This window comes from Psychrobacillus sp. OK028 (genome assembly GCF_900103605.1).
Lineage (GTDB): Bacteria > Bacillota > Bacilli > Bacillales_A > Planococcaceae > Psychrobacillus.
On record NZ_FNHY01000002.1, the window covers coordinates 173014 to 230684 of the forward strand.

At 36.8% G+C, this 57671-nt stretch carries 54 protein-coding genes, 1 tRNA gene, 2 pseudogenes and 1 riboswitch (2 of these 58 only partly in view); of the genes and pseudogenes, 51 read left to right on the forward strand and 6 right to left on the reverse strand.

What is annotated here, in order from left to right:
• Positions 1-1118: the 3' portion of a phenylalanine--tRNA ligase subunit beta gene (pheT, locus tag BLR36_RS04035; protein WP_093060444.1), read on the forward strand. It extends 1294 nt beyond the left edge of the window; 1118 of the gene's 2412 nt are visible here — the last part of the coding sequence; the start codon falls outside the window, past its left edge; it ends in the stop codon at positions 1116-1118.
• A gap of 122 nt (positions 1119-1240) precedes the next feature.
• Complete coding sequence (locus BLR36_RS04040) at positions 1241-2671, forward strand: sodium:solute symporter family protein (RefSeq protein ID WP_093060445.1); 1431 nt, start codon at positions 1241-1243, stop codon at positions 2669-2671.
• A 38-nt stretch (positions 2672-2709) separates the two neighbouring features.
• Here the strand turns inward: BLR36_RS04040 and BLR36_RS04045 are convergent, their stop codons facing one another.
• Together BLR36_RS04045 and BLR36_RS04050 are read right to left on the reverse strand one after the other, a co-directional pair.
• On the reverse strand, positions 2710-2904 hold the full coding sequence (locus tag BLR36_RS04045; RefSeq protein ID WP_093060446.1) for a hypothetical protein: 195 nt from the start codon (positions 2902-2904) through the stop codon (positions 2710-2712).
• A gap of 105 nt (positions 2905-3009) precedes the next feature.
• On the reverse strand, positions 3010-4155 hold the full coding sequence (locus tag BLR36_RS04050) for an MFS transporter (RefSeq protein WP_093060447.1): 1146 nt from the start codon (positions 4153-4155) through the stop codon (positions 3010-3012).
• Between the two features lie 192 nt (positions 4156-4347).
• Here BLR36_RS04050 and BLR36_RS04055 point away from each other — a divergent pair, with 192 nt between their 5' ends.
• The 4 genes from BLR36_RS04055 to BLR36_RS04070 all read left to right on the forward strand — a co-directional run bounded on the left by BLR36_RS04055 (position 4348) and on the right by BLR36_RS04070 (position 6935).
• Positions 4348-4656, forward strand: coding sequence for a hypothetical protein (locus BLR36_RS04055; protein WP_093060448.1), 309 nt, complete (start codon positions 4348-4350; stop codon positions 4654-4656).
• A gap of 34 nt (positions 4657-4690) precedes the next feature.
• Positions 4691-5233, forward strand: coding sequence for a ribonuclease FAU-1 family protein (locus BLR36_RS04060; RefSeq protein ID WP_093060449.1), 543 nt, complete (start codon positions 4691-4693; stop codon positions 5231-5233).
• Positions 5234-5241: 8 nt separating this feature from the next.
• The gene (locus tag BLR36_RS04065) at positions 5242-5802 is read left to right on the forward strand and encodes a GrpB family protein (protein WP_371326695.1); all 561 of its coding nucleotides are present in this window, start codon (positions 5242-5244) and stop codon (positions 5800-5802) included.
• Between the two features lie 71 nt (positions 5803-5873).
• Positions 5874-6935, forward strand: a complete 1062-nt coding sequence (locus tag BLR36_RS04070) for an NAD(P)H-dependent flavin oxidoreductase (protein ID WP_093060450.1) — start codon at positions 5874-5876, stop codon at positions 6933-6935.
• Between the two features lie 75 nt (positions 6936-7010).
• On the opposite strand, the gene BLR36_RS04075 is transcribed toward BLR36_RS04070, so the two are convergent.
• On the reverse strand, positions 7011-7502 hold the full coding sequence (locus BLR36_RS04075; protein WP_093060451.1) for a hypothetical protein: 492 nt from the start codon (positions 7500-7502) through the stop codon (positions 7011-7013).
• Positions 7503-7575: 73 nt separating this feature from the next.
• Positions 7576-8508, reverse strand: coding sequence for a ribonuclease HIII (gene rnhC, locus BLR36_RS04080; protein ID WP_093060452.1), 933 nt, complete (start codon positions 8506-8508; stop codon positions 7576-7578).
• Between the two features lie 78 nt (positions 8509-8586).
• Here rnhC and zapA point away from each other — a divergent pair, with 78 nt between their 5' ends.
• The 13 genes and pseudogenes from zapA (at position 8587) to BLR36_RS04145 (ending at position 23547) form a co-directional block, all read left to right on the forward strand.
• Positions 8587-8847 carry a cell division protein ZapA gene (gene zapA / locus BLR36_RS04085; protein WP_093060453.1) on the forward strand — a complete coding sequence of 87 codons (261 nt, stop codon included), beginning with the start codon at positions 8587-8589 and terminating at the stop codon, positions 8845-8847.
• Positions 8848-8851: 4 nt separating this feature from the next.
• Positions 8852-9394: a CvpA family protein gene (locus BLR36_RS04090; RefSeq protein WP_093060454.1), complete on the forward strand. Its 543-nt coding sequence runs from the start codon at positions 8852-8854 to the stop codon at positions 9392-9394.
• A gap of 61 nt (positions 9395-9455) precedes the next feature.
• On the forward strand, positions 9456-11159 hold the full coding sequence (gene polX / locus BLR36_RS04095; protein ID WP_093060455.1) for a DNA polymerase/3'-5' exonuclease PolX: 1704 nt from the start codon (positions 9456-9458) through the stop codon (positions 11157-11159).
• A gap of 16 nt (positions 11160-11175) precedes the next feature.
• Positions 11176-13539 carry an endonuclease MutS2 gene (locus BLR36_RS04100; RefSeq protein ID WP_093060456.1) on the forward strand — a complete coding sequence of 788 codons (2364 nt, stop codon included), beginning with the start codon at positions 11176-11178 and terminating at the stop codon, positions 13537-13539.
• Between the two features lie 69 nt (positions 13540-13608).
• A complete protein-coding gene (locus tag BLR36_RS04105; protein ID WP_093060457.1) occupies positions 13609-14022 on the forward strand; it encodes a DUF350 domain-containing protein in 414 nt (137 codons plus the stop codon).
• A 262-nt stretch (positions 14023-14284) separates the two neighbouring features.
• Positions 14285-15976: a long-chain-fatty-acid--CoA ligase gene (locus BLR36_RS04110; RefSeq protein WP_093060458.1), complete on the forward strand. Its 1692-nt coding sequence runs from the start codon at positions 14285-14287 to the stop codon at positions 15974-15976.
• A gap of 276 nt (positions 15977-16252) precedes the next feature.
• A complete protein-coding gene (locus BLR36_RS04115) occupies positions 16253-16834 on the forward strand; it encodes a TetR/AcrR family transcriptional regulator (RefSeq protein ID WP_093060459.1) in 582 nt (193 codons plus the stop codon).
• 18 nt (positions 16835-16852) lie between these two features.
• Entirely contained in the window at positions 16853-17626 is a 774-nt protein-coding gene (locus BLR36_RS04120) for an enoyl-CoA hydratase (protein ID WP_093060460.1), read from the forward strand.
• 25 nt (positions 17627-17651) lie between these two features.
• Positions 17652-18425, forward strand: coding sequence for an electron transfer flavoprotein subunit beta/FixA family protein (locus BLR36_RS04125; RefSeq protein WP_093060461.1), 774 nt, complete (start codon positions 17652-17654; stop codon positions 18423-18425).
• Positions 18426-18610: 185 nt separating this feature from the next.
• Positions 18611-19588, forward strand: a complete 978-nt coding sequence (locus BLR36_RS04130) for an electron transfer flavoprotein subunit alpha/FixB family protein (protein WP_093060462.1) — start codon at positions 18611-18613, stop codon at positions 19586-19588.
• A 107-nt stretch (positions 19589-19695) separates the two neighbouring features.
• Positions 19696-20019: pseudogene (gene trxA, locus BLR36_RS04135) on the forward strand (thioredoxin); the annotation flags it as partial.
• Positions 20020-20069: 50 nt separating this feature from the next.
• Positions 20070-21860, forward strand: a complete 1791-nt coding sequence (uvrC, locus tag BLR36_RS04140; protein WP_093060464.1) for an excinuclease ABC subunit UvrC — start codon at positions 20070-20072, stop codon at positions 21858-21860.
• A 182-nt stretch (positions 21861-22042) separates the two neighbouring features.
• Positions 22043-22221: riboswitch (Lysine riboswitch) on the forward strand.
• A 96-nt stretch (positions 22222-22317) separates the two neighbouring features.
• A complete protein-coding gene (locus BLR36_RS04145) occupies positions 22318-23547 on the forward strand; it encodes an aspartate kinase (protein WP_093060465.1) in 1230 nt (409 codons plus the stop codon).
• 319 nt (positions 23548-23866) lie between these two features.
• Here the strand turns inward: BLR36_RS04145 and BLR36_RS04150 are convergent, their stop codons facing one another.
• On the reverse strand, positions 23867-24280 hold the full coding sequence (locus BLR36_RS04150) for a YslB family protein (protein ID WP_254771324.1): 414 nt from the start codon (positions 24278-24280) through the stop codon (positions 23867-23869).
• Between the two features lie 283 nt (positions 24281-24563).
• On the opposite strand from BLR36_RS04150, the gene BLR36_RS04155 reads away from it, so the two are divergent.
• From BLR36_RS04155 to BLR36_RS04200, 10 genes are all read left to right on the forward strand, one after another.
• Positions 24564-25175 (forward strand): succinate dehydrogenase cytochrome b558 subunit, encoded by a 612-nt coding sequence (locus BLR36_RS04155; protein WP_093060467.1) that lies wholly within the window; start codon positions 24564-24566, stop codon positions 25173-25175.
• Between the two features lie 48 nt (positions 25176-25223).
• Positions 25224-26981 (forward strand): succinate dehydrogenase flavoprotein subunit, encoded by a 1758-nt coding sequence (gene sdhA, locus BLR36_RS04160; RefSeq protein WP_093060468.1) that lies wholly within the window; start codon positions 25224-25226, stop codon positions 26979-26981.
• 2 nt (positions 26982-26983) lie between these two features.
• Entirely contained in the window at positions 26984-27760 is a 777-nt protein-coding gene (gene sdhB / locus BLR36_RS04165) for a succinate dehydrogenase iron-sulfur subunit (RefSeq protein ID WP_093060469.1), read from the forward strand.
• A 102-nt stretch (positions 27761-27862) separates the two neighbouring features.
• The gene (locus BLR36_RS04170; RefSeq protein ID WP_093060470.1) at positions 27863-28315 is read left to right on the forward strand and encodes an acyl-CoA thioesterase; all 453 of its coding nucleotides are present in this window, start codon (positions 27863-27865) and stop codon (positions 28313-28315) included.
• A gap of 61 nt (positions 28316-28376) precedes the next feature.
• Positions 28377-28601 carry a helix-turn-helix domain-containing protein gene (locus tag BLR36_RS04175; RefSeq protein WP_254771325.1) on the forward strand — a complete coding sequence of 75 codons (225 nt, stop codon included), beginning with the start codon at positions 28377-28379 and terminating at the stop codon, positions 28599-28601.
• 77 nt (positions 28602-28678) lie between these two features.
• Complete coding sequence (locus BLR36_RS04180) at positions 28679-29134, forward strand: MarR family winged helix-turn-helix transcriptional regulator (protein WP_093060472.1); 456 nt, start codon at positions 28679-28681, stop codon at positions 29132-29134.
• A gap of 9 nt (positions 29135-29143) precedes the next feature.
• A complete protein-coding gene (gene racE, locus BLR36_RS04185) occupies positions 29144-29941 on the forward strand; it encodes a glutamate racemase (RefSeq protein ID WP_093060473.1) in 798 nt (265 codons plus the stop codon).
• 103 nt (positions 29942-30044) lie between these two features.
• Complete coding sequence (locus tag BLR36_RS04190) at positions 30045-30647, forward strand: XTP/dITP diphosphatase (RefSeq protein ID WP_093060474.1); 603 nt, start codon at positions 30045-30047, stop codon at positions 30645-30647.
• Between the two features lie 9 nt (positions 30648-30656).
• Positions 30657-31154, forward strand: coding sequence for a metallophosphoesterase family protein (locus BLR36_RS04195; protein WP_093060475.1), 498 nt, complete (start codon positions 30657-30659; stop codon positions 31152-31154).
• 86 nt (positions 31155-31240) lie between these two features.
• Positions 31241-31314 (forward strand) — tRNA-Arg (locus BLR36_RS04200).
• Positions 31315-31491: 177 nt separating this feature from the next.
• Here the strand turns inward: BLR36_RS04200 and BLR36_RS04205 are convergent.
• On the reverse strand, positions 31492-32286 hold the full coding sequence (locus BLR36_RS04205; RefSeq protein WP_093060476.1) for an IclR family transcriptional regulator: 795 nt from the start codon (positions 32284-32286) through the stop codon (positions 31492-31494).
• Positions 32287-33043: 757 nt separating this feature from the next.
• Here BLR36_RS04205 and BLR36_RS04210 point away from each other — a divergent pair.
• From BLR36_RS04210 to lon, 22 genes and pseudogenes are all read left to right on the forward strand, one after another.
• Complete coding sequence (locus BLR36_RS04210; RefSeq protein ID WP_093060477.1) at positions 33044-34102, forward strand: NADH:flavin oxidoreductase/NADH oxidase; 1059 nt, start codon at positions 33044-33046, stop codon at positions 34100-34102.
• A 290-nt stretch (positions 34103-34392) separates the two neighbouring features.
• Positions 34393-35391 (forward strand): VOC family protein, encoded by a 999-nt coding sequence (locus BLR36_RS04215; protein ID WP_093060478.1) that lies wholly within the window; start codon positions 34393-34395, stop codon positions 35389-35391.
• Between the two features lie 41 nt (positions 35392-35432).
• Complete coding sequence (locus BLR36_RS04220; protein ID WP_254771326.1) at positions 35433-36449, forward strand: amidohydrolase family protein; 1017 nt, start codon at positions 35433-35435, stop codon at positions 36447-36449.
• A gap of 26 nt (positions 36450-36475) precedes the next feature.
• Positions 36476-37495 carry a TRAP transporter substrate-binding protein gene (locus tag BLR36_RS04225; protein WP_093060479.1) on the forward strand — a complete coding sequence of 340 codons (1020 nt, stop codon included), beginning with the start codon at positions 36476-36478 and terminating at the stop codon, positions 37493-37495.
• Between the two features lie 81 nt (positions 37496-37576).
• Positions 37577-38364 (forward strand): annotated as a pseudogene (locus BLR36_RS04230) (SDR family NAD(P)-dependent oxidoreductase).
• Positions 38365-38379: 15 nt separating this feature from the next.
• Positions 38380-38871: a TRAP transporter small permease gene (locus tag BLR36_RS04235; protein ID WP_175453963.1), complete on the forward strand. Its 492-nt coding sequence runs from the start codon at positions 38380-38382 to the stop codon at positions 38869-38871.
• On the forward strand, positions 38868-40142 hold the full coding sequence (locus BLR36_RS04240; RefSeq protein WP_093060481.1) for a TRAP transporter large permease: 1275 nt from the start codon (positions 38868-38870) through the stop codon (positions 40140-40142). The genes BLR36_RS04235 and BLR36_RS04240 overlap by 4 nt, the downstream gene beginning before the upstream one ends.
• 33 nt (positions 40143-40175) lie before the next feature.
• Positions 40176-40955 carry an SDR family NAD(P)-dependent oxidoreductase gene (locus BLR36_RS04245; RefSeq protein ID WP_175453964.1) on the forward strand — a complete coding sequence of 260 codons (780 nt, stop codon included), beginning with the start codon at positions 40176-40178 and terminating at the stop codon, positions 40953-40955.
• Between the two features lie 471 nt (positions 40956-41426).
• Complete coding sequence (locus BLR36_RS04250; RefSeq protein WP_093060483.1) at positions 41427-42890, forward strand: aldehyde dehydrogenase; 1464 nt, start codon at positions 41427-41429, stop codon at positions 42888-42890.
• Positions 42891-42900: 10 nt separating this feature from the next.
• Entirely contained in the window at positions 42901-43695 is a 795-nt protein-coding gene (locus BLR36_RS04255; RefSeq protein WP_093060484.1) for a 2-keto-4-pentenoate hydratase, read from the forward strand.
• Positions 43696-43764: 69 nt separating this feature from the next.
• Complete coding sequence (locus BLR36_RS04260; RefSeq protein ID WP_093060485.1) at positions 43765-44550, forward strand: 2-keto-4-pentenoate hydratase; 786 nt, start codon at positions 43765-43767, stop codon at positions 44548-44550.
• Between the two features lie 142 nt (positions 44551-44692).
• Positions 44693-44884 (forward strand): 4-oxalocrotonate tautomerase, encoded by a 192-nt coding sequence (locus tag BLR36_RS04265; protein WP_093060486.1) that lies wholly within the window; start codon positions 44693-44695, stop codon positions 44882-44884.
• A gap of 432 nt (positions 44885-45316) precedes the next feature.
• Positions 45317-46918: an amidohydrolase gene (locus BLR36_RS04270; protein ID WP_175453965.1), complete on the forward strand. Its 1602-nt coding sequence runs from the start codon at positions 45317-45319 to the stop codon at positions 46916-46918.
• Positions 46919-46954: 36 nt separating this feature from the next.
• Positions 46955-48418, forward strand: a complete 1464-nt coding sequence (locus tag BLR36_RS04275) for an alanine/glycine:cation symporter family protein (protein ID WP_217631734.1) — start codon at positions 46955-46957, stop codon at positions 48416-48418.
• Positions 48419-48805: 387 nt separating this feature from the next.
• Positions 48806-51034: an FIMAH domain-containing protein gene (locus BLR36_RS04280; RefSeq protein ID WP_093060489.1), complete on the forward strand. Its 2229-nt coding sequence runs from the start codon at positions 48806-48808 to the stop codon at positions 51032-51034.
• Positions 51035-51228: 194 nt separating this feature from the next.
• Positions 51229-51468 carry a hypothetical protein gene (locus BLR36_RS18965; RefSeq protein WP_254771327.1) on the forward strand — a complete coding sequence of 80 codons (240 nt, stop codon included), beginning with the start codon at positions 51229-51231 and terminating at the stop codon, positions 51466-51468.
• A gap of 175 nt (positions 51469-51643) precedes the next feature.
• Positions 51644-52201, forward strand: coding sequence for an integrase (locus BLR36_RS04290; RefSeq protein ID WP_175453966.1), 558 nt, complete (start codon positions 51644-51646; stop codon positions 52199-52201).
• A gap of 138 nt (positions 52202-52339) precedes the next feature.
• Complete coding sequence (locus BLR36_RS18710) at positions 52340-52516, forward strand: hypothetical protein (protein ID WP_175453967.1); 177 nt, start codon at positions 52340-52342, stop codon at positions 52514-52516.
• A gap of 165 nt (positions 52517-52681) precedes the next feature.
• Positions 52682-53680, forward strand: a complete 999-nt coding sequence (locus BLR36_RS04295; RefSeq protein ID WP_093060490.1) for a hypothetical protein — start codon at positions 52682-52684, stop codon at positions 53678-53680.
• A 133-nt stretch (positions 53681-53813) separates the two neighbouring features.
• Entirely contained in the window at positions 53814-55100 is a 1287-nt protein-coding gene (gene tig / locus BLR36_RS04300) for a trigger factor (protein ID WP_093060788.1), read from the forward strand.
• A gap of 171 nt (positions 55101-55271) precedes the next feature.
• Complete coding sequence (clpX, locus tag BLR36_RS04305; RefSeq protein ID WP_093060491.1) at positions 55272-56540, forward strand: ATP-dependent protease ATP-binding subunit ClpX; 1269 nt, start codon at positions 55272-55274, stop codon at positions 56538-56540.
• A gap of 145 nt (positions 56541-56685) precedes the next feature.
• On the forward strand, positions 56686-57671 hold the 5' portion of the coding sequence (gene lon / locus BLR36_RS04310; RefSeq protein WP_093060492.1) for an endopeptidase La. The gene runs 1336 nt beyond the window's last position; 986 of the gene's 2322 nt are visible here — the first part of the coding sequence; the start codon lies at positions 56686-56688; its stop codon lies beyond the right edge, outside the window.

Genomic DNA, 57671 nt, shown 5'->3' on the forward strand with positions numbered 1-57671 from the left:
ATATGACATCTATTTTATCTAGATTGAAATTTGACTATCAAGCTGCGAATGGTCTTTTATATATTAAAGCCCCTACTCGTCGCCAGGATATTAAAATCGAAGAAGATATTATAGAAGAAATTGCTCGTATGTATGGCTATGACGAAATTCCAATGACATTACCAGTCGAGGAATCTAAACCAGGTGGACTCTCTTCTTATCAAGCAAAACGTCGTCAAGTACGTGCTTACTTAGAAGGTGCTGGTCTATATCAAGCGATTACTTATTCATTAACTTCTAAAGAAATGTCTCAGAAATTTGCGTTAGAAACTGCTCCGGTAACAGAATTGTTAATGCCAATGAGCGAAGACCGCAGTATCCTTCGCCAAAGTTTAATACCACATCTACTTGAGGCAGTAACGTATAACACAGCACGCCAAGCAGATACAGTTGCACTTTATGAAGTAGGGTCTGTTTTCTTAGGTGAAACGGAATCAGGATTACCTCATGAGCAAGAGCATTTAGCAGCAGTAATCTCTGGTAAATGGTTGGATCATAGCTGGCAAGGTGAGAAAAAAGCAGTTGATTTCTTTGTATTAAAAGGAATTGTGGAAGGTTTAATGGACCTTCTTGGGCATTCAAGTGAGCTAACATTTGAACGCTCAGTAGTTGACGGCTTACATCCAGGACGGACAGCTTCTATCAAATTAGCTGGAGAAGAAATCGGAGTAATCGCTCAATTGCATCCATCTGAGCAAAAAGCTCGCGATTTGAAAGAGACATATGTAATGGAATTGAACTTAGCAAAAGTATTAGACAAAGAAGTAGAAGCATTGTATTATGCCCCAGTTTCTAAATTCCCATCTATTACTCGTGATATAGCATTAGTAGTAGATAGTGAAAAAGCTACTGGTGAACTACAAGCAATTATCCAGTTATCTGGCGGTAGATTGCTTAAAAATGTACATCTTTTCGATTTATATGAAGGTGAAAAAATGGAACCAGGTAAAAAGTCGGTTGCATTCTCTCTAACTTACTTCGATCCAGAACGTACACTTACGGACGAGGAAGTAGTAAACGCACATAACAAAGTATTAAAAGCACTTGCTGAGCAAGCAGGGGCAGAGTTAAGAGGATAATAAATAAGTGGAGCAGCGCCGATACTAGGTGCTGCTCTTTTCTTATGGATTTTTTATTTAAATTCAGAATAGTGTTTAAATTGCGTGGCGGTAAGGGAATAGAAGAAAAGGGGAGGGGTTTTATGGAATTAGGTTTTTGGACATGGACTATAACAATAGTTTTGTCTTTGTTTTTTATCGGAATGTCGCTTTTCTTTAAAAAGAAGGCGGATGCTAGTTTCGCTCATTATGCAATAGCTGGAGGGACGCTGCCGTTTTTCTTATTATTATTTACGGATATTGCAACGATAATGGGCGTTGGAAATTTTGTTGGCCATTCTTCTAAGGGTTATGAGATCGGAATAGCAAACATTCCTTTTGTCATTGGAGAGCAGGGTGCGAAAATAATATTTGCTTTAGTATTTGCGGGCTTTGCAGCAAAATTTACTTATAAAACATTAGCAGAAATGATGAATGATTTAATCGTGCGTGGCCGCATTACTCGGAGCCTAGTCGCAATTTTGACTTCATCTATTATGATTGCGTGGGTGAGTGGGCAGGCAATGGGTATGGGTGCTTTGTTTTCCACCTTTACTGGCACTGATCCAGTTCTAATGATATTAATATTTTCTGCTGTATTTATCATTTATACGGCAGTGGGTGGTATGTATTCAGTAGTATGGACAGACCTAATTCAAGGAGCTATTCTCATTGCGATAGCGGTGTGGTTCTATTTTCAAGTATTTAATCGAATCGATTTTAGTTATTCGAATTTAAAAGCTGGTTTAGCTGACGTTGGATCAATTGAACTAGTTCAAATGAATCTGTCAGTCATGGAAGTTTTAACACTTTTTGTGACGGGAACTTTAGGGGTTTTAGCCGCTCAAGTTTATTGGCAACGTTGCTTTGCTTCTAAAAATTCAAAGTCAGCAAGTCGTGCCATGCTCATAAGTGGGATTGTAGCAATTATATTTACGACTTTAGCAACTATTAGTGGATTGATAGTTAAAATACAAAATCCAACGCTCGATGCGGAAAATGCTATTTCATGGCTGATATTAGAAGAAATGACACAATTCGCTGCTCTTGCCTTCTTTATCATGATTTTCATGGCTGCTATATCTAGTGCTTCATCACTTCTCCACTCAGCTGCAGTGGTAATCATCAATGATTTGGTTATTCCAAATATGAAAGAAAAGGAAGATATATTTTATCTCAAGCTAACAAGAGCAAGTGTCGTTGTGTTTGGTATGCTCACTATCGTTACTGCTATTTGGGCAGACTCGATTATTGACTTGTTTTCGCTTGCATACTCTATGGCGGGAGGTGGAGTGGTACCTGTCTTAATTGTAGGGTTAATATGGAAGAATAAGAAAGCCTCTGCTTTTGCAATGGGTACTAGGAATAGCCGGGTTTCAGTTTGGGGTGCTCGTACTGGTATCGTTGCTGGAGCGGTGGTCTCCCTAACGTCGGGTATTTTATGGGGTGTACTTGTATCGGTTATACTGACAACGTTAATCTCTAAACTATTACCTTCATATGATAGTATGGTAAGTTCGCTGACAAAGGATTGATATTGCAAAATGAAAAACCCTGCATTTCGCAGGGCTTATCATTTTGGAGAGTTTTCTTTTTGACTGTTCCACCAATCTATATGATCCAAATTAAAAACGATCATATTTGTCATTGGTTTTAAGTGAGGAATCTGTTTGTTCATGATCAAATCATTAATTTCCTCTTCAGTAAGTGGGTATCCTACCGTATCTAAATAAGAAGATAGCTTTTGTACCCCATAGGCTCTCCTCAATTAATCACCTCCCACCAAAATCTCTTTCATTCAATAAAGAAAGTTTAGTAAAAGGTACTAATCTTAAGGCTATGTATTTTTAATACCCATTTTTAAAGAAAATAATCATACATTATTTATTTGCTTCCGAATAGTCAATAGTATTCCAAATATAACCCCGATGAAGGACATCGCTGAAATGATAAAGTAAAATGTTTGACCACCAAATTCTTTATAAAGGAATCCACCTGCGTAAGAAGCAATAATACTAGACAATCCAAAGAATAATAATGCTAATACAGTTTGTCCTGTAGCACGCCATTCCTTTGGCATAATATTATATAAATACTGAATAGCCGCGGTGTAAAAAATAGGGAATGTTAACATTTGCAATAACTGTAAGATAGTTAGGGTAACGGGACTCGTTACATAACCAGATATAAAAAAACGTAAGAAGTAAAAGAACGTAGCTATCGTTATTATTTCCAGTTCCTTACCTTTTCGGAGCCACCAAAAACTAAGAGCAAAGATGATGATTTCACTTGTAGCGGCCAAGAAAAATGCAATTCCCACTAAGGATGTATCTCCACCCAGTGTTTTAATATGAATCCCTAAAAACGTGTCGTTCATCCGAGCTGGCACGGAACTAATAAATACTAATGCTAAAAACAGAAGCATTTCTTTGTTTCGTAATACTGTTTTTAACCCTTCAATAGTTACTGGTTTTGAAGATGCTTGTACATCAGGCATGAACCACACAATTCCGAATGATAGAAGTCCTAACAATACAAACAAGACGGATAAACTGCTCACTCCAAAATAATCCATTGCAAAACCAGAAATTAATGCCAAAACTGCATAGCCTAGTGCTCCATATGTACGAATAGAACCATAGCTAATACGAGCCATTTCGGAAACGGTGAAATTCAAGCTCTCTGTTAGTGGATCAATTGGCATGAGGAAAAAATAGACCAAAAGCGCAAATATGATTAATAACGTAAAGCTATCAAAGTTAAACAAAAAGTAACCCGACACTGCAGTCATACTAACAAGGATTAGCATCACTTTACGGATTGTTTTTGTTTTATCACTGATGAATCCCCATAAAGGTTGTGCAAATAAAGTCACAAATCCCCCAGTTCCAATGATGATTCCAATTTCACTCGTGGTTAGACCTTTCTCTGCTAAATATACTGGTAAGAAAGGAATAAAAAGTGCGAGTAAACCAAAAAATAAAAAATTATATCCTTTTAATAAAACATGAACTTTCAATAAGAATTCTCCTCTTCTAAGAACTAACCATAAATGAATTTAATATTATTATCTTAATTATTGTATCTGATTCTATTAATGATTAGCAGTTTTTAGATAATAAACACGCAAGTTCAATATTTACTCGCAAGTCAGAATAATAAATCTGTTATAATTTTTCACATAAGAGAGCAACGATAAGGGGGGATTGTAGTGTTTAGTATGTTTAAAAAAGAAGAACGGAAAGAAATTTATTATGAGCAAGATGAATTTAACGAAGAAGAGGAAATTGGAATTCTAATTCATTATACATCTGTGGCAGTGTATATGTATCTCTGTTTAGACGGTCGTATTGAAAACGAAGATGTTCTTAACGATGCAGCAGGAAGAGAAATAATCGTACAAGGCAACACTATATCGATAGTTGTAGAAAGTCCAAAGGAAATAACAGAAATTATAGAGCAATATGGATTAAATAATATGAACCTTCCTTTGTTCACAATAGACGTTACACTGTATTGATTTTAATAGAAGGAGTAATCATAGGGGGTTAACTATGTTGAAAAGAAGGTATGGGGATCGTTCAGATTGGAAGCGGATTTCGAAAAGGGGTTATGCACAATATTATCTTGAGACAGAAGAATTCACTGGATATATAACTCTATTACATTTAGTTCAGGTAACAGAGCCTCTGTGGGTAAAGTATGATGAAAAAAGCGTGTGTATTGTAGATGATGGATATATGTGGCTGCAGCACTTTCCAACTGGAAAAAATTACTCTGTAACTACTATGTTTGATGTAAATGGGAAAGTAATCCAGTGGTATATAGACATCTGTAACGAAATCGGAATAGAGCATAATGTGCCTTGGTGGGATGACTTGTTCTTAGATATTATCATATTATCTACGGGAGAGATTATTCAACAGGATGAAGTTGAACTGGAAGAAGCATTATTAAAAGGTTGGATTGATAGAAGCATGTATAACTTGGCATGGACTCAAGCAAATCAAATTACTACTAGTATTAGGGAAGGAAAATTTAATTTACTTAATTATTCCAAGGTTCATAAGGAGCTATTAATGACACTTCTTAATTAAGGGGATGGATGATTTATATGCGTAAAGTGGAAGTAGTGGCATATTCAGAGGAATGGAATAAAAAATTTGAGGAGGAAGCACTGCAAATTCAAGAGATCCTTGGTTCGGAAATTATAGCTATTCACCATATCGGTAGTACTTCCATAAAAGATTTATCTGCAAAACCGATTATCGATATGATGCCTATTGTACGAGATATAACCAAAATTGAACTGTATAATAACACAATGATTAGTAATGGCTATATACCAAAAGGTGAAAATGGACTTTCTGGTCGAAGATACTTCCAAAAAGGGGGATACAATCGAACCCATCATGTTCATATGTATGAACAAGGTAATCCTGAAATTGAACGACATCTTGCATTTCGAGATTTTTTGAGAGTGCATTCTAATATTGCAAAAACATACGGTGATTTAAAAGAAGCATTAGCCAAGAAATTTCCATATAATATTGAAGCATATATAAATGGGAAAGAAAAATTAGCCAAGGAGATTGAGCAAAAAGCACTCCAATGGTGTAAAGATATTCCTCAAGAGAGGATAGGGGTTTTTATGGATACCTATTAACTCAAATAATCTTATTAAATAGAAGGAGTATCATTACAATATACTTTACTAATATGAATTTGGAGGGGAATATGTTTACTAACAATCTTACTAGCTTATTAAAAATAGACTGTCCAATTATTCAAGCACCCATGGCTGGGGGAATTACCACTTCTAAATTAGTAGCTGCTGTTTCCGTTAATGGAGCACTTGGAATGATTGGAGCTGGATACATGAGTCCAATTCAATTACAAGAACTAATCAGAGGGGTCAGGGAGCTAACCTCGAATAATTTTGGTGTAAATTTATTTGTTCCTAGTAAATTTGAAATCATAGAAAATGAGATTGAAATGGCGAATAGTATGTTAAACCAGTATCGGGAGGAACTAGGCATAATAGGAGAAAGGATCACTCCCCCCTCCGTGGAAGATACTTTTCACTCATATGAGGAACTTATACAAGTAGTAATTGAAGAAAAAGTTCCTATATGTTCCTTTACATTTGGCGTACCATCAAAAGAGGAAATGAAGCAATTTAAGCAACACAATGTAACAACAATCGGAACTGCTACAACTATTGAAGAAGCAATATTAATTGAAAAACTTGGAATGGATGCAGTCGTTGTGCAAGGAAGTGAAGCTGGGGGTCATCGAGGAAACTTCATAAGTAATCATGAGGAAGGTTTAATTGGTTTAATGTCCTTAATCCCCCAAGTGGCAGACAATGTAAATATTCCTGTTATTGCAGCTGGTGGGATAATGGATGGAAGAGGGATAAGGGCTGCTTTACGGTTAGGAGCAAAAGCTGTTCAAATGGGAACTGCTTTTTTAACTTGTGAAGAAAGTGGTGCACATCCTTTACATAAGGAAGTCATCATTCATTCGAAAGTTGGAGATACGACATTGACTCGTACATTTTCTGGGAAATGGGCAAGAGGTATTAAAAATAAATTTATTTTGGAAATGGAAGAATATGAAGATATGCTTCCAAGTTTTCCGGTTCAAAATTCGCTTACACAATCGATTCGAAAAGCTGCGGCAAGTCAAAATTTGAAAGACTATATGTCACTTTGGGCAGGGCAATGTGCATCACTTGCTAGAATCGAGACTGTGGAGGAACTTATTCAAAGAGTGATGGATGAAGAGATGAAATAAATACAGAATGTTTTAATCATGGGGATAAATAGTATCCCCATGATTAATGGTTTACTGTATTATTCTACAAAGGTTCTAGCACCAAACAATAATTTCATAGGGTGTGGTTTGAGCAGGAATGCTTCTGGTCGTTGGACCGTATATAACAATTAGATTTCTGTTAGCTGGATTTTTTGTAAAAGGTTGCCCATTTGTACGTAATATTTGAGTAAATGGTGATACATTTAGTTTTAATTGACCATCATTGCTTTCTAATTGGCTATTAAAGTAGCCCACTTTTACATTTTGATTTGGGTTTTCTTTTACAATAACTAATGCTCGATATTGCGGTGGGTAAATCAGAGGAACAGGAGCATCACCATCATAGTAACCAGTTACTCTATCACCCACTGCTACCAATGCATTATCTACAAAATAAGTAGTGGGGGACACCACGAAATTTACTGATCCTCCGTTGCCATTATCTACGGACATTAATGTATAACAACCTTCTCCTTCACCATTAGACCCAATCATAAAATCACTAATCATAGTAACAGTACCATAGAAAGCTAGAAAATTGACCATACTAAAACCTCCATTGCTATATAAACATGTAATTATACATGTTATGCATTTATAAGGCTTTGTGCTATCTGTGTTAAAATCTTTTCTTATTAGCTAATTTCATTGCTTTATGTGTATTGGCAAAATGCCATTTAGTAATAGACTTAAGGAATTCTTCTCCGTGCTTCAAATAAATTTTAGCTGCTATTTCATCGACTTTTGCACTTGCTCCCTTTGGTATCGTCGTATTTGCTATCTCAGATAGACGGTCCATTTCTTTTAAGAATGCATATCTTGCAATTATAGATGCCGCAGCAACTGAAACATGAAGCTGCTCTGCTTTTGTTGAAAACAATACATTTTCACGGACGATTTCTTTCTCTGCTTTAATATGATTATAGTAAATGCCACGTTCGGCAAATTGATCTATTAAAATGTATGCCGGTTTTTCTGACCTCATTTTTTTCAGAACATGTTTAAGTGCCTGGTTATGAAGAAGTGCTTTTATTTTGCCCTGGGACCACCCACGTGACTGTATGTCATTATATTTTTCGTTTTTAAGTACTAGCACACTATGTGTTAAAGTCGCCATTAAGTCAGGTGCCATTTTACGCATCACTTCGTCTGTTAACATTTTGGAATCCTTGACTCCTAATTCTTTAACTAGCTTTACCTGGTCGCTACTTACAAAACAAGCGGCAACTGTAATAGGACCAAAATAATCACCAGTTCCTGTTTCATCTGATCCAAGTACAGATAAGGAAGAAAAGTTGGGAGGTAAAATATCTCCTTTCGCTACACTTGTTGATGGTGATTTAGTGGAACTTGTACCCCAAATAGAGGCCTCCCGTGGAGCACCGTTTCCTTGGAACATGACCTTGCCAGATTTATAGATGGTAATGGTTGTATCTTCTAATTTTGCTGCGAATACAACACCAGGAGCAGAGCGTTCTATCTTAAAATTTTTATAATGCGATTTTACTTTTTCTATTTCATATGCACTCAATAACAAGACAGTGTTTGACATTAGTTCGTTCCTTTCTTCACATAGCAATCTATTTCGTGTTATTATAAGTATTAGGATTTTCTGAGGAGGGTTATGGCTTTGTCAGAACAAGAAAAAACACGAATTTCGGTTGATATATATGGACAGAATTATAAAATGGTTGGTTCTGAATCATCTGGCCATATGAGACTTGTAGCATCAATGGTGGATGATAAAATGAGAGAAATACATTCACATAATAGTCAGCTAGATATTGCAAAGCTTGGGGTACTAACAGCTGTAAATGCTATACATGATTACATAAAAGTAAAAGAACAATTAGAGCTACTTGAAGAAGAATTGAAAAGGCTAAAGGACTGAAAATATGTTAGATATAATTATATTGATATTACTTGTAGGTGGTTTAATAACTGGTGCAAGACGTGGTCTAATTGTACAGCTAATCCACATGACCGGTTTTATAATCGCACTAATAGTGGCTTACACTTATTATAAACCACTTGCAGATAAATTTGTTTTATGGATTCCATTTCCTGCTGTAACTGCAGGTTCTAAATTGACAATAGCAGTAGAGAGTTTAGATTTGGCTCAAACTTTTTATCGTATTATTGCTTTTGCACTTATTTTTATCGTGGTAAAGTTTGCATTACAAATGATTGCATCTATGTTTGACTTCTTAAAGTATTTACCAATCTTAGGATTTGTAAGCAATGTTGTTGGAGCAATCTTAGGGGTTATTGAATTTTATTTTATTTTATTTGTATTACTATATGTATTAGCTCTATTACCAATCGAGGTTATCCAAAACCTAATATCTGGTTCCGTGTTAACAGGATGGATGTTAGACCATACACCTATCCTATCGGAAATGGTGAAAAATTGGTGGTATATTTATATTGAAAAGTAACTTCTCTCAGTAGAGGGAAGTTTTTTTAACTATTCGAAATCTAATGAAAGAGGTGTTATCGTTGGATAAGAAAACGATTATTAGAACATTAGAAAGAATTGCTTTATATATGGAATTACAAGGAGAAAATCCTTTTAAAGTTTCAGCTTTTCGAAAAGCTGCACAGGTGTTAGAGCTAGATGATAGAAGTCTTGCAGAAATGGACAATATCACTTCATTAAAAGGAATTGGATCAGCTACTGGTGCTGTAATAGATGATTTAATGACTACTGGAGAATCTTCTTTACTTGTGGAATTACAACAATCTGTTCCAAGCGGATTACTTCCTATGCTTAAAATCCCAGGACTGGGCGGCAAAAAAATTGCCAAACTATATAAGGAATTGCATATCGATTCAATAGATGCTCTAAAACTTGCTTGTGAGGAAGGGAAAGTTCAAACCTTGCCTGGATTTGCTAAAAAAACAGAAGAAAAAATATTAGTAGAAATAGTAAACCTTCAATCTAAACCGGAACGAACGGCCGTTTGGCAAATAGAACCAATTGTAGAATTAATCAACCATAAACTTTCGTCTATTTCATTAATTGAAAAGTTTTCTGTTGCTGGATCGTACAGAAGGGTCAAGGAATCGAGTAAGGATATCGACTTTATAATTGCAACAAGCTCACCTAAGGAAGTTAGAGAAGAATTATTAAAGATATTACCTGTTCAGAAAATTATTGCAGCTGGAGATACGAAAGTTTCTGTCACTCTAGATGTAGAAGTAGAGATTGATGTCGATTTTAGACTTGTAGCGTTAAGTGAATATGCTTCTGCGTTAAATCATTTTACCGGTTCGAAAGACCATAATATAAAAATGCGACAAATCGCAAAAGACCAAGGGAAGAAGATTAGTGAATACGGGGTTGAGCTATCTGATGGAAGTGTGCAGCATTTTGAATCGGAAGAAGATTTTTATGCTTATTTTGACTTGCCTTTCATTCCTCCAACTGTTCGAGAGGATGGCTCGGAATTTACAAAGCTAGATCAGCTACCTTCATTAGTAAAGTTAAATGATATCCAAGGGGATTTTCATATGCATACTACTTGGTCAGACGGAGCACATTCTATAGAAGAAATGATAGAAGCCTGTCGTGCAAAAGGCTATTCTCATATAGTGATAACGGATCATTCCAATTATTTGAAAGTAGCTAACGGTCTTTCTAAAGAACGGTTGTTAAACCAATTGGAAATCATACATGAGCTAAATGATAAGTATACAGATATTGAAATACTTACTGGTACCGAGATGGATATACTACCCGATGGATCGCTTGATTTTGAAGATGAATTACTGTCACAATTAGATTTTGTTATAGCTTCCATTCATTCTAGTTTTAGTCAGCCACAGGAAAAGATTATGGAAAGACTCTTAACAGCATTAAAAAATCCGTATGTACATATGATTGCACATCCAACGGGTAGAATAATTGAACAAAGAGATGGTTATAATCCAGATGTTCCAACTCTCATAGAATGGGCGAAGGAATATGGAAAGATTTTGGAGTTAAACGCAAGTCCTTACCGTCTCGATTTGAACACAGAATATTTAAAGCTAGCACAAGACAAGGGTGTCCCAATAGCTATTAATACAGATGCGCATCATATCGATCAGTTGAAATATATGGATATTGGTGTTCGCTATGCTCAAAAAGCCTGGTTGCATAAAGACAATATTGTGAACACTTGGTCCTTTGAGAAGTTTAAGGAATATATACAGAAATAATTAGGAGGTGCCTCGGTTGATAGCTGAAAGAGCACTGAGAACTTTAGAGTATTATAAAATTCGAGAAGAAGTATCTAGTTACTGTACTTCTTCAATTGGAAAAAGCCATATAGATAAACTCCTACCTTCCGTTGATTTTACAGAAGTCACGAAGCTGTTAGAGGAAATGGATGAAGGTATGGCTATTCTTCGATTACGTGGGAATGTTCCTATGGGGGGAATGACAGATGTCCGCCCGCATGCTAAACGTGCCCAAATCGGAGGGATGCTTAGCCCTACGGAATTAATGGAAATCGCAAGTACGATTCGTGCAAGCAAAATATTACGCCAATTTATAGACAATGTTGCAGAATCAGAGGATGTTAAAATCCCTCACTTCCTTAGATTGAAGGAAGGCTTGCCGATTTTAACAGCCCTTGAACATGAGATAAATGATTGTATAGATGAAAATGGTGCTGTATTGGATAGCGCTAGTAGTACACTCCGCTCTATTCGCCAACAATTACGTATTCAAGTTAGTCGTGTGCGTGAAAAACTAGAAAGCTATACAAGAGGAGCAAATGCTGCGAAGATGCTGTCAGATTCGATTATTACTATTCGAAATGATCGATATGTTATTCCGGTTAAATCGGAATACCGGAGTCATTACGGCGGAATTATTCATGACCAATCATCTTCAGGACAAACGCTGTTCATTGAACCTTCAGCAGTAGTACAAATTAACAACGATATCCGAAGTTTAAAGGTGAAAGAACAGGAAGAGATAAATCGTATTCTGGTTAGATTGACAGCAGAAGTAGAAATAGTAGGACATGATATTTTTCTATTAGTAAATGTACTTGGAGAGGTTGATGTTATTTTAGCTAAAGCTAAATATGGACAAGCCCAAAAATGTACAATGCCTGTCATTAATAACAAAGGGTTTATCCGTTTAGTGAAAGCAAGACATCCACTTATTCCGCAAGAGACAGCTGTGCCAAATACAATCGAATTTGGGAAAGACATTACAACTATTGTAATCACTGGACCGAATACAGGTGGTAAAACGGTAACATTGAAAACAGTTGGTCTTTGCACATTAATGGCACAAAGTGGACTCCCTATTCCAGCCTTAGATGGCTCGGAAGTAGCATTATTTGAATCTGTCTTTGCGGATATTGGAGATGAGCAATCGATTGAGCAAAGCTTAAGTACTTTTTCTTCTCATATGGTCAATATTGTGGATATATTAAAAAAATATGACGATAAATCATTGATTATATTTGATGAACTTGGAGCAGGAACCGATCCACAAGAAGGTGCAGCGCTTGCAATATCAATATTGGATGAAGTGCATGGGACAGGTGCTCGAGTTATGGCTACAACGCATTATCCTGAGCTAAAGGCGTATGGATACAATCGACCTGGTGTGGCAAATGCAAGTGTGGAATTTGACATTGAAACTTTAAGTCCAACTTATAAACTGTTAATAGGAGTGCCCGGAAGAAGTAATGCTTTCGAAATATCAGAGCGACTAGGATTACCGGAATATATTATAAACCAAGCACAAACGTTTACTGGGACGGACCGTGGAGAAGTAAACTCTATGATTGCGTCTTTAGAGGACAGCCGTCGACAAGCAGAAAAAGATGCAGAAGAAACAGAGGTCCATTTAGTAGAAGCGCGTAAAGTAAAAGAGGATTTAGAACAAAGACTAGCCGATTTAGAACAGAACAAAGAGAAGCTAGAGCAAAAAGCAAAAGACAAGGCTAAGAAAATCGTTGATGATGCTCGGCGAGAAGCAGATGAAATTATTAGCGAGTTGCGTAAAATGCAATCTAATACACATAAGTTTGTTAAAGAGCATGAACTAATTGATGCCAAAAAACGTTTAGATGCTGCCTTACCAAATAATCCAGTATTGAAAAAGCAAAAGAAATTAAACGAGATGGCAAAAGAGTTAAAATCTGGAGATGAAGTAAAAGTAATTAGCTTCGGGCAAAAAGGTACTTTGTTAGAGAAATTATCTACAACAGAATGGTCTGTTCAAATCGGTATGCTAAAAATGAAGTTAGATGAATCTGATTTAGAATTTGTTAAACCAGAAAAACAAAAACAGACTGTTTCGGTGAATTCGATCCGCGGCAGAGATTCACATGTAAAATTGGAGCTAGATCTTCGTGGAGAACGATATGAAGATGCTATCATGCGTACTGAAAAATATTTAGATGATGCAGTTCTTGCAAATTACCCTAGAATTTCTATTATTCATGGAAAAGGTACTGGTGTATTAAGACAAGCTATCCAACAATTTTTGAAGAATCATTCTCGTGTAAAAAGCTATCGTTTCGGCGAGGCTGGTGAGGGTGGTCACGGCGTAACAGTTGTCGAATTAAAATAATTTTAAAAAAATGAAACTTTTTAACGGGCTGTCCGTATAGAAGGAAAAGTGTAAAAGGGGTTTTTAAATTTGCTTTTATCCAGTTTCTGGTCAAACCCACTCGTTGAGTCTGCAGGTTATTTTAGTGTTGTTATTTTATGCTTACTCGTTTCGATGGTTATTTTCGAAGTAGTCACGAAATATAAAAATTGGGAAGAAATAAGAAAAGGTAATGTAGCAGTTGCACTTGCTACTGGTGGGAAAATTTTTGGTGTATGTAATATTTTTAGGTATTCCATTGAACAGCATAATTCGTTTTTTGAAATGATTGGCTGGGGTTTATTTGGTTTTATGTTACTAATCATTGCGTACTTATTATTTGAGTTTTTAACGCCAAGCTTTAATGTTGATCAGGAAATCGAAAAAGATAATCGCTCAATAGGGTTTATTTCACTAGTTATTTCTGTAGGATTATCATTTGTTATTGGAGCAAGTATTTCTTAGGAGCGGTTAGAATGGAAAAGTTGTCTAAAATTTTGATGGCTGTTGGCCTACTTTTTGTCTTGGTAGGTATAATATATGTCGTTATGAATTAATATACTAAATTAATAGCTTTATGTACGACTGTAATGTTGCACCATCTATCTAAAGGATGACGAAATGTGCGTTACAGTCTTTTTTTCATAAAGAATTGAATTGTCATTCATTTTTCTTTATAATTAAAAATAGGAATATTCACGCTATTATAAACAAAGGGGGCATTAAATTGACAGAAAAGCCGTGGTTAGCACAATATCCACCTGAAATTCCGCATACGCTCGACTATGAACACATTCCCGTTCAAGAATATTTAACAAGAGCGTACAAGAAATTTCCGACAAAAATCGCGATCCATTTCTTGGGGAGAGATGTATCGTACAAAGAGCTTTACGAGTCATCACTAAAATTTGCGAACTATTTACAATCGCTCGGTATTCAAAAAGGTGACAGAGTAGCTATTATGCTGCCAAACTGTCCCCAAGGAGTAATTGGTTACTACGGTGCATTGTATGCAGGAGCAATAGTAGTGCAAACAAATCCTCTTTACACAGAAAGAGAAATTGCTTATCAAATGAAAGACTCAGGTGCAAAAGCTATATTGGCGATGGATATTTTATATCCACGTGTTACCAAAGTTATAAAAGAAACTAATTTAGAGAATGTAATTGTTACTGGTATTAAGGATTACTTGCCATTTCCTAAAAATCTTATTTATCCATTTATACAAAAAAAGCAATATGGGTTTAGTGTTAAAGTAGAGCATAGAGGAATCAATCATTTATTTCCAGAAATTATGAAGGTTGGAAAAGCTGAACCGATTAGTATGCCTTTTGATTTTGAAGAAGATATAGCACTTTTACAATATACAGGGGGTACAACAGGGTTTCCGAAAGGAGTCATGCTTACCCATAAAAATTTAGTTACTAATACTGCTATGTGTACGGCTTGGAATTATAAATGTGTAGAAGGCGAAGAAACAATTCTTGGAGTTCTCCCATTTTTCCATGTATATGGCATGACTACTGTATTAGTGTTTTCTGTTATGCTAGGAAATAGAATGGTATTATTGCCAAAGTTTGATGTCGAAACTGCACTAAAAACGATAGATAAACAAAAGCCAACAATATTCCCAGGAGCTCCAACAATTTATATTGGTTTGTTGAATCATCCGGATATCCAAAAATATGACTTATCATCAATAGTAGCTTGTTTAAGTGGATCTGCTCCATTACCGTTAGAGGTTCAAGAAAAGTTTGAAAAAATTACTGGTGGTAGATTAGTAGAAGGCTACGGCTTAACCGAGACATCTCCAGTAACGCATGCTAATTTAATATACAATGAGAATCGTATTAAAGGTTCAGTTGGTATTCCATGGCCAGATACGGATGCGGCGATTTTTGCTGCAGATTCGACGACACCTTTACCGTACGGGGAAATTGGTGAAATTGCAGTAAAAGGTCCTCAAGTGATGAAAGGTTATTGGAATCGACCAGAAGATACAGAAATGACAATGCGTGATGGTTGGTTTTTAACGGGAGATTTGGGGTATATGGATGAAAGCGGTTACTTTTATGTAGTCGATCGCAAAAAAGATTTAATCATTGCAGGTGGATATAATATTTATCCGAGAGACGTAGAAGAGGTACTATATGAACATCCGGCAATTCAGGAATGTGTTGTAGCAGGAGTTCCAGATGCATATAGAGGAGAAACAGTAAAAGCCTTTATAGTACTAAAAGAAGGCACAACTGTGACAGAAGATGAGTTGAATACTTTTTGCCGTGAAAACTTAGCGGCGTTTAAAGTTCCAAGAATTTATGAATTTAGAGCAGAGCTTCCAAAAACGGCGGTAGGAAAAATTTTGAGAAGAACTTTAATAGAAGAAGAAAGAGCAAAGCAAAAACAAACGGTAAGTTAATTGATTATTGACAATCAATAAAATTAAATATAATATAAAAATATGAATGAATCATCATTCATATTTTTATTTTATTCAACCGGGTACAACCTAGGCAGAATAAAATAAAAGCCTCTGGCGGATGTCAAAGATTTTAAAAGGAAATTTATAATAGATGATAGCTTAAATACTCCGCATTCATGCGAAAACGGCTACCTGACCTGCATCGCGCAGATCAAATTTCAAAATCGGACGCAATTACGCCAGGTGTAATTGATTAAATGGTGGTGAATTCAAATGAAAAAGGATAAACCAAAATATAAGCAAATCATTGACGCGGCAATTATTGTAATTGCTGAAAATGGATATCATCAGTCACAAGTTTCTAAAATAGCCAAACAGGCGGGAGTGGCTGACGGTACAATTTACTTATATTTTAAAAACAAAGAAGAAATTTTAGTTTCAGTTTTTGAAGAAAAGATGGAAATATTCGCTGATAATTTAAAGGAAATTATTCAACAAGACATTAGTTGCTCAGAAAAGCTTTTCAAAATGATTGAAAATCATTTTACTGTGTTATCAAGCGATCATCATTTAGCAACAGTAACACAATTGGAATTAAGACAAGCCAATTTAGCTTTACGATTACGAATTAATGCCGTTTTAAGAAGTTATTTAATTTTATTAGATACAATTTTGAAAGAAGGAATCGAACAAGGAGAATTTGATCATACGATCGATATTCGCTTAGCAAGACAAATGGTTTTTGGTACAATTGATGAGACGACTACAACTTGGGTCATGAATGAGCATAAATACAATTTAGTTGATCTAACAAGTAAAGTACATCGTCTTCTGTTAAATGGTGTAAAAGGTTAACGAAAGGGGAGTGGGAAAGTGGAATTTCTGTCATGGACTGTAGAAGATGGTGTAGCTACTGTTACACTAAATCGTCCACCTGCAAACGCACTAGCAAGAGGGGTTATATTAGAAGTAAATGAGTTGCTAGATGCAGTAGAAAACGATGATGCAGTACGAGTAATACTGCTAAAAGGGGAAGGTAGATTTTTCTCCGCAGGTGCAGATATAAAAGAGTTTACTTCCATTACATCTGGAGAAGCGTTCTCAGAGCTTGCATCTAGTGGCCAAACAATTTTCGAAAGAGTGGAAACTTTCTCGAAACCGGTAATCGCTGCAATTCACGGTGCTGCACTTGGTGGAGGACTTGAACTTGCGATGAGTTGTCACATCCGACTCGTATCTGAAAATGCTAAGCTTGGATTACCAGAATTACAGCTTGGATTAATACCTGGATTTGCTGGTACGCAACGACTACCACGTTATGTTGGATTTGCGAAAGCGGCAGAAATGTTGTTGACGAGTGATCCTATTAGTGGAAAAGAAGCGGCTCAGTTAGGACTAGCTAACCATGCTTATGCGGAAGAAGAATTATTTGAACATGCGAAAATGCTTGCAGTTAAGATTGCGAAGAAGAGTCCAATTGCTATAAAAGCTGCATTAGGAATGCTTCAATATTCTAAACCAGCTTCATATCATGAGGGTGTGAAAGCAGAAGCAAATACTTTTGGAACTGTATTTGTTTCAGAGGATGCAAAAGAAGGCATTTCTGCATTTATTGAAAAAAGAGAACCTGTATTTAAAGGTAAATAATAATTTACATTGGGAGGATATCTAAATGAATATTTATGTTTTAGTAAAACGTACATTTGATACTGAGGAGAGAATTGTTGTAAGCGGGGGTAAAATTCAAGAAGATGGTGCAGAATTCATTATTAATCCTTATGATGAGTATGCGATAGAAGAAGCGATCCAAGTTCGTGATGCTCAAGGTGGAGAAGTAACAGTTCTTACAATGGGCGGCGAAGAAGCAGAGAAGCAACTTCGTACTGCATTAGCAATGGGTGCTGACAAAGCTGTACTTATTAATACTGAAGATGATGTAGAAGATATGGATGAATTTGCAGCTGCATTTGTTATCTCAGAATACTTAAAAGACAAAAATCCTGATCTAATATTAGCTGGTAATGTGGCAATTGATGGTGGATCCGGACAAGTAGGACCACGTGTTGCTGAAAGCTTAGGTATTAACTATGTAACTACTATTACAAACTTAGAGATTAACGGTACAACAGTTACGATTAAGCGTGACGTAGAAGGTGATACAGAGGTACTAGAAACTTCCTTACCTTTATTGGTTACTGCTCAGCAAGGACTAAATGAACCGCGTTACCCATCTCTTCCAGGAATTATGAAGGCGAAGAAAAAGCCATTAGAAGAAGTGGAATTAGATGACTTAGATATCGATGAAGATGATGTAGAAGCAAAAACTGAAACAATCGAGATTTATTTACCTCCTAAAAAGGAAGCTGGAAAAGTATTAGAAGGCGAGCTAGCAGATCAAGTAAAAGAGTTAGTTCAATTACTTCACTCAGAAGCGAAAGTCGTTTAACTCTATTCAGCACATGTTTTTCTGAGACGAGCTTGCGCAGGAGCATATGTTTTACTGCGACGAGCTTGCGCAGGAGCACATGTTTTACTGCGACGAGCTTGCGCAGGAGCACATGTTTTACTGCGACGAGCTTGCGCAGGAGCAAATCTAATTCGAATTAATTTTAATTTTAGGAGGAAAATAATATGTCTAACAAAGTTTTAGTACTAGGAGAAGCACGCGAAGGTGCACTTCGAAATGTATCATATGAAGCTATTGCAGCAGCAAAGCAAATTTCAGACGGTGGAGAAGTTGTTAGTGTTCTATTAGGAGATTCAGTGGGTGAGTTAGCTGCAGAGCTTGGAAAATATGGCGCTGATCGTGTAATCACTGTGGAACATCCACATTTAAAACAATATACTTCAGATGGTTTTGGCCAAGCACTATTAGCTGTGATTGATCAGGAAAATCCAGAGGTAATTGTATTTGGTCATACAGCACTTGGGAAAGATTTATCTCCAAAAATTGCAAGTAAGTTGCAAATTGGTTTAATATCAGACGTTACTTCTATTGAAGGCGAAGGCGATGCAGCTGTATTTATCCGTCCGATTTATTCGGGTAAAGCTTTTGAAAAAGTTAAAGTGAAGGATGGTATTAAATTTATCACTATCCGTCCTAACAATATTGCTCCACTTGCAAAAGATGACAGTAAGTCAGCGGATGTTTCTTCATTGTCGGTAGATATTACAAACCTTCGTACTATTATTAAAGAAGTAGTTCGTAAATCTTCGGAGGGTGTAGATTTATCAGAGGCAAAAGTTGTTATAGCTGGTGGTCGTGGAGTTAAGAGTGAAGAAGGATTCGGACCATTAAAAGAGCTTGCAGATGTTTTAGGTGGAGCAGTTGGTGCTTCCCGTGGAGCTTGTGACGCCGACTATTGTGATTATTCATTACAAATTGGTCAAACTGGTAAAGTGGTAACACCAGACCTTTATATCGCAGCAGGTATTTCCGGAGCTATTCAGCATTTAGCAGGAATGTCTAACTCGAAAATAATTGTAGCGATCAATAAAGATCCAGAAGCAAATATTTTCAAAGTGGCAGACTACGGTATCGTTGGTGATTTATTTGAAGTTGTACCAATGCTTACAGAAGAGTTCAAAAAACTTAAAGTAAACGCGTAAAATCAGAGGCTCGGCTCCTATAAAGGAGTCGAGTTTTCGCTTTCAAGCTAAAATGTAGAAGTTGATATTTCTGTCTGCTATAATCATTACATAGTAGACAAAGGAGGAATTTTAATATGGCAATAGTTCACGGAACAGATCAAACATTTAACTCGGAAATACAAGAAGGTTTAGTATTAGTAGATTTTTGGGCAACATGGTGCGGACCTTGTAAAATGATTGCTCCTGTACTAGAAGAAATGGACGCTGAAATGAGCGACAAAGTTAAAATCGTAAAAGTAGACGTTGATGAAAACCAAGCAACTGCAAGTCAATTCGGTATTATGTCTATCCCAACATTAGTATTATTTAAAGATGGTCAACCAGTAGACAAAGCAGTAGGATTCCAACCAAAAGAAGCATTAGTACAATTCGTAGAAAAAAACGCATAATATAAAACCGGGTGCTCCATAGTGCCCGGTTTTTTTAAACAGGTGATAATATGAATGAATTGATCGAACAAAAATGTGCCATCTTACCAGATGAGCCAGGATGTTACTTAATGAAAGACCGGCAAGGAACTATTATCTACGTCGGCAAAGCGAAGATATTGAAAAATCGTGTACGCTCATATTTTAAAGGAGCACACGATGGTAAAACACTTCGATTAGTGCAAGAAATTGTTGACTTTGAATATATCGTAACATCATCTGAGCTGGAAGCTTTAATATTAGAGCTTCATCTTATCAAAAAGCATGATCCTAAATATAACATTATGTTAAAAGATGATAAAACGTATCCATATATTAAAATTACTGCCGAAAAAGATCCACGACTAATCATTACGAGACAGGTTAAAAAAGATAAAGGGAAATATTTTGGTCCTTATCCGAATTCACATGCAGCACATGAAACGAAAAAACTTCTAGATCGTTTATATCCACTTCGTAAATGCCAAAAAATGCCGAATCGAGTTTGCCTCTACTATCATATGGGTCAATGTCTAGCTCCATGTGTGAAAAAAATTGAAGAAAATGCTTATGATTCAATCATTCAAGAAATTATTAGCTTCTTGAATGGTGGTCACACACAAGTGAAAAAAGAGCTGGTTGCAAAAATGAATGCAGCTGCAGAAGCACTTGAATTTGAACGAGCAAAAGAGTATAGAGATCAAATTTCACATATAGAACAAGTTATGGAAAAGCAAAAAATGACTATGAATGATTTCACCAGCAGAGATATTTTTGGTTGGCATGTAGATAAAGGCTGGATGTGTGTTCAAGTATTTTTTATAAGGCAAGGGAAGCTTATTGAAAGAGATGTTTCATTGTTTCCTTTGTTCCGTGATCCTGAAGAAGAGTTTCTCACATTTTTAGGGCAATTTTATGCAAAGTCAGAGCATATTAAACCAAAAGAAATTTATGTCCCTTTGACTACAGACATCGACTTGGCTTCAAAGCTTTTAGAAATGAAGGTTTTCGTTCCACAAAGAGGAACAAAGAAAAACCTAGTCGAATTAGCTGAGAAAAATGCTAAAATAGCCCTTTCTGAGAAGTTCCATTTGATTGAAAGACAAGAGGAACGGACAATTGGTGCAGTAGAGCAGCTCGGAGATTCTATGGGAATTGCTCCACCTATGCGTATTGAAGCTTTTGATAACTCACATATCCATGGGACTGATGCGGTTTCTGCGATGGTAGTTTTTATTGACGGCAGAGCCAGTAAAAAGGATTATCGAAAATATAAAACAAAAACAGCAGCGAAACATGATGATTACGGAGCAATGCGAGAAGTTGTACGTAGAAGATACACTCGAGTACTTAAGGAGAATTTGCCACTGCCTGATTTGGTCATTATTGATGGTGGGAAAGGGCAAATTGAAGCTGCACGAGAAATTATAGAGGATGAACTGGGGTTGGATATTCCAATTGCAGGTCTGGCAAAAGATGGTAAGCACCAAACCTCTCAGCTTATATACGGAGACCCCTTGGAGTTAATACCAATGAAGCGGACGAGTGAAGGTTTTTATCTGCTGCAACGAATTCAAGATGAGGTTCATCGTTTTGCTATTACGTTCCATAGACAACAGCGTGGAAAACATACGATTGCATCTTCACTAGATGGTATTGAAGGTATCGGTCCTCAACGGAAAAAAATACTTTTAAAGCACTTTGGGTCGCTAAAGAAAATTCAAGCAGCCAGTAGAGAAGAGCTCATAGAAGCTGGGCTTCCGAGTAAGCAAGCAGAAATTGTGATTAATCATTTTCGGAAAAAATTATTGTCTTCTGAATAATCGTATGTTATGGTTAATTCAATTTAACTTGAATCAATAAAAGAATGTCGCAAATGCACATATAGGAATTGTTGATTCAAGTTAAGCCTCCGGCGGATGTTACAGATTTTAAATTGCGCAATCGCAATTCAAAATCTGGACGCAATTATGCTGAGGCGTAATTTTATATTCACTATATTTACAGTGAAGATAGAGGTGCGATAAAACATCAGTACTCAGCAGGAGGAAGGAAAGTTCCGAGAATAGCTGAGGAAAGGGTTTTTCGCCGAAACATAGAATAGCTTTTCCTATTCTATTGTTGGTTCTGCATTTAAGAGATGTAGGATTGTCAGAATTTATATTCTGGAGGGCTATCTCTCATGGGCAGATTTTTTGGACCGTGTATGAGACGAATGCTTTCCACAATATGTGGAAAGCTTTTTTTAATCCTTACAGAGAAATTAGGGAGCGGATGTTCATGACTAAAATTGTAATGAAGTTTGGCGGTACTTCTGTTGAATCAACAGAAAAAATTGCAAATGTTGCTATTCGAATTAAAGATGAAAAGGAAAAAGGGAATGATGTAGTCGTTGTTGTATCGGCAATGGGTAAAACAACTGATGAATTGTCAAACCTAGCACACGGATTAGCCGAATCTCCATCAAAACGTGAAATGGACATGCTTTTGTCCAATGGTGAGCAAATTACGATGGCTTTACTTGCTATTAAGTTGAATGCATTAGGGATAGATGCCATTTCTCTAACAGGTGCTCAAGCAGGTTTGGTGACTGATGATGTGCATAGAAATGCAAAAATATTGAAGTTGGATCCATCTAAAATTGACGGTTTACTCGCTCAGAATAAAGTAGTAATTGTAGCAGGCTTCCAGGGGATATCCGAAAACGGTGAAATTACAACACTAGGCAGAGGTGGTTCTGATACAACAGCTGTAGCAATTGCTGCTTCCATCCAGGCAGAAACTTGCGATATTTACACCGATGTTGATGGTATATACACATCAGATCCACGCTACATTGAGAATGCTCGTAAACTAGAACAACTAGAATATGACGAAATGCTCGAACTTGCTAATTTAGGCGCAGGGGTATTACATCCGCGGGCAGTTGAATTTGCTAAAAACTATAAAGTTCCATTACGGGTACGTCCAAGCTATAAAAATGGAGAAGGAACGATTTTGAAGGAGGAAGTAGATGTGGAAAACAATTTAGTAGTTCGTGGGGTTGCATTTGAATCCGATATCGTTCGATTAACTATAGAATATGAGGTGCCATTTAATGGTTCACTAGCTTCTATTTTTACAACACTAGCCGCAAATCATATAAATGTGGATATCATAGTTCAGTCGATAGTAGATGGAGTAAAACCGGCAGTTTCATTTTCGATTAAGAAGGAGTCTTTGGCTGAAGCGATTACTGTTTTAGAAACACATAAACAAGAACTCGGCTTTACCTTCGCTGATTTTGAAGTAGGTCTTGCTAAGGTTTCTATAGTAGGTTCTGGAATGGTATCGAACCCAGGGGTAGCTGCTCAAATGTTTGACCGCTTAAGAACAGAAAATATTCCGGTGAAAATGGTAAGTACGTCTGAGATAAAAGTGTCCGTTGTAGTGCCGCAGCAGCATATGATTGAAGCAGCCAATGCCCTGCATGACGAATTCAATCTTTCATTAACTCATCAATCAGTTTAAATTATAGCCCAGATTTTGGAAATTTTGCGAAGTATAAAGTTTTCAGGGCTACAGTTTTTTTCCTTTACTGTGGACTCTTTCCTGAAGCACGGCTCGAGTCCTTTTTTGGATAATTCAACTCGGCATGTAACCAATACATTTTGCTCTATATTAAAGTGAAGTACTACACATTTTTTTGAATATAGCAGAAAGAGTCAGCCAGGAGTAGAAATCAAAGCGGTATTCTTTTGTCTAATTATCAAGAGCCCGGTATCTGGGTTTATTATAAATAATTTCTTTTAAAAAAGGGAATAGGAAAAGTCAGCGACTGACTATCCTATTACCCTTTTGTTTTAGAATCCCATTTTATTTGTAAGGAGACGATGCCATTCTTTTTAACTTCTTCATCGAAACATTCAGTCAAAAAACCGGTTAGCTTCTGCTGCTGTTCAGCTAAAAAACCTGCTTCCAATCGATGACTTCTACTTTGTCCACTCTGAGGTAGATTATATGTACTTAGTGTATAAAAAGCTGAATCTTTTGTCGTTTTTTCTAAATGTAATGTACCCCATCCGGCTTCATTGAAAAACGTAACGGCTTCTTCCATCGAATAGAGGGGGAATTTACGAGCTAAATCTTTTCCAGCCCAATATAAAATATCTTTTTCATGTTTTCCGAGAATAGAAGTAAGCACGTGATCTCTTATTATCTCATATCCAAAGGAAGTTACATGTGAATGTTTCTTCTCATCCAAGTAGCAACCCTTCTTTCCAAAAATCATTATTGCCTATTTATTTTATCATAAATTAATAGCAATTGGGACCCGATAGATTGTGATTTAATAATCAAACTATTATCTAACAAAGGTAGAAGTATCCATATGGAAAATCAGAAAGATGCCTTGACGCTCTAAAATGATGAGAGTACAATGGATATGTCATAAATACGTAACTTGATGATGTGAAAGTTTTGAGAACAAATGATTTTTTACAATAGTTTTCATTGCTTTTGCTCGGAAATTTGAGGGGGTAATTGTTTTGTCGAAAGAACGCGAATTTTATTGGCGTCGACTGCATTCCTTACTAGGTATTATTCCTGTAGGTCTGTTTTTAACGCAGCATTTAGTAGTAAACCATTTTGCTACAAGAGGAGAAGAGGCATTCAATAATGCATCTCACTTCATGGAGAGTCTACCATTTCGCTATATGTTAGAAATCTTCGTAATTTTTCTTCCATTAATGTTCCATGCATTTTACGGACTTTACATTGCATTTACTGCAAAGCATAATCCGCAAAGATTTGGTACGTTAAGAAATTATTTGTTTATTTTACAACGTTTCACTGGTATTTTCCTAGTAGTATTTATCGTTTGGCATGTATTTGAAACTCGTTTCCAAGCAGCAATCGGAGCAAAAGAAGTTAATTTTAATATGATGGCAGAAATTTTATCTAACCCATGGATGTTAGGTTTTTATATCGTAGGGGTTATTTCAGCGACATTCCATTTAGCTAATGGCATTTGGTCATTCTTAGTTAGCTGGGGGATCACTCAATCTGCAAGATCTCAACAAATTGCAACTTATGTAACATTAGTAATCTTCTTAGCGTTATCTGTAGTTGGCGTACAAGCTCTTCTAGCATTTGTTTAAGAAACTTACAGACGTTCAACTACTATTATATTGAGGAGTGAGAATAGCATGGCAAAAAGTAAACTGATTGTTGTCGGCGGTGGATTAGCTGGCTTAATGGCAACAATGAAAGCTGCCGAGGATGGCACGCATGTAGATCTATTTTCGATAGTTCCCGTAAAACGTTCACACTCTGTTTGTGCACAAGGTGGTATTAACGGAGCAGTAAATACAAAAGGTGAAGGAGACTCTCCTGCAGTACATTTAGATGATACTGTATATGGTGGAGACTTCCTTGCTAATCAAAAACCAGTAAAAGCAATGGCAGATGCTGCCCCTGGTATTATTAGTCTATTTGACCGTATGGGTGTTATGTTCAACCGTACACCAGAAGGATTATTAGATTTCCGTCGTTTCGGTGGAACATTAATGCATCGTACAGCATTCGCTGGAGCTACAACTGGTCAACAACTTTTATACGCACTGGACGAGCAAGTTCGTCGTTTTGAAGTAGACGGTTTAGTTACAAAATTCGAAGGATGGGAATTCCTTGGAATAATTAAAGATAATGAAGGCGTATGTCGCGGTATTAAAGCGCAAAACCTTCAAACAATGGAAATTCGTGCATTCCGCGGAGATGCTGTTATTATGGCTACTGGTGGCCCTGGTATTATTTTCGGGAAAACTACAAACTCTATTATTAACACTGGTTCTGCTGCATCTATCGTATATCAACAAGGGGCTTATTATGCAAATGGAGAATTTATTCAAATTCATCCAACTGCAATCCCAGGTGATGATAAACTACGCTTAATGTCAGAATCTGCTCGTGGTGAAGGTGGTCGTATTTGGACTTACAAAGACGGCAAGCCTTGGTACTTCCTAGAAGAAAAATATCCTGCATACGGTAACTTAGTTCCGCGTGACATTGCTACACGTGAAATCTTTGATGTATGTGTAAATCAAAAGCTTGGTATTAACGGAGAAAACATGGTTTATCTAGATCTTTCACATAAAGATCCACATGAACTTGATGTTAAACTTGGTGGTATCATTGAAATTTACGAGAAATTCACTGGTGATGATCCTCGTAAAGTACCGATGAAAATATTCCCAGCAGTACATTATTCAATGGGTGGACTGTGGGTAGATGATGATCAAATGACTAACATCCCTGGATTATTTGCTGCAGGTGAGTGTGACTATTCTCAACATGGTGCAAACCGTTTAGGTGCAAACTCATTGCTTTCTGCTGTATTCGGTGGAAGTGTTGCAGGTCCAAATGCAGTTAAATACATGAGTCATCTTAAAACACATGCAATTGATATGGATGAATCCATCTTTGAAAATGAAGTTAAACTTGAACAAGAGAAATGGGATAAAACTATTTCTATGAAAGGTACGGAAAATGCGTACTTGCTTCATAAAGAACTAGGTGAGTGGATGACGGATAACGTAACTGTTGTTCGTTACAACGACAAACTAGAAGCAACTGATAAGAAAATCCTTGAACTACTAGAACGTTTTGAAAATATTAATATGGATGATACACAACAATGGTCTAACCAAGGTGCATCATTTACGCGTCAGCTTAAAAATATGTTATATTTAGCACGCGTTATTACATTAGGTGCGCTTAATCGTAATGAAAGCCGTGGAGCGCATTACAAACCTGATTTCCCAGAACGTAATGATGAAGAGTTCTTGAAAACAACTATGGCGAAATTTGATCCAGCTACTGGTGCTCCAGTTTTCCATTATGAAGAAGTAGACGTATCTCTTATTGCACCTCGTAAACGCGATTATTCTGCGAAAGGGGACAATTAATAATGGTAACAGCAACGGAAACAAAAAAAGTAAAATTTGAAATTTTACGTCAAGATACACCTGAATCTACACCATATTGGGAAAAATTCGAAGTAAATTATCGTCCAAATATGAACGTTATTTCTGCCCTGATGGAAATTCGTCAAAATCCAGTAAATGTAGATGGAAAATCTACAACTCCTGTAACTTGGGATATGAACTGTTTAGAAGAAGTTTGTGGAGCATGTTCAATGGTGATCAATGGTCGTCCGCGTCAATCTTGTTCAGCTTTAATTGATCAATTGACACAGCCGATTCAATTGGCTCCTATGAAAACATTCCCGGTTGTACGTGACCTTCAAGTAGACCGTACACGCATGTTTGATTCGTTGAAGAAAGTAAAAGCATGGGTTCCTATCGATGGTTCATACGATCTAGGTGAAGGACCTCGCATGCCAGAGCGCAAACGTCAATGGGCATATGAATTGTCTAAATGTATGACTTGTGGTGTATGTCTGGAAGCTTGTCCAAACGTAAACAGTGGTTCTAACTTTATGGGGCCAGCACCACTTTCACAAGTACGTTTATTTAACGCACATCCAACAGGTTCTATGAACAAGGATGAACGCTTAAATACAATCATGGGAGACGGTGGTCTTGCTAATTGTGGTAACGCACAAAACTGTGTTGTTGCTTGTCCTAAAGGAATTCCACTTACAACTTCGATCGCTGCATTGAACCGTGATACTACTGTTCAAATGTTCAAAGACTTCTTCGGAAGCGACCATATGGTTGATTAATTGATGATAAAAATCTGTGTAGAATATTACTATTCTATGCAGATTTTTTCTTTCTCTGTTACAATAAATGAATATCTATTCATTTTAGGAGGAGTTCAATTTATGAAAGCTAATTACATAGAAGATATTGCTTTATGGGAGCGGGAATTCCATTTTTATTCAGAGGTAAGTGTACGTTTTTCAGAAACGGATATGTATGGACATTTGAATAATACAGTTACATTTGCGTATTTTGAGTATGCGCGAATAGAATACTTCAAGCATATTCAGCTTATGAATGACTGGTTAAATCCAAAGGGAGAAAAAATTCCAGTAGTAGCTGATTTACAGTGTGATTACGTAAAACAAGTGTTTTTTGATGAGAAGCTCCGCATCTATGTGAAAGCAAATACTGTTGGCTCTTCCTCTGTAGATATCCACTACATGGCGAAGAATGAAAAAGGTGAAATCGTCTTTACAGGTCGGGGATCTATCGTTCAAATTGACAAGAAAACTGGTCGAGCTGCAAAATGGTCTGAGGAAGAACGAGAAGTTTTTCAAAAGAGTATTAACTAGCCGTCACCTACCATCCCTACGCTACATACGTTAGTAGGAGAGTGGATAGGGGGCTATGGCATTGTACGACAATAATCAGCATCGTTCGATTTTGACAAGTAGAGAACGTCAAATTTTTCAATTATTAGTAGAAGATAATTCTACGAAAGATATTTCAGCTTTGTTATCGATAAGTGAGAAAACAGTTAGGAACCATATTTCCAATACAATACAAAAACTTGGAGTTTCAGGTAGGTCACAAGCGATTGTGGAATTATTACGATTAGGTGAACTATCACTGAATTGATATGAATCCTTGCCATTTTCCTCATAACACGTCACAATAATAGAAAGAGGTTATTGTTTTGAGGAGTGAAGGAATAGATGGCAGAGGATACAAATAAGACAATATTAGATCAAGATCAAGTTGCTTTTTTAGAAAAAGAGCTTCGACATATATCTGGAATCATTAAACAAAAGGGTAGACAGATTTTAAGTGCCTATACTATTACGCCACCGCAGTTTGTAGCACTTCAATGGTTACTAGAGCTTGGTGATATGACTATCGGTGATTTATCCAATAAAATGTATTTAGCTTTTAGTACAACGACGGACTTAATTGATCGTATGGAAAAAAGCAAACTTGTAAAGCGTATTAGAGATGAACAAGATCGCCGCGTTGTTCGTATACATTTGTTAGAAGAGGGCGCACGAATTATAGAAGAAGTTATCGATAAACGACAACAGTATTTGGAGGATGTACTTCAACAATTCGATCAAGCTGAAGTTACAAATTTATCAATATTATTAGAAAAACTACATCAAGAGATGAAGAACTGAGGAATAGACGTGAAAGCCCCAATTGGTGTTATAGACTCTGGAGTTGGTGGGTTAACAGTTGCGAAAGAAATTATGCAATTACTACCGAATGAAAAAATAATATATATTGGCGATACTGCCAGATGCCCGTATGGTCCTAGAACAAGCGAAGAGGTACGAAAGTTTACATGGCAATTGGCTAATGCATTAGCAAAAATGAATATAAAAATGCTAGTAATTGCGTGCAATACTGCAACTGCAGTCGCACTTAACTCTTTAAGTAAAAAGATGCCTTTTCCTGTAATAGGGGTAATTTTCCCCGGTGCTAGGGCAGCTATTAAAGCATCAAAAAGTAATGAAATCGTAGTGCTAGGTACAAGCGGTACTATAAAAAGTGGTGCGTATGAGGAAGCCATTGCTTCCTTAAATACGTCTAGTAAAGTAATTCCACTGGCATGCCCAACCTTTGTACCACTTGTAGAAAGTAATGAATACGAAGGTGAATTTGCTCGAAATATGGTATTAGAAACATTAACTCCATTGAAGAAAGAGAAATTCGATACCGTTATTTTAGGTTGTACACATTACCCTCTTTTACAAAAGCATATTGAAGAGGCAGTAGGGAATGATGTAAAAGTACTTTCGTCTGCCGAAGAAACTGCTCACGATGTCAAAGAGTATTTAAATTATCATGAACTTAATAATCCTAATAAACAAATTGAAAAACCTATATTTTATACAACAGGATCTGTGCCAATATTTAAAACGATTGTTGAAAAGTGGTTGGAAATACCGAATGCAGATATTCGAACAATTTCATTTAAATGACCCTGTTAGCTTGAGAATCCTCGATTAGCGGGGTCTTCTTTTTATGGTTACGTATTAAAAGACTAAGAAATTTCTAAAATTCAACAGAAGGATGCGATTTTACTTGAAACAAATTATTATAGCTACTAAAAATAAAGGAAAAGCGAAAGATTTTGAAGCTTTATTTAACCCATTAGGCTATGAAGTTAAGACACTTCATGATGTGGCAGAAGAAATGGATGTGGAAGAGACTGGGACAACCTTTGAAGAAAATGCATTACTTAAAGCTACTGCGCTAGCAGAGCATTTACAAACGTTGGTCATTGCAGATGATAGTGGTTTAGAAATTGATGCATTGGACGGACGCCCAGGCATCTATTCTGCACGATATGCGGGCGAAGAGAAAAGTGATGAGGCAAATATAGACAAAGTTCTAGAAGAGCTAGAAGGTATCAAAGAATCAGAAAGAACAGCACGCTTTGTTTGCGCTATAGCAGTTGCCTCTCCTAACAACGAACCTATAACGGTTAGAGGGACTTGTGAAGGAATAATTGGAACCGAGAGAAAAGGTACAAATGGATTTGGATATGACCCAATTTTTTATGTTCCTTCCGAACAAAAGATGATGGCAGAGCTATCTGCGGAGGAAAAAGGAGCAATTTCTCATCGAGGCAATGCGATTAATAAACTTTCTTTAGTCCTAAAAGACTCTATTTTAAAAGGATAGGTGAGGAAAATGAAGCTATTAATCATGAGTGATACACATAGTGCCACCGAGAGAATGGAACTTGTTGTTAAGAGACATCAGCATGAGGTGGATGCAATTATCCATTGTGGGGATAGTGAGTTAGATGCAAGTTACTTTTTTGAAACACCTACTCATGTTGTTCGGGGGAATTGTGATATGGACGATCGCTTTCCATTAGAGGAATTATTTTCTGTAAAGGATGGCAAAGTTCTTGTCGTTCATGGTCATAAATATAACGTTAAATCGACATTAATGCCATTATTTTATAAAGCACAGGAAGTACAAGCTTCCGTAGTTTGCTTTGGTCATTCGCATTTGCTTGGAGCAGAAATGCAGGGAGGTATCTTATTCATCAATCCTGGTAGCCTGGAACAGCCCCGTGGACGTAAGGAAAAAAGCTACGCCATAGCTGATAAAAGTGAGGATTCTTGGACAGTATTATTTTATTCGAATGAGCATATGCTACTAGAAAAAATAACTTTTTAATTTTTTTTCAAATAGTGTTGACTTAAACTAATTAGCATTATATAATAAATCTTGTCTTTCCTATCAGATTAGGTGGGGGAGTACTTGTCTCAGTAGCTCAGCTGGATAGAGCAACGCCCTTCTAAGGCGTCGGTCGGGGGTTCGAATCCCTCCTGGGACATAATCAGTAACAAAAGAAACAAATTAGTAAATAGGAAAACCCTTGTAAGTGTTGATAAGACAACATTCTCAAGGGTTTTTCTTTGTTTAAGAAACCGATTAAAACCGAAATAAAATAATAAGATATAGCACAAATGCAACACAAATATGGATAATCTTCTAACTAGATAAAGAAAGTTTATCTTACTCCAAAAAATCGTTTATCATATCCCATCCTTTCAGAAGCTTCTTCGGCTGCATTCATGACCTTTTTAGCGATGTCCGGTACCTTATAATCCTTCATACGCTGGATAGGGCCAACCACATTTATGGCAGAGACAACCTTACCAGTGTAATCACGAATAGGTGCTGAGATGGATCTTGTTCCTTCTGTTAATTCCTCTGTGCTAATTGCATATCCTCTTTCTCGGATTAATTTCAATTCATTTCGTAACTTCTCGGGATCTGTAATACTATTGCTTGTATATGCCTGCAGACCTCCATTAATTACCTCTTCCACAAGGTTATTTTCATCATAAGCAAGCAGTAATTTCCCAGAGCTTGTACAGTATGATGGGTTTTTTCTTCCTAGATGGGTCAGGATCCGAACTGGATGGCTGCATTCTTCCTTATGAATATAGATTGTATCCATACCATGCAGAACCGATAAATGGGCAGTTTCTCCCGTTTCATGCACTAATTTATTTAGTACAGGTGCCGCCTCTTTATGGATCTCTAAATGATTTGTAACAATACCGCCAAGTGTCAATACCGTTAATCCAAGTTTGTACTTTCCAGTCTTTTTCTCTTTTATAACAAAATCTTCCTCAGCAAGTGTAGCAAGCAAACGGCTTACTGTACTTTTAGCCAGACCGAGAGATTCTGAGAGGTCACTTACCTTTAGTGTTGGTTCAAATGTAGAAAAACTTTTGAGAATACGAAGTGCATTACTGACAGACGAGAGAATTTGTGGATTATTGTTTTTCTTAGACATTTTTCACTCCTCTTTCGTTTGCTGTTCCATATATAGAAACAGAATAATAAGTTTCGAATATTCTAACATTTTAAATTATCTGTGTCTATATAGTTTGATATCGTTCACTAATCATTTTAGTTACTTTAGTTACAAATAGGACTACATTCCTTTTCAACGTTATATTGTGGAGTTTATAAGGTAGGCACACTTTGGAGAACACGTTATTCAAAGAACAGTTAGGAAGATGATCACCAAATTAATTTTCGGAATTATCATTAAAGTTTTGCTAATGTTCCACATAGAGGAATTTGAGACTTTTGTTTGCATATAAGCCCCGTATAATAGGAGCTAGTTGCAGGAATAAAATTTTTGGTCAGAAATGTGTGGCAGTAAAGCGCCCGAAGCATTTTTCACATATTTCTCAGAAATAAGGGGGTAAATGAGAGCATACCTAGAAGAAAGAGGAAGCGGTAGTGAAGTTGGGTGCGTGTTTTATTAGTAGATAAGTAATCTGTGATAGCAATGAATGCTAGATTAACATCTGTTTGGGTAAGGAGTAGATTTACTAATAGGTTTATTAGTAGTTAAAAAGATATTTAAAGTGAAAGAGAACAAATTGTTGGAGATTATTTAATTTAATTTTAAAGCAATTTCTTTACCCAAAGATATTACTAGAGTGTTTGGCTGTTGGTCTTATCTAAGTCAAATTTTATGGTAAGTTATATCTTAAATGTCAATGATGGTGTATATAGCCGATATTAGAGGAGGCAAATTAGTGAATCAATTAATGAGTCCTTTTAAATGTAAAGGTTTAGAGCTTAGGAATCGTGTTGTTATGCCGCCCGTCTGCCAATATTCTGCAGTCGATGGAATGCCTAATGAGTGGCATTATGTACATTACACGTCAAGGGCAATAGGTGGTGCAGGACTAATTATTGTTGAAATTACAAGCGTGGACCCAGACGGAAGAATAACAGAGCAAGATTTAGGTTTATGGTCGGATGAACATGCTATTGCATTTGAGAGAATTGTGGAAAGTTGCCATCAATATGGTTCTAAGATAGGAATTCAAATTTCACATGCAGGTCGAAAATCGGAATATAGTAAAGTTCCTGTCTCTTCAATGGAAAAACCTTTTGATTCTACGTTTAATCAACCTAAAATGCTCACAACAGATGAAATTAAACAAGTAGTGGAAAAATTCGGTTTAGCTGCAAAACGCGCTGTAAAAGCTGGCTTCGATACAATTGAACTGCAAGGAGCACATGGATATTTAATTCATCAATTTCGTTCGCCATATATCAACGAACGCGCGGACGAATATGGTCGTGATCGGACCAAATTTGGCGTAGAAGTAATTGAAGCAGTCAAGAGTGAAATGCCTGTTGATATGCCTTTAATTATGCGAATATCGGCAAAGGAGTATGTAGCAAAAGGATATGATGTCGATTACATTCAACAAATATGTAAGGAATATGAGAAAGCTGGCGTTGACATAATACATGTTAGTTCAGGTGGGGAGGCATCTTATGAAGAATCAGGGATGACACCTCGAGGTAACCCGGAATCTAAACAAGGGTATCAAGTGCCATTTGCGAAAGCTATGAAACAATTTTTCAATATACCGATTATTGCTGTTGGGAGATTAGAAGACGCACAATTTGCTAATGCGTTGATTGAGAATAATGTGGCCGATCTTGTTGCTGTTGGACGAGGGATGTTAAAAAATCCATATTGGCCAATTAGCGCCGCAGCGGAATTGGAACAACAAATCCCCACATCTAAACAGTATAAGGCAGCATTTGAATTTAAAGTTTCCTATAGTCCGAAATAAAACGAAGACGAAAAAACAGCTGTAACACAGAAATGTTAGACTCATAAATGTTTCTAAAACTTAAGACATCAATTAACACTAAAAAATATTTTTTATTTAATACTTTTATAATTTGTTCCGCATAGAGGAATTAGGTTCTTTTGTTTATCCATTTTACGCCATATAATTGGAATTATTCAACGTAGTTATTTTTATAGTTTTAATTATCGGAAGATTCCGTAATATGTAAGCGTTTTCCGTTGTGAAATAATTAATATAAAAATAGATTAAAAACCTGGAGGAATGAAAAGATGACTGTAACAAATGTAAAGCAAAAAGAAGTAGAGTTAACTGAACTGGATCTTAAATTATCGAGTGTCGCGCATATTGGTCATGCATCAATTAATGTGACTAACTTGGAAAAATCTACATGGTTTTTTACAGAAGTTCTGGGGTTACATATATCCTCTATAGAAGAAGACAAGGTTTACCTTCGTGCATGGCAAGACTGGGATCATCACACATTGGTACTCAATAAAGCTGAAAAATCCGGTCTAGACCATTTTGGATGGCGAGTTAACTCAGAAAAGTCACTATACGCATTCGAAAAAGCTTTAAAAGATTCGGGTACTGACTATAAGTGGATAGAAGGAGGTACTGAACTCGCACAGGGTGATGCTATTAAATTCCACAGTCCTGCCGGTATTCCCATAGAGCTTTACTGGGATATGGAAAAATACTCTAATCCACTAACAGCTTCAAAATTGCCAAGTCACCCAATGAAATACAGCGGGAAAGGAGCAGCACCTCGCCGCTTTGACCATGTAAATGTGATGGTGGATGATGTTGCAAAGGAACAGGAATGGTGGACGAATTTCCTTGGAATCCATCATCGCTACTATATCCAAAATGAGGAAGACGTCCGTCTCGGCTCATGGCTGAGCAAAACAAATATCGCACATGAAATTGCATTCATGCGCAATAGTAATCAATCAGGAGCACACCTCCATCACGTAGCTTATTACTTGGATTCACCAGATGAATTACTGCGTTCCTTAAATATCATGGCCGAAAATGAGATTAAAATCGAATGGGGACCTGGAAAGCATGGTACAAGTGGAGCGCAATTCCTTTATGCATTTGAACCATCGGGCAACCGGATTGAACTGTGGACAGGCGGAATGCTTATTTTCTCACCAGACTGGGAACCAATCAAGTGGAAATCAGGAACTGGACAGTTTGGACTCGATATGTGGGGGAGCACACCACCCGAAAGTTATCTGACTTATGGTACAGAAATAAAGAAATAGAATGACAGTTCAGTTGACTTATAGAAAGGAGGCAATCAGCTTTGGCCAAAAAATTGCGGGTTGATTTTCATACACACATTATTTCCGAAGATTTCCCTGACCTAGCAGCAAAATATGAAGATGACCGTTTTCCAACACTTCAAAAGACCTGTAGCTGTGGTGCTGAAATTAGAATGCAAGGCAAAATGTTCAGGAAAATAACTGACCAGACATGGGATCCTGAAAAGAGGATTGAAGACATGGATAAGGAAGGAGTGGATATTCAAGTACTCTCACCGATTCCAGTCACTTTATCATACTGGTCGGACAGTCAGGCAGCACTGGAGCTCTCCCAGTCACAAAATGATTTTATCGCTTCTGTGGCGAAAAAATATCCTGACAGATTTATCGGAATGGGAACAGTTCCACTACAAGATACGAAACAGGCGGTAGCTGAGATGGAAAGGGCTGTTAAAGAGCTAGGGCTTAGAGGGATACAGATAGGTTCCAATGTTAACGGGCTGAATTTGGATGACGATTCATTGTATCCATTTTTTGAAGCAGCAGCAGAAATGAATGTCCCACTGTTTGTTCACCCATGGGCAACTCTCGGTAAAGAAAGGCTGCAGCGTTTCAATACAATGTATACTGTCGGAATGCCATCAGAAACTGCTCTTGCAGCAGGGAGTATCATTATGAGTGGGATGCTGGACAAACTGCCGAATCTGAAAATTTGCTTTGCACACGGGGGAGGGTCCCTTCCTTATATCCTTCCAAGAATGGATCAAGGTTGGGAAGTCTGGCCGGAAACCCGGAATACAGTACAACCTCCAAGTACCTATGCGAAAAAATTGTATTACGATTCACTTGTATACGATCCAGATAATTTGAAATTCATGATTGAACGTTTTGGGGCAAAGCAAATTATTGCTGGATCCGATTATCCATTCCTACTGCGTGAAAAACCGGTAGGAAAGGTTATTGACAACCTTGAAGGTATTTCAGAAGAGGATGCAAAGTTAATGCTTGGACTGAACGCTTTGGAATTTCTCGGATTGAATGAATTGGTTAAAATTTGATAGTAAAAAATGGGGGGAGCAAGTTCATGAAGAATCCAAAAAAAATGTTTGGCATGATTTTGATGTCGGCTGTTCTTTTATTAGGTGCATGTAGTAATAGTAAAACTGAAACAGATGTTGCTACTGCTGAGGGGGAGAGTACCTATAACTTTAAAATGTCATATGTTACGCAAACAGGTCATAACTGGCATAAATTTGCAGAGAAGTTCAAAGAAGAATTAGATGCGAGATCTGATGGCAGAATGAAACTTGAACTTTTTCCGGCAGCACAGTTAGGTCCTGAAGCAGATATGGTGCAACAAATGTCAAGTGGTTCACTTGATTTTGCTATACTTACTGTTCCTTATCTAAGCACACGTGTCCCGGAGTTCGATGCATGGAACCTACCGTTCTTATTTGATGATTTGGAAGCTGCCGTTGCAGCGACTGAAACAGCACCTGCAAAGGAAATGCTTGGATTACTTGAAGAACAGGGCATTAAAGGATTGGGTTACTTACATGCAGGAACTCATAATCTTCTTCTCAAAGATGAAACTATAAAAGCGATGGAAGATGTAAATGGGAAGAAATTGCGTTTTACTGGTGGAGCAGCTGTATTGGATTTTTGGAAAGGGCTTGGTGCAAGTCCAATAGCGATGGGATTGCCTGAAGTATATAATGCCCTACAGACAGGTGTTATTGATGGCCTTTCTATTGATAAAAATGCAATTTTATCAGAAAAGTATTATGAAATAGCTGAAAACTATGTTTTGTCTAGACATATGGTATTCGGTGGTGTGGTTGCTTCTAGTCTAGCAAATTATGATAAAATGCCTGAAGCTGACCGGAAAATTATTGATGAAGCTTTTGCATCATCTGTTAAGTGGGGGACAGAACAACTACTTATTAATGATGTGGAAAACGAAAAAGAACTGAAAGAGCTGTTAAATATTTATGAACTGGATAATCGTGATGAATTTATTGAAGAGGCGAAAAAAGTTCATGAAGAATACGCAAATAACAATGAATTAATAAAAGAATTTATTGACTCAGTGAAGAAACAATAATTTTATGAAGAGGTTGTCTCAAAACAGTGATAAATGTTTGTGCAGACAACCTTTTTGATATCTATTTGGAGGGTTATTGTCATGTCAGGAAAATTAAATGGGAAGACTGCATTAGTAACTGGAGCTTGCAATGGGATTGGGCTGGCAGATGCTATAGAATTTGTTAAAGAAAAAGCAGACACCGTAATTATGGTTAGCGATAATAATGAAAGATTATTGGAAGCAAAAGAGACTGTAAAACAATACGGAAATACGGAGATTATTACTTATCATCTTGACGTAACAAGTGAAAATGGATGGAAAGGTTTTATTGATGAGTTGAGCAATAAGATAAATACATTGGATGTGCTAGTTAACAACGCAGGTGTAAACAAAAGGGCTACTTTTCAGGAATGCACATTGGAAGATTGGAATCATGTTATAAACGTTAACCAAACAGGGGTATTTCTTGGAATGAAATATTGCTTGGAGTTATTGAAAAATCCGGAAATGCCTCGATTATCAATATGTCTTCTATAACAGGTCTGACTGGGTATTTTGCTGTAGCATATACAGCTTCTAAATGGGCTGTTAGAGGAATGACAAAATCAGCTGCTATGGAATTTGGCGAATTCGGTATCCGGGTAAATTCTATTCATCCGGGTTTTATCAATACACCATTTAATGAATCAATCCAGGATCTTATCAAGTTGTCCAATGGTATGAATTCACTGGGCAGGGCAGGAGAAGCCTTTGAAATAGCTAAGGCAGTGACGTTTCTTGCTTCAGATGATTCTTCTTATATGACAGGTACTGAGGTAATTCTTGATGGAGGACTAACCTCAGGTGGCCAGTTTAAGTTATTAGCAAATCAATTCAATAATTATTGATGGGAGGAGATGATATTGAAATCTTTAAGCGATACTATTTTTAAAGTGGAAAAGATATTGGTCATGCTATTAATACCTTTCATGCTAATGGCAATGTCCTTTGATATTTTTTACCGGTACTTTCTAAATTCGCCATTAGTATGGGGACAGGAGTATGCACTTTATACTTTTGTCTGGTCAAGTTTTATCGGTGCCAGTATGAGTATTAAATCCAAAGAGGCAGTTGCAGTAAACCTCTTCGTTGACAAAGTTAATCCAAAATTAAGAAATATTCTTATCGTAATAGGATTGCTTATTTCTTCTGTATTTTCCATTTGGATACTCTATTTATCTATCAATTGGATCACGAATCCAACAATATTATTACAAAAATCAATTACAACACAAACACCCATGATTTATATGTATATTTGCATTCCATTAAGTCTGCTTTTTATGTCCATCCATTTTATTAATTGGTTCCTAGAATCATTACGGTTTACCAGAGCAGGGAAGGTGATTGAATGATACTGACAATGCTGATATTTGCGTTCGTGCTTCTTATAAGAATCCCAATAGCAATTGTTTTAGGTATTTCCGGCTGTGTGCTGTTATTTCTTAGTGGAAATAGTGATATGCTTCTAAATTCACCTCAACGGCTGTTTTCGTCACTGGAGAGCTATAGCTTACTAGCCATTCCATTATTCATGCTTGCAGGTGAAATTATGAATACAGGTGGGATTACCAGTCGTTTAATCTCGTTTGCGCAGAAATTCGTTGGTCATTACAGAGGAGGCTTGGCCTATGTGAATATAGTTGCTAATACCTTCTTGGCTTCAATAATTGGTTCGGCTTCTGCGCAGATTGCAATGATGACAAAAATTATGGTTCCTGCAATGGAAAAGGAAGGATATAAGCGTGAATTCGGAGCAGCTACGACAGCAGCAGCTGGAATGCTTGGTCCGATTATTCCACCAAGTATGCTTTTCATTATTTATGGGGCAACATCAGGCACCTCCATTGGTGATATGTTCCTAGCGGGTATTTTACCTGGTATTCTATTGTCTTTAGCTTTTATAATACTCGTCGCTTATCTGGGGTATAAACAAAATTTCCCTTCGAGACCTAAAGCCTCCTGGGGAGAAAGATGGAAATCATTTTACCAAATTATACCGGCTTTATTAGTTCCAGGAGTTTTAATTTGGGGTATAGTTACCGGTGTTTTTACTCCAACAGAATCAGCTGGGATTGCCTGTGTAATCGCATTGATTGTCAGCTTTTTCATTTATAAAGAATTAAATTTAAAAGAACTTCCAGGTATTTTCGTGAACACAGCAATTTCTACTGCAATTGTAACCTTGCTTATAGCGATGGCAAATATTTTTGGCTGGGCAATGACATTTGAACGTGTTCCTCAGGCGATTGCTGAATGGATGACAACAGTTTCAAGTAATCCTCTTATGTTCTTAATTCTTGTAAATATACTATTGTTACTGTTAGGTATGCTGGTAGAAGGAATTGCTTTGATTATTATATTGACTCCTATTTTCGTTCCTATTTTACCGGCTTTTGGTATTGATCCAATTCATTTTGGAGTGATTATTTGTTTGAATGTTGTTATAGGTATACTGACACCGCCAGTTGGATCCGGATTATTTTTAGCAACTTCTTTAGGAAAGGTTTCCATTGAAGCGTTTGTCAAAGCGGTATGGCCATTTGTTTTAGTATCTATAGTTGTATTATTGTTGGTTACGTTTATCCCAGGACTTACATTGTGGATTCCTTCGATTTCAGAATAAATAATGGATTTTTTACCCAAGGAGGTTGTATGTATGAATTTACAGGGGAAAACTGCAGTAGTAACCGGTTCAGCAAAAGGAATTGGTAAGGCTATTGCAGAGAAATTGGCCGCACACAATGCCAATATTGCAGTAGTTGATATAGATGAGGAAAATGGCAAGGTCACCGCATCACAGCTAAATGAGCTTGGTGTAAAAGCCGTTTCATATGTAAGAGACTTGGGACAGATCCAGGAGATTAAGTCGCTGTATGCATCAATTATCGATGATTTTGGTTCGATTGATATCGTAGTAAATGCCGCTGGGATTATTAAAGTAAATAAGTTTTTGGAACTCTCGCCGGAAGACTGGGATGTAGTGATGGATTTAAATGCAAAATCACTTTTTTTCAGTATGCAAGAAGCCGCAAGAAATATGATTCGGCTCGGAAATGGGGGGAAAATTATAAATATTTCCTCCATTACAGGTAAATCCAGCAGACCTGATTATCCTGTTTATGCCGCTTCCAAAGCTGCGGTTATTAGCATCACCCGCTCGGCTGCTACCGCCCTGGCAGAGCATAATATTAATGTAAATGCAGTATGTCCTGGCTTTGTCCATACTACAATGTGGGATAAGATTGACGAACACTATGTTGAAAATTTTAATCGTCCAAAAGGAGAGATCATTGAAAAAATGCTCAGTAATATCCCACTACATAGATCGGGGGAGCTGCATGAAATTGCATCAATGGTAGCTTATTTGGCATCTTCTGAGGCAGGATATATAACTGGTCAGGCTATAAATGTTGATGGTGGAGCGGTTATGTATTAAAAATTTCCAAAATTTAATTATTTCAACGGGAAACACACCGTGTGGGAGAACCGCATGGTGTTTTTATTGGGCATCTACTTTCTATCAGTATCATTGCATTAAGAAAAATTAAATTCTCTATTCTCAATTGAAAAATCCTTAAAGGATGAAATTAAGCGGTAACCCGTTCAGATAAAAGGATCTACAAATTAAGATTGCACGAAAAATTTTGTGTCACTAATATCACCAATTAAGCTTCAGCTTTATAAAGAAACCGTGAATTCAATGAAATTAGATGCTTTTATTAAAAAAAACGGGCGGATTCACTAAATTCTATATTATTTTACTACTTGTTCCGCATAGAGGAATTGGCGCCTTATTTAATTCTTTAACCGAACCTATAATGAAAATGCAAGATTAATAAATAAATTTAATGTTTTAAATTATGAAAAGAATAAAACGTTTCCCAAAAAACGTAAGGAGGAATTTCACATGCAAGTTACTAGTACAACAACAGAAGTAACACCTATGGATTGCAATCATTATATTAATGGTAAATATGTGCAGTCAAACAGTGGAGAAACATTTGAGAATATCAACCCTGCTACAAAGGGAGTGTTAGGGACCGTTCAGCTAGGTGGAAAAGATGAGGTTGATCAGGCAGTTAAGGCGGCAAGAAAAGCGCTTAAAGGTGAATGGGGAAACATGCCAACGAAAAAACGTTCTCAAATTATTCGTAAAATTGGCGACTTGATTTTAGAAAGATTGCCAGAACTGGCTACATTAGAAACGTTGGACACCGGCAAGCCGCTTTGGCTCTCCAAAAGTGTAGATATCGACCGGGCAGCAAATAACTTTCATTTCTTTGCAGACTATATGACTGCGGTTGGAAATGAATCGTATCAGCAAGATGATATCGCCATTCACTATTCTGTCCGCAAACCGGTTGGTGTGGTTGGTTTGATTAATCCATGGAATCTTCCATTGTTGCTTTTGACTTGGAAATTGGCCCCAGCCCTAGCGGCGGGAAATACTGTAGTCATGAAGCCATCTGAAGTAACACCAATGACAGCAACTGTTTTGGCACAGATTTGTACAGACGCTGGAGTACCAGAAGGTGTTGTAAATCTCGTACATGGTAAAGGAGAAACAGGTGCAGCTATCACCTCGCATGAGGATGTGGATGCAATTGCCTTTACAGGTGAGACATTAACAGGAAGTGCAATTATGAAAGCAGCAGCACCTACTCTGAAAAAATTATCATTTGAGCTCGGTGGGAAAAATCCAAATATCATATTTGCTGACGCCGACCTGGATGACACGATTGAAACAACATTGAAGTCAAGTTTTATCAACCAGGGTGAAGTTTGTCTATGTGGTTCTAGAATTTATGTGGAGCGTGCAATTTATGATGAATTTTTGGAAAAATTCGTTACAAAAGCGAAGGAAATGAAAGTAGGAGACCCATTTTCTCCGGATACAAAAATTGGAGCAATGGTAAGTGAGGAACACTATAACAAAGTAGTGAGTTATTTTGATATTGCCAAAGAAGAAGGCGGAACCTTCCTGATTGGAGGAAACACTCTTTATGAGGATAAAGGATTCTACATTACGCCAACAATCATAACTGGTCTTGGAAAAGATTCTAGATGTGTTCGTGAAGAAATTTTCGGTCCGGTTGTAACAGTGCTTCCATTTGATTCCGAAGAAGAAGTGCTTGAACAGGTAAATGATACTCATTATGGCCTAAGTGCAAGTTTATGGACAACTAATGTTAAGCGAGCAGCACGTTTTTCAGCACAAATCGAAGCAGGCATGGTATGGGTGAACACTTGGTTCCTTCGTGATTTGCGTACGCCATTCGGTGGAATGAAGCATAGTGGACTTGGCCGCGAAGGTGGGGCACACAGCATGGACTTCTACACGGAATTGACGAACGTTACATTGAAACTCTAGGGGGATGTTTATGGAAACGAATAATGCTTCGAAAATAGTAAGTCATGCAAAGCATTTAGCGAGTTCCTGGAGGAATGGAGAAGGGGTTCAGCCACTGACCACACTGGATTCAGAGCTATCCATTGATGAGGCGTATTTTGTGCAGCTGCACACCATTCAGGAGTATATCGTTAACGGTCAAAAAATTACTGGTAAGAAAATCGGGCTGACATCAAAAGCGATGCAGAATCTGCTTGGTGTTGGTGAGCCAGATTATGGCCATTTGACCGATGCGATGGAAGTGAAGAATGGTGGGGAGATTTCCTTTAAACGTGTGTTGCAGCCTAAGGTGGAAGGGGAACTTGCTTTCATTTTAAAAGAAGATCTGGTTGGTCCAAACGTCACTTCACTAGACGTTCTTCAGGCTACGGATGTAATTGTGCCTGCACTTGAAATTGTCGACAGCAGGGTGAAAGACTGGAAAATCACACTGGCAGATACAGTGGCAGATAACGCTTCTTCGGGATTATATGTGCTAGGAGGCACTCCGAAGAAAATCACCGAAATCGATATCAAACAAATAGGCATGGCTTTATATAAGAATAACGAATTACAAAATACAGGGGTTGGTGCAGCTGCACTTGGTGATCCTGTGAAATGCGTGGCATGGCTCGCAAATAAGTTGGCGAAATATGATATTACCTTAAAAGCTGGTGAAGTAATTTTATCGGGTGCATTATCCGCGGCTGTTGAGGCAAAACCCGGCGATCATTTCAAAGCAAAATTTGCTGAGTTTGGAGAAGTGAGTGTAAGTTTTACTGAATAAATACGGAAACCACGGTAAAGGTGAAGTAATGTATAACATAGAATCTAGCAAACTTTTGGGAGGAAGAAAATGGATAAGCATCTGATTAAAGAACTTGCCGATTATACTCATAATGCTGAAAAAGAAAAACGGGAAATCATTAAAATCACTGCGGAATTGTACCCCGAGCTATCTATTGAAGATGCATATATGGTCCAGGAGGAATTGGTTAAACAAAAGCTAGAAGAAGGCAGTAAAATCATTGGACCTAAAATGGGAATCACCAGTGAAGCGAAAATGAAGCAGATGAATGTCGATAATCCGATTTATGGGTATATATTCGATTACATGGTTGTGAATGAAGGGGAATCCATTTCAATAGATGATTACATCCATCCAAAAGTGGAACCGGAAATTGGATTTGTTTTATCACGAGATTTAGAGGGGCCAGGCGTGACAGCACTTGATGTTTTGCGTGCCACTGAGTATGTTTTTCCAGCGATGGAAATCATAGATAGCCGCTATGAAAACTTCAATTTCACACTACCTGATGTTATTGCAGATAACACCTCAGCAGCGGGAGCGGTTTTTGGAACGAGCCTTAAGCGCCCAGACGCGGTTGAGCTCGATGTAGTTGGCGTGACTTTATCTATTAATGGTGAAATCCAGGCACTCGGAGCAGGTGCAGCAGTTCTGGGACACCCAGCAAATTCAGTTGCCAGATTGGCAAACATGCTCAGCGAAAAAGGGGAGAAGGTCAAGGCTGGGCAACCAATCTTGACAGGGGGTCTCACTGCGGCGGTACCTTTATCCCCAGGAGATTTTGTAAACGCCAAATATGGAGGACTTGGAGATGTATCTTTCTTTGTGAAGTAATTGAATAGGCAAAAGTGTTTTCGGGGCTGCGCGGAAGTCGAAAGTTATCAGTTGCCATTGTTTTACTTTCAATTTCAAGTCCTACTCCATCAACTAAGTTATATATAATCTAAAAAAATGGCTAAACAGGAGAGTGATTCATTTGCCATTGGTCAATATTCAAATCTTAGAAGGTAGATCACCGGAAATGATTAATGATTTAATGAAAAATGTAACTGACACAGTCAGTGAGTCTTTGGAAACGCCAAAGAAAAATATCCGAGTTATTGTTACAGAAGTACCAAAGACTCATTGGGCAATTGGTGGTACAAGTGCCAAGGATTTGGGAAGATGAAATGAAGTCGATAAAACGAAGAGATTCTTTCTGATTAAACCAGTCTAGGCAGTATTATTTCTAAAAGATTAGAAACGATAAATGACAAAAATAACTAGTAAAAAGATAATTCCTAACACATTTGAATAACACTAACAAGACACTCTTTAGACATGATGAATGGACTAAAGAGTGTCTTTCATTTTGAAATGTCCTGTTCGACTATATCAACCTAGTGCACTAGTCGTTGAAACTCGTAATCAGTATGGAGGAGTATATCATGAGTCTTCTTCTACTATTAAAAGAGTGTATTATTTGTTGCTTACTTTGGATGTTCTACATTTTTTCTAGTCCACATATACTGTTCGAAATATGCAATATTGTAAATTATCAAAATATTATATTTTATTAAGTGCAAGCTTATCTTATAATAAATATATGATAAAGGAGGGAATGAATGTGAAAACTATTTTTATTAACGGTCAAATATATACGATGAATCCGAAGGAACCTATTGTGCAATCCATCTTTACCCAAAATGAGCGAATAGTAGATATGGGGTCGAATGAAGAAATTCTACTACAATGGGGAAGAAATGGAGCTGAAATTATCGATTTGGAAGGTAGGACAGTTTTGCCTGGATTGATAGATAGTCATCTGCATATATCAAGTGTTGGTATCAATTCTCTAGAACTGGATCTCACTAACGTGAAAACTACAGATGATTTATTAGATTCTATCAGGAGATGGGCAGTTAATATGAAAACTGGTGAGTGGATTTTAGGAAGAGGATGGGATGAAAATATTTTTCCAGATAAAAGAATTCCATCTATTGAAGAGTTAGACAAGGTTTCGCCGAATAATCCACTTTTTTTGCCTCGAATTTGTGGACATGCGTTTTTGGTTAATAGCATTGCTCTGAAAGAAAGTGGTTATTACCCACATATGGATATTCCATATGGAGGGACAATCGTACTAAATCCTACTACAAAAAAACCTAATGGGTTATTGCTTGAAACTGCATCCGCTATTGTTTCAAAGCACATTCCAACAAAGAGCTATGAACAATTGAAAATTGCATTACAAGCAGGCTTGCAACAAGCTGTTAGCTTAGGCTTAACGAGTATCCACACTAATGATCCAAATTATCTTGGCGGTGCACGACAAACCTATAAATTATTTGATGAACTGATCAATCATGATGGAATTGGACCTCGTAGTAATCTGTTAATAGATTATGATTATTTAGAGGAAATGAAAACCTCTGGAATGAGAACTGGCTATGGAAATGACAAGGTTATGATAGGGGCGATAAAATTATTTGCTGATGGCGCATTAGGTGGCAGGACAGCTCATCTATCAGAGCCTTATTTGGATGATCCTGATAATGTTGGTAATGCGATGTACGATAATGAAGTCTTATTTCAACTAATACGTGATATTAGACTGCAGGGTATGCCTGTTGCCATACATACGATTGGGGATCAGGCCCTTATAGATGTCCTTGATATTTTAGATCAATTTAAACCGTCCAAATATCGGGATAGGCTCATACATGTTTCTGTATTGAATGAACGTTTAATAAAAAGATTAAGTAGTCCAAATCGAATTGTGGATTTGCAGCCTAAATTTGTGTCGAGTGATTTTCCTTGGATTGAAGATAGAATCGGTAAACAACGAGCAAGATTTGCATATCCTTTTAAAAGCTTATTAGAAAATGGAGTAATTAGTGCCGGAAGCTCTGATGCTCCAATTGAACCTTTAAATCCTTTATTAGGTATTCATGCAGCAATCACAAGAAGGAAAGCTGGAGAAAACCATGATGGCTATAATGAGCAAGAAAAATTGTCTATGTATGAAGCTATTCATTTATTCACAGTGGGGGGCGCTTACGCAACCAATGAAGAAAACTTAAAAGGAACATTAGAACGTGGCAAGTTAGGTGATATGACTGTTTTATCTCATGATCCTTTTCAAATGGATAGTCCCGATGAATTATTAACGACAAGAGCGGAAATGACCGTTATTGGTGGAGAAATAAGGTACCAAAGATAAACATGTAAAATCACAAATCGGAGAGGGGTTATGTTTTTGGATGCAATACTGGAAACGATCGTTGGCTGGTTATGGGGATTACCACTAATCTTTACGGTTCTATTTGTAGGTGTATATTTTACTATTGGAAGTAAACTTTTTCAGTTTAGTTATTTACCGCATATTTTTAAAGAAACATTTGGTAAGATTTTTGGCAAAAAAGATAAATCGGAAGATACAAAAGGAATATTAACACCCTTTCAAGCCGTAAGTACAGCCATTGGCGGGAGTGTAGGGGTAGGGAATATTGGGGGTGTTGCAACTGCCATTGCTATTGGAGGACCTGGAGCAGTTTTTTGGATGTGGATTACCGCTTTACTCGGTATGATTACAAAAACGGTAGAAGTAACCTTATCTGTTTACTACCGAAATACAGATGAAAAAGGTAACCCGTATGGTGGACCAACTTACTATATGGAAAAAGGTCTTGGTGAGGAAAAGAAATTTAAGTATTGGAAAGTTCCGGCCATACTATTCGGTTTAGGTATTTTCACAACCTTTTTTATTACGCTTCAAAATTATACGATTTCAGAAGCAGTTAGCTCTACGTTCAATATTGGAATGATTCCTGCCTCATTTATTTATTTGACTATTATTTATATCATTATTTATGGTGGTATTAAGCGGATTGGTGAGATTGCTTCTTTGCTCGTTCCGTTTATGTGCCTGTTTTATGTAATTGCAGGACTTTTTATCATTTTTAAAAATTACTCGGAAATCATTCCTGTTTTTTCATTAATATTTGATAGTGCTTTTTCAGGTATGGCAGCGGTAGGCGGTTTTACTGGAGCGGCAATTGCACAGGTTATTCGTATGGGGGTTGCACGTGCCGTTTATAGTAATGAGGCTGGTTGGGGTACTTCCCCGATGATTCATTCTACGGCTAAAACTGCCCACCCTGTCAAGCAAGGAATGTGGGGGGCGATGGAGGTATTCGCGGATACCATTATCGTATGTTCGATCACTGCGTTTACTATTATCATAACTGGTGTATGGTCTTCAGGTTTGGATGGTGCTGCTCTAACATTATCTGCTTTTGAAATTGGGATTGGAGAGTTTGGTAGATATATTATTACAATCTCGATTTTCTTGTTCGGACTAACCACTTCTACAGGTTGGTACACGTATTATGAGATATTGTTAAGACATGTATTTAATGATGAGAAAAAGCTTGCATTAAAGTACAAAATATTAACGCTGTTTAAATGGCTATATCCAATTCCTGGGTCGTTAATGGTAATCTATGCAGTGATGAATGACATGCCAGGAAAAGCAGTTTGGTATTTTGCGGATATTACGACAGCAATTCCTACTTTTGTTAACTTAATCGTTATACTGTTCTTAAGCAAAAAGTTCTTCGAGTTGCTTCGAGATTACAAAGCTAGATACTTAAATATAGGAATTGTTGATCCTAACTTTAGTGTGTTTTATGAAGATAAGCTGAAAAAAGAAAAAAAGTAAATAGCTAGAATACAAGACAAATCATTTAGTAGTGGTTTGTCTTTTTTAGTTAGTACTAATACCGATACGAGAAGGAAATTTGATGCTTTTCAACCAATTAATAAATGTATTACAAGATAAGAGGATTTCTGTGGAACAGAGGTCAGTTATTCATTAGTAATATATATTTTAGTAGTAGTATAGACCTGAATCATAAGTGCTGCAATAACCGCTGAATCATCTTTAAAATTTAAATTCCACAGGTCTATATTACTGAAATTAATTTAAGGCCGTTTATGGACCTTTATAAGCATTGGTAAATTTGATATTTTTAGAATATTACAAAAGAGAGGAGTATAACAGGTTATTATTTTATTAAAATATATCTTTAATAGGGAGTGAAGTGATTTGAAAGCGTTTTCAAAAAATATTGTAGTTCTTTTAGTTGCACTTGTATTATTTGTTTCATCTTCATTTCTTTATAGCCATCCCGTTTCTGCAGAGGTAGAAAAAAGATTTAATGATCCTATTAACTTGGGTTCTCTCATTCAAAGTGTAGCAGTATATGACTCTACCTATGGAGTTGAAGATGGAAGGAATATAATGTACACAACTGCAAGCGGTGAGCCGGCCATCTTTCAGGTTATAGATCTTCAAAGCCAGGAGGTACTTAGAACCTATCCGTTAGAAGGAACGGGAGCTGTTTGGACTCATATAACGGTACCAAATGGTAATGTCTATATTGGCGGCAATGGGTATCTATATGAATATTCCCCAGTAACAAAGGAAGTCAGAAATCTTGGGGGTATAGGAGAGAGTGTTGTATACGGTTTGTCCTATGATGAAGAGGGACGTGTCTATTTTGGTTCGTTCCCAAATGCAAAAGCTGGCCGATATGATCCAAAAACTGGAGAAATGAAGGATTACGGCAGTGTTGCTCCAGGGGAAAGCTACTCCCGGTCCACAGCATATCTCAATGGGTACTTATATTTAGGTATCGGTGTTGATAATCGCATAGTAAAATTAGATGTAGAAACAGGTGAATATGAAGCAATAAAGGTGCCAGACCATGTTATTCCAGGTAGCAGTGTTTGGCAACTGGATGCAGCTGGAAAATATATTGTCGCTGGTGTTGGAGGTGGCAGTAATACAATCTTGTTCTATGATACAGAAACAGGCAATTGGAGTGATAATTACTATACAAACAATAAAGGTTTACGATTAATCCATGGCTTACCTGGAAGCGATAAAGTATACTTCCTGCAAGGCAATAGGTTGAAGGAAGTGGACTTGAATACGCTAGAAGCAGTTGATACAGGAGTTATATTTGGAACCTTTTTGCGAAACACAGCTTGGATTGAACTAGAAAACGATTCAGACTTTCCTGGCAAATCATTAGTCACTGTCCAATTTGGCGGTCAAGTCACTTATATGAACTTACAAACCAAAAAAGTAAAAACGATTCAATACCCAATTGTCGGCAATCCAATTCCTATTCAGACGTTGGAAAAAGGGCATGACGGTAATTTATATTTAAGTGGTTATCCGGGAGGAAAAGGTGCCGTATACAATCCGGAAACAAATGAAAACAGTAATTTCAACCTGGCACAAGCAGAAGGTATGGTGCCTCTTGGAAATAAAATGTATTTTGGGATTTACCCGGGTGCACTTATTTTAGAGATGGATGTAACCAATCCAGTTCTTTCTACTAAACAAATTTACGATATTCCTAATCAGGACAGGCCATTTATTATGACAGCAGCCAATAATAAATTATATATTGGTACGATTCCTGACTATGGGTATTTGGGGGGATCATTAACAGTACTTGACCCATCCTCTGTAAAAGATACAAAAGTTTATGACAATGTTGTCCATAATCAATCCATAGCGGGATTGGCAGAAGCGAATGGAAAGCTATATGGATCAACAACAGTCGCCGGTGGATTAGGAATAGAACCTACAGAGCCAGCGGCAAAAATATTTGTCTGGGATATAGAAAAGGGTGAAAAAATTGCTGAGTTTGTTCCGGACATACCAGGTGTTACAGTTCAGCCCAAGATGATTAGCGGAATGTCGTTAGGACCAGACGAACTGTTATGGTCTGCAGCGGGCGGCACGGTTTTTGCAATGGATCCGGAAACATTATCAATTGTAAAAAGCAAAAACGTATATCCTGAAGTGAAAGATCATGGCAGATGGAGACCTATCCATATCCGTTGGGACGAGGATGGTCTGATGTACACTAATCTTGCTGGTAACTTAACAGTAATCAACCCCGATTCACTGGAGAGCGAAACATTGGCTAAGGCGGAGTTAATGACAATTGGGGATGATGGGCAAATTTATTACGCAGATAAAGCTAATTTAATGAAAATTGAAGTATTGGATACGTTAGAATCAGCACTGAGGTTAGTTCAAAAACATTCCGACGATGGAAATCTAACACATTCATTAAGTAAGCAACTGTTTAACTCTATTACAACAGCTATTCATCACCGGGATATGGGCAGATATGAGCAAGCTAATAAACATCTGCAGGATGCTATAAAGCATTTAGAAAATGCTAAAGAAACGGATATAAATGCAAATTTATATAAAAAGTTCCGGAAGGTCCTTCATTCTATCGAGCTATAAAACTTAGTATGAACTTTAGGAAACATGTGCCCACCGAAGTTACAAACGCGTTTGACCTTTAGAATTAGTAGTTATGTATCATTTTACTTAAAATTCGGTTTGGTTGGGTTTTTTTATGTTTCATTCAATTCTAGATGGGAATTTAGATAAGGAGCGCGACTTAAGCTCAAATATCTTAAAGGAGGAATAAAAAAATGCCTAACAACCTAGACAAACGCAGCAGAAACGACAATCCAAATTGGCCAAATGAAGCGGAACGTAACGGAAGAGAAGCAACCTCCACTAATCAAGAGAATGAGTTTTATGAAGAATTAGGTCGTAAGGGCGGAGAAGCTCGGAACAATTTCAATGATTATGAACAAGAGCAAAATAAAGAGAATGTACAAAATAACAAAAAACGTAACGAAGACGATTTTAACTCAATAAATAGCTAAAGTTAAAAAATTTAAAACTAAATAAGTTAAAAACAGGGTGCACAAAGTCAATGAGACTACGTGCATCCTTTTAATTCTCCTTAAACTTTTTATTTGAAATTTGACTACTATTATCATATAGTGAATCTTGTCGAAATAGTAAAAACAAGCAAGTAAGGAGAAGTCAAGAAGCAATATGTTAAGTAGATACACGAATGATTATATGCAACAGCTCATCAGCTCCATTATGGAAACTGTAAATATAGATTTAGAAATAAAACCGGACCATTCTGGCATAAATATGAGCTACAATTTTATTGGTAATTATTTAGGTGTAGATTTTCAACGATTAATAACTTCGTGGGAAGAAATTCAATCGCCTATTTCATTAGAATCATATATTAATATCTTAACTATTCATGAATTAGGTCATGCATTGGATCGTTCAGCGTTACTTGAATCACTTGAGCGAACAATAGAATTTTATCAAACTAAAAAAAGTTATTTAGCCAGTGAAATTTATAATAATAAAGATTTACTCGTTAAACTTTTAGAGGAACATGAGATGAATATAACATTTGAAGAAACTGCTTGGATGAATGCAGAACTACTTAATAAGAAATTTTCTCTGTTTGATCCTTCCAGCTTTGAAATAGTGAAGAAACACAGTTTAGAATCTTACCAAAGGGTATATTTAGATGATTTGAAATCATACGAGCTCCTTATAGAAGGATTAAACGAAAAAACAGCATAAGAAAAAGGCTATCCTAATTTCTATATATTGGGATAGCCTTTTATATTAAATACCCTTCCGATTGTTTAGAGCGATCGATCTAGGGGAATCTAGTAACTATAATACATTATTAAATTTCATAAAGAGGAGGGAACAAAGATGCCTAACCTAAATGGAAAAAAGCGATATGATGAAGATCCAAATACAACACAAGAGCAACCAAGCAAAATTGAAGAAATAGAAGAAAGAAAAGAAAATGAAAAAAACATTCAAAGAGACGGAAATAATTCAGAGGATACAATTAGCACAGAAGAGGATAGTAAATTGCGTCGATAATAACTAGTTAGATTTGTTTAGAGATGCGCCTGATCACTTGCCGATTAGGCACATCTCTTTTGTTTTATCCAACATTCTCATTTGAATGTATCAGTAGGCACTGAATAAATGATATAGTGTATATAATTAAGTACATACATAAGCTAGTGAAGGTGGCGAATTAGTTTGAAAAAAAAGAATCATCCAATTTTAAAGGATGAAAACGTCATTTTATTTCCTGGAATGATAGAAAAATATGTGGAAAAAGGGCTAAAATTTGCGGAAGAGAACAACTTTTTGGAAGCGGTATCTTGCTTTGATGAGGCTAACAAATATATAGAGTTAAGTGATATGGTACAAAGCGTTTATATTCTTTCTTTATTAGAGGCTGGTAGAGCTTTGGATGCAAAGATAATTTGTGAAACACTCTACGAAAAAAAATCTCCTTTTTTTGAACAAGTAATTGAATTATATTTGACCATTTTACTCGATTTAAAAGAATACAAACAGTTAACTGAAGTATTAGATGAGTTAATGAAAGATTCGACCTATACATTTATGCAAAAGAAGAATTTTAAACAATTAAGAGAACTAAGTATTAAAATGCTAACAGATACTACATATGCTGCAGATGAAGAGACACAAAAGAACTTTGACAGTGAAATTTTCAAGCTTGCTAACTTTATAAAACTCCCTTTTGGTCAGCAGGAATTATTATTACAAGAAGCATACCAAGCTGATATTAAAGGGTTATCAAAGGAAATTATCACTATTATTGAGAGCCCAGATATAGTTCCTACTATTAAGTCTCTTGGTTTGTTACTTCTTGGGGCTGCTGGAGTGGAAAGTGAAGTCACTATTGAGAAATTTGGTTTTAAAGAAACGGTTGTTCCAACTTCACCGCCCGAACGTACTGCAGTAGATCGGGTAGAACCTATAAAACAATCTATCGAAAATTTATTGGAGAAAGACCCAAGTAAGCTTCAAATGACGTTGGAAATGGTTCATCGACATGCTTATGCCTTGTTTCCTTTCGATTGGGTAGGATATACTAATGAAATAGTAGCGAACAGATATATTGAATATGTGGATATGTTATTTGGTAACCGAGAATTGATGACAGATGAGTTCTTTGAGCTCGTGATAGCATTGGAAGAATCATTAGAAGTAATGAGTTATGAATAATGTTGAAACTCTATTCATCTATGCTATAATATACAAGTTGTCAATATAATTAGTGAAAAACTGTTCTGTATAATTGTCTTATGCAGGCTGCTAAATTATTGTAAATTATTTTTTGGAGGTAGAATATATGTCAATGGATCAGACTGTAAAATGGGAAAAACAAGAAGGCAATAATGGTTTATTAACAGTAGAAGTTGCTGCAGAAGAAGTAGCAAAAGGATTAGACCAAGCGTTTAAAAAAGTAGTAAAACAAATTAACGCTCCAGGTTTCCGTAAAGGTAAAATGCCTCGTCAAATTTTCGAAAAAATGTATGGTGTAGAATCATTATTCCAAGATGCATTAGATATCATCCTTCCTCATGCTTATGGGCATGCAGTTGAAGACGCTGGAATTGACCCAGTTGATCAACCAGAGATTGATATCGTAACAATGGAAAAAGGGCAACCTTTAGTTTTCACTGCTAAAGTTGTTGTAAAACCAGAAGTAACTCTAGGAGACTATAAAGGTCTTGAAGCAACAAAATTAGAGGAAACTGTAACAGATGAAGAAATCGACGAGCAACTACAAAGCCAACAAAGTCGTTTAGCTGAATTAGTTGTTAAAGAAGATGCAATCGTTGAAGGTGATACAGCTGTAATCGACTTCGAAGGATTCGTTGATGAAGTAGCATTTGAAGGTGGAGCTGGAACAGATTATCCATTAGAAATCGGTTCTAATTCATTCATCCCAGGTTTCGAAGAGCAATTAATCGGTGCTAAAACTGGAGATGCAAAAGATGTTGAAGTAACATTCCCAGAAGAATACCATGCTGCTGAATTAGCTGGTAAAGCTGCTACTTTTAAAGTAACAGTGAAAGAAGTTAAAGGGAAAGAACTTCCTGAACTTAATGATGAATTTGCGAAAGAAGTAGATCCAGAAGTTGAAGGTATCGACGCTCTACGTGCAAAACTAAAAGAAGTAACTGCTGAAGAGAAAAAACAATTAGCTGCTCAAACACTTCGTGATACTTTAGTTGAAGCTGCTGCTGCAAACGCAACAATTGATATTCCTGAAGCAATGATTACTTCTGAAACTGACCGCATGTTACAAGAATTTGGTCAACGTTTAGAGCAACAAGGAATGAACTTAGATCTTTACTATCAATTCTCTGGCCAAGATGAAGAAGCATTACGTGCTCAAATGACAGAAGATGCTAATAACCGCGTAAAAGTTTCTTTAACACTTGAAGCTATTGCAAAACAAGAAAATATTGAAGCTTCTGAAGAAGACATTAATGCAGAGCTTGAAAAAATGAGCTCTCAATTCAATATGAAAATTGAAGATATTAAACGTGCACTTGGTGGTACTGATGTTCTTGCAAATGATTTACGCTTTGCAAAAACAGTGGAATTCTTAGTGGATAACGCAAAAATTTCTTAATCACAAATTTATAGGCATTTAATACAAATAGAGCAAGGTACAGCTATATAAACTGTGCCTTGTTCTATCATATACATAGCAATTTATTTGATTTTAAAACATACTTAAACTTATTATTTGATTACTTGATGAGAATCTTGTAACATAATTGCTTGAATAGGGGTGAATATTTTGTTCAAATTCAATGATGAAAAAGGGAACTTAAAATGTTCTTTTTGTGGTAAACCACAAGAACAAGTTCGTAAGCTAGTAGCGGGACCAGGCGTATATATTTGTGACGAATGTATCGATCTTTGTTCCGAAATTGTAGAAGAAGAGCTAGGAATTGAAGAAGAAGTAGAATTTAAAGAAGTTCCGAAGCCGAAAGAAATTTTAGCTATTTTAGATGAATACGTAATTGGACAAGAACGAGCAAAAAAATCACTTGCTGTTGCTGTTTATAACCATTACAAGCGCATCAATTCGAATAGTGTAATCGATGAAGTAGAATTAGCTAAATCTAATATAGTATTAATTGGTCCTACTGGTAGTGGTAAAACATTACTAGCTCAAACACTTGCGAGAATTCTTAACGTGCCATTTGCAATTGCAGATGCGACTTCGTTAACAGAAGCAGGATATGTTGGGGAAGATGTAGAGAATATTCTTTTAAAACTAATTCAATCAGCAGACTATGATATCGAGCGTGCTGAAAAAGGTATTATATATATTGATGAAATAGACAAAGTTGCTCGTAAATCCGAAAATCCGTCTATTACACGAGACGTTTCCGGTGAAGGTGTACAACAAGCCCTTCTTAAAATATTAGAAGGTACTGTTGCAAGTGTTCCTCCACAAGGTGGACGTAAGCATCCTCATCAAGAGTTTTTACAAATTGATACAACGAATATCCTATTTGTTGTTGGTGGTGCTTTTGATGGAATTGAACAAATCATTAAACGTCGTCTAGGTGAAAAAGTTATTGGTTTCGGAGCAGATCCTAACAAAGTAGAGGTTGCAGAAGGTTCCGTACTTTCTCAATTAATACCTGAAGATTTATTGAAATTTGGTTTAATCCCAGAATTCATTGGTCGTTTACCAGTACTTGCGAGCTTAGAGCAACTGGACGTAAACGCGTTAGTTCAAATTCTTACAGAACCGAAAAATGCACTTGCTAAGCAATATCAAAAAATGATCGAATTGGATAATGTGAAGTTAACATTTGAAGATGAAGCATTAGAAGCTATTGCAAAAGAAGCGATTGAACGTAAAACGGGTGCTCGTGGTCTTCGGTCAATAATCGAAAATATCATGCTTGATGTCATGTTTGAACTGCCATCAAGAGATGACATAGTAGAATGTGTTATTACAAAAGAATCTATTACAGATAAAGCCAAACCTAAACTTTTATTAGAGGATGGCACTGAATTAGAAAAAGATAACGAAAAAACATCGGCTTAACTAGCCATTGACAAAGCTGGCTTCCAATCTGCGCGTGCTTAGCGCATGCAAGGATGTCAGCTTTTTCAACTTATTAGCTTCTTTTTTTAATGGAAGCATTATTAATGAATTATTCGGACAGAATAAGTTGGAGGTGACTACCCAAATGACTAAAGAAACAAAAGTATTTTATCCCGTACTGCCTTTAAGAGGTTTGCTCGTTTATCCTACAATGATTTTACATATAGATGTAGGGCGAGAACGTTCCATTGCTGCACTGGATGAGGCAATGATACGAGAGGAAAAGTTATTTCTTTCCGTTCAGCGAGATATGACCGTAGAAAAACCTGAAATGTCTGATCTTTATGATGTCGGTATAATTGCTAAAGTGAAGCAGATGGTGAAGCTGCCAAATGGTACGATGAGAGTTCTAGTAGAAGGATTACAGCGTGCCATTTGGGATGATTTTAATCACCTTGATAGTTTTGACGAAGTTGCTGTCACTGCATTTATCGAACCAGAAAAAGCGGATCAAGAAGAAATGGCACTCATGCGTACGCTAGTACATAATTTTGGAAAGTATTCCAAATCATCCAAGAGTGTCTCTGAGGAAACTTTAAACTCAGTTAGTGATATTGAGGAACCTGGTTGTTTAGCTGATATGATTGCTTCGCATTTACCTTTAAAAATTTCTGGTAAACAGGAAATACTAGAAATAATGGATGTCAAGGAACGCTTAGAATGGTTAGTTGGTCGATTACTCAATGAACAGGAAATATTAGACCTTGAAAAGAAAATAAATACAAGAGTTAAACATGCGATGGAGAGAACCCAAAAAGAGTTCTATCTTCGAGAACAGATGAAGGCCATTCAGACAGAGCTTGGCGATAAAGAAGGTAAAACAGGTGAAGTTGCAGAGCTAAAAAAGCGTATTGAAGAAGCAGGCTTACCTGAAGAGACGAAAAAGAATGTGTTAAAGGAACTAGACCGTTATGAAAAACTTCCAACACAAGCTCCAGAAAGTGGCGTAATACGAAATTACATTGATTGGATTGTCTCTATTCCGTGGACTACTGCGACGGAAGATCAGCTAGACATTAAACGTTCGGAACGCATTTTAGATAGAGATCATGAAGGATTAGAGTCTGTTAA

What these genes read in the sequence shown, in the direction of transcription:
- BLR36_RS04040 (WP_093060445.1), top strand. Translation starts at nt 1,241, where the DNA reads ATGGAATTAGGTTTTTGGACATGGACTATAACAATAGTTTTGTCTTTG.
- BLR36_RS04060 (WP_093060449.1), top strand. Translation starts at nt 4,691, where the DNA reads ATGTTGAAAAGAAGGTATGGGGATCGTTCAGATTGGAAGCGGATTTCG.
- BLR36_RS04065 (WP_371326695.1), top strand. Translation starts at nt 5,242, where the DNA reads ATGATTTATATGCGTAAAGTGGAAGTAGTGGCATATTCAGAGGAATGG.
- BLR36_RS04070 (WP_093060450.1), top strand. Translation starts at nt 5,874, where the DNA reads ATGTTTACTAACAATCTTACTAGCTTATTAAAAATAGACTGTCCAATT.
- BLR36_RS04075 (WP_093060451.1), bottom strand. Translation starts at nt 7,502, where the DNA reads ATGGTCAATTTTCTAGCTTTCTATGGTACTGTTACTATGATTAGTGAT.
- rnhC (WP_093060452.1), bottom strand. Translation starts at nt 8,508, where the DNA reads ATGTCAAACACTGTCTTGTTATTGAGTGCATATGAAATAGAAAAAGTA.
- BLR36_RS04090 (WP_093060454.1), top strand. Translation starts at nt 8,852, where the DNA reads ATGTTAGATATAATTATATTGATATTACTTGTAGGTGGTTTAATAACT.
- BLR36_RS04115 (WP_093060459.1), top strand. Translation starts at nt 16,253, where the DNA reads ATGAAAAAGGATAAACCAAAATATAAGCAAATCATTGACGCGGCAATT.
- BLR36_RS04125 (WP_093060461.1), top strand. Translation starts at nt 17,652, where the DNA reads ATGAATATTTATGTTTTAGTAAAACGTACATTTGATACTGAGGAGAGA.
- BLR36_RS04130 (WP_093060462.1), top strand. Translation starts at nt 18,611, where the DNA reads ATGTCTAACAAAGTTTTAGTACTAGGAGAAGCACGCGAAGGTGCACTT.
- uvrC (WP_093060464.1), top strand. Translation starts at nt 20,070, where the DNA reads ATGAATGAATTGATCGAACAAAAATGTGCCATCTTACCAGATGAGCCA.
- BLR36_RS04145 (WP_093060465.1), top strand. Translation starts at nt 22,318, where the DNA reads ATGACTAAAATTGTAATGAAGTTTGGCGGTACTTCTGTTGAATCAACA.
- sdhA (WP_093060468.1), top strand. Translation starts at nt 25,224, where the DNA reads ATGGCAAAAAGTAAACTGATTGTTGTCGGCGGTGGATTAGCTGGCTTA.
- sdhB (WP_093060469.1), top strand. Translation starts at nt 26,984, where the DNA reads ATGGTAACAGCAACGGAAACAAAAAAAGTAAAATTTGAAATTTTACGT.
- BLR36_RS04170 (WP_093060470.1), top strand. Translation starts at nt 27,863, where the DNA reads ATGAAAGCTAATTACATAGAAGATATTGCTTTATGGGAGCGGGAATTC.
- BLR36_RS04180 (WP_093060472.1), top strand. Translation starts at nt 28,679, where the DNA reads ATGGCAGAGGATACAAATAAGACAATATTAGATCAAGATCAAGTTGCT.
- BLR36_RS04195 (WP_093060475.1), top strand. Translation starts at nt 30,657, where the DNA reads ATGAAGCTATTAATCATGAGTGATACACATAGTGCCACCGAGAGAATG.
- BLR36_RS04205 (WP_093060476.1), bottom strand. Translation starts at nt 32,286, where the DNA reads ATGTCTAAGAAAAACAATAATCCACAAATTCTCTCGTCTGTCAGTAAT.
- BLR36_RS04215 (WP_093060478.1), top strand. Translation starts at nt 34,393, where the DNA reads ATGACTGTAACAAATGTAAAGCAAAAAGAAGTAGAGTTAACTGAACTG.
- BLR36_RS04225 (WP_093060479.1), top strand. Translation starts at nt 36,476, where the DNA reads ATGAAGAATCCAAAAAAAATGTTTGGCATGATTTTGATGTCGGCTGTT.
- BLR36_RS04240 (WP_093060481.1), top strand. Translation starts at nt 38,868, where the DNA reads ATGATACTGACAATGCTGATATTTGCGTTCGTGCTTCTTATAAGAATC.
- BLR36_RS04245 (WP_175453964.1), top strand. Translation starts at nt 40,176, where the DNA reads ATGAATTTACAGGGGAAAACTGCAGTAGTAACCGGTTCAGCAAAAGGA.
- BLR36_RS04250 (WP_093060483.1), top strand. Translation starts at nt 41,427, where the DNA reads ATGCAAGTTACTAGTACAACAACAGAAGTAACACCTATGGATTGCAAT.
- BLR36_RS04255 (WP_093060484.1), top strand. Translation starts at nt 42,901, where the DNA reads ATGGAAACGAATAATGCTTCGAAAATAGTAAGTCATGCAAAGCATTTA.
- BLR36_RS04260 (WP_093060485.1), top strand. Translation starts at nt 43,765, where the DNA reads ATGGATAAGCATCTGATTAAAGAACTTGCCGATTATACTCATAATGCT.
- BLR36_RS04270 (WP_175453965.1), top strand. Translation starts at nt 45,317, where the DNA reads ATGAATGTGAAAACTATTTTTATTAACGGTCAAATATATACGATGAAT.
- BLR36_RS18965 (WP_254771327.1), top strand. Translation starts at nt 51,229, where the DNA reads ATGCCTAACAACCTAGACAAACGCAGCAGAAACGACAATCCAAATTGG.
- BLR36_RS04290 (WP_175453966.1), top strand. Translation starts at nt 51,644, where the DNA reads ATGTTAAGTAGATACACGAATGATTATATGCAACAGCTCATCAGCTCC.
- BLR36_RS18710 (WP_175453967.1), top strand. Translation starts at nt 52,340, where the DNA reads ATGCCTAACCTAAATGGAAAAAAGCGATATGATGAAGATCCAAATACA.
- tig (WP_093060788.1), top strand. Translation starts at nt 53,814, where the DNA reads ATGGATCAGACTGTAAAATGGGAAAAACAAGAAGGCAATAATGGTTTA.